We start from the raw sequence: 57,671 nt of genomic DNA on the forward strand, positions 1-57,671 counted from the left end.
GAAAGTGGCCATATCCAGAACTGGGCAATGGTTATGAACCAACTTCTTCTTCAAGATGAACTAAAAGATAGAGTGTTAAAGTATCTTGAGTAAATTAGAACTTACACACTTTATTTGACAAGCCCGCCGTCCATAAATTTTTATATAGCTGGATTTGCTTTCATTAATAAATTTTCAGTTGAAATTAATTCATCGTCTGCTTTCAAAACTCTTGCAGTAGTATTTTCACTCTTTATAAATGAAAACGTATAGTGCTCTGTGTTATTTACATTTTTAGCTGTAAACAAGACTTCATAAGTACCTTCAGGTATATCAATTGACACTGTTTCCATTACAGAACCTATTTCTACGCCACCCTTTTCAACTTTGAACGGAACAACAATCGCTCTTATTATATCATCATCAGTTTCTATTTTTTTAGTCATCTTCACAGTAATCATACAATCACCATCACTAGAGAGTGTTCCAAAGGAAACTGAACCCTCTCTCCACGAAAATCCTTGATTTACATGAGTTTCATTCCAATCATTAAAAGGGTTATCAAGTCCATACTGAAATAATGCAATCTGTGAATAAAGTATTTCAGTTTCAAAAGAAAACTCACTCATTTATATAATCCCTCCATTATTTAAGTCTTACTCTTGTTCCATCTGGATAATTTCTTAACTTATTCCCTAAATAAGCACCTGCACCTCTGTTATCAGATGGACTAACAGGTCTCACACTTGCCCCCATACCGCCCTCTTTAAACATTGCTGGTGGGTATTCATCTAAATCCTTTCCTGGAACTTTATCTAGACCGCTTAAGCTATCTTTTCTTCGTAACTTTGCACCTGAACGGTCAATGGTTAATGTGTCTGGATGACCTGCTTTTTGTGCGTCTTGAATATGCTTACTTGTTTCAGGATATCTATTACTAGGTATAGTTACTTCAACATCAACTTTACCCGTACCCTTACTCACATTACTTGCAGCACCACTGCCTCGCGTAGCTTTACCCGCACTATTGGCGCTGAAGCCTAACTTTCCTAACTTAGCTACTTTGAGCACTTTTCCGATTGGCACAGGCACGAGACTAACTGCCGCAATGGTTCGATCTAGGAAGCTGGCGTCCTTGTTGAATAGGGTATTTACATCATCGAACACAAGGAATTTCGCCGATTTCATGCCGATTTTCCCTGCTACTTTTGCTCCTACGACAAGTCCTGCGCCTACTTGCTGTAACCCGGTGGTTGCTTTTTTAGTCGCTATTTTCGCCCATGATCCTAGTTTACCAAATATTGACGGACTTTTCGGCTCTGGTGTATGCTGCTCCATCTGCTTACATTTTATTATTACAGCTATATTCGACCATTTACTAAATCAAGCTACCACAGTCCTGATGAATTAAGGACTGTGATTACAATGGTTACCCTTATTCTCGGCACTAGGTCATCCATTGTAAATTCAAAAAGGGTGTCCCAAAAGTAAGTCTTTTGGTGACACCTCTAAATATTTAACCTCTTATTTGTTTATTAAATATATCGTGAAGATAGACTTCTTTTGGGTTGTTTAATAAAATACTATTTTCATCTTTCTTATAGAATAGTTCTAGTTTCCCCTTATTTGTGTCACTTTCAATAGTTCTTACACCATCGAGTACTGCAAATAATCCGAAAATGGAAGTATCCACTGCTCTTTTAACAACTTCAATTAATTTCTCTCTGTCAGTATCATCCAGTTGATTAAACCAACTGGATAATTCTATATCTTCACTACTTGGTTTTCTTCCTGGAGGGTCAATTAAATCTTCTACACTGTCTGTTATACTTTCTTCTCTAACAACTTCTATAATATTCTTAACGAAATCTTCGTTATTCATTTAAAACTATTCTCCTTTCTATTTTACAAATGAACCTGGATACATAGATTTATTAAGATTCATTAACTCTTTTAAGGTACTATTTGGAGCATTCGTATGCCTTCTTAAATCCCAAATATCTTTTGCTAATAAATCTCTCGCACTACCATTATAATCTCCTTTTAGGGTAGGTATCCTCTTATGTTCTCTAAAAGGAACTGCAATAGATGGAGCATATTGAGGGTTGTATCCATCTATAACTTGACTGGCAGGATGTTTCTGTCCTACATGATGAATGTCTAGCTTGTCTCCTACAGCTGACCTTTTTTGTAAGTCATCAAACACCCCTACCTCATATTTCTGTACTTTACCCGTACCCCTACTCACATTACTTGCAGCACCACTTCCTCGTGTAGCTTTACCCGCACTATTGGCGCTGAAGCCTAACTTTCCTAGCTTAGCTACTTTGAGCACTTTTCCTATTGGCACAGGAACGAGATTAACTGCTGCAATGGTTCGATCTAGGAAGCTGGCGTCTTTGCTGAATAGGGTATTTACATCATCGAACACAAGGAATTTCGCCGATTTCATGCCGATTTTCCCTGCTACTTTTGCTCCTACGACAAGTCCTGCGCCTACTTGCTGTAACCCCGTGGCTGCTTTTTTAGTCGCTTTTTTCGCCCATGATCCTAGTTTACCAAATTTTGACGGACTTTTCGGCTCTGGTGTACACTGCTCCATCTGCTTGCATTTTATTATTACAGCTATCCGTATATTTCAAGCTATATCCATCTTTGGCTTGCTCTTGAGTCGAGAGTCGTATATACCCGACAATGTTCAAATTTTTATCCTCCCGTTACGAAAATTCAGATCAACGTAACGCTTAGCCACTATATTTAATATAAATTTATTGCATGCAGCTTAAGCGATACAATCAACCCCTTTACCGATACAAATTAATTGTGTATCGTAAAAGTAAATTAAAAAAGAGGAAGGGAACTATCATTCCAATATCCCCTATAAACTAAAAAGGACGGCTAACAATAGGGTAGCCGTCCAAATTCTACATTACATAGTTAATTCTTTTATTCTGTTTCATCTATTGACAACACTTCTAAACCTGCACAATAAAATCTAATCATGTTGTTCTCATAATCTTCTACTAAATATTTCTTATTTTGTTCAAAGCCACTCGCACTCAAATTATTAATTTTAAAACCCATTAATTGATTGTAACTGTTTCCAAATCCTAATAAATCAAGAGAAGAAACATCATTAAACTTCATTTTCAAAGTGAATTTTCTTTTATCCACTTCTAATATAAAGTCTATTTCTAAGAATGACACTGGGTCATAATAAGAATTATAACCAATATAATAATGGAAATCCGTAATATACTTAACATTTGTTGATTTGAAATTAGGAATTTTCTTTTCCAATTCTGTTCCTTCATACCACTCTTTCATCATTACTTTATCCTCCATAAATTATATCTAAATTCCATCCCTTTCTCAGGATGGTACCCAGGCCCATATTTATATTCATGTAAATGTGGAACTGAATGGTCTTTTGGCATACTGTGGTCTGAATGGTCAATCCGATATTTCTGTCTACCAAAGTTATCATAAATTACAGTTGATTTTTCTGTTTTACCATTATAATCCCTGTAATGGTCTATTTTTGAACCTGGAGTAGCATTTTGTGGTGCTTTCTTCCTCCAATATTCATCAGGTACAAATGGTTCTTTTGCTATATCATTACCCTTACCCTTAGTACCCCTACTCACATTACTTGCAGCACCACTTCCTCGTGTAGCTTTACCTGCACTATTGGCGCTGAAGCCCAACTTTCCTAGCTTAGCTACTTTGAGCACTTTTCCGATTGGCACAGGCACGAGACTAACTGCCGCAATGGTTCGATCTAGGAAGCTGGCGTCTTTGCTGAATAGGGTATTTACATCATCGAACACAAGGAATTTCGCCGATTTCATGCCGATTTTCCCTGCTACTTTTGCTCCTACGACAAGTCCTGCGCCTGCTTGCTGTAACCCCGTGGCTGCTTTTTAGTCGCTTTTTTCGCCCATGATCCTAGTTTACCAAATATTGACGGACTTTTCGGCTCTGGTGTATGCTGCTCTATCTGCGCTAGCATTTCGTTATAAGCCTGGGCTCGTCGTTGTCCTCCATAACTCAGCTCGGACGTATACGGGACACCATCTAAGCTACTTGAAGTTCGCACTGCTTTTGCATATGGTGGTGGACCATAGGATGCTATTTCTTCTGCGTTTCGATGCATAAGATCTTGAGCTGTAATTGTCTCGCTCCACTCGATATAACCATTTTCGGTAAATTGCTGCGTTTCCTCTTCTAATATTTTAGGGATGTCGCCTTGCACTAGCATCCACTTTGCATAATCATAGGTCCAGCTTTCAAAGATATCCTGGCGATACGTTTGGCGAATAAATCGATCTTCAACCGATGTATTTACTAGCTGCGTATCAGAGGTTGTTTTCGCATAGGATCCTTCTACATAATTCCAGAACTCAGCATATTCGGTGCCGCCTTTATTATAACCGATCGAATAATCTGCTTGATTCCGAACCCATTCCGGTACATTCCCACTTGGATCTACCATATTGATGGGATTATTCATTACATATGCATATCGATTTAACGATTGGGTTTGCTGTGGAACCCCTGGATACGTGTCCTCCGAGATAAATCTTCCATTTGTCGGGCTGTACCATCGGGCACTATAATCCATTAATCCTGCAGTAGGGTCATAGGTTTTTCCTGTATATCCTGTTGCATTGTATGGTGCAGGCATATTGGTAAATAGATTTCCAAATGCATCATAACGATATGCCATAACATGGTCACCAATACGATCAGATACGTCTAGCACATTCCCCGTTGGATCATAATTATAATATAAGAGCCCGCCTCTTGTCCGAATATTCCCTGGCCATCCTTGCTCCTTTTGTCCATGGAAGCCAAACATCTTACGTGATGTCACTTGACCATTTCCCTCATAATATTCTACGAGCGGCTGACCTTTTGGACCATATTCCTTCATCACATTACGATCAAGTCCACGATACATGTAGTACGTCTGTTCAGAGGAAAGGGTTGTACTATCTTGCTTTTTAAATAAGCCATATTTTTTACCGTTTCCTCGGTTAATGGCATTCCACTTTCCATGACCTTTTCCATTGTTTTGTTTAATGGATTTATAATCATACATTGTAGCTTCTCGAAGGACCTTTCTACCTAATGCATCATATTCATAGGTTACTTCCTGTCCATTCGAATAGTAGACACCACTCAAACGATTGTCGGCAGTGTAATCGTATTTAACAGTGCCATCATCTGCCCGCTTTTCTACCATATTACCATTTGCGTCATAAATATAATTGCTGGTTCCGGAGCGAGTCATTTGATTCGCTTTATTATAGTCATATGTGGTCACTTCTCCATCCGCGACCATCTTTGTTCGATTTCCACTAGCATCATATTCATAGTTTGCTTTTTTAACTGGTGCCATCATATATTCTGGCTCTGGATGGCTTTTTTCATCATAGAAAGCTTGCCATTCTATTGGCTTGCCACCATGAAAAACATTCTTCTTCGATTGATTATTTTCTTTTCCGTTCCCGTTACCCTTTCCGTTATTTCCTTTATTACTAGAGTTATTATTCTTATCCTTATTTGGCTTGTCGTTTTTATTTCCTTTATTATTATTGGAGTTCTCTTGCTTATCTTTATTTGGTGCGCCTTTTTCATTATTTTTCCCAGCTCCGTTTGAATCAGCTTTAAGTTCATTTTGTTCTGCGTGAACGGACATAATAAATGAACTAAAGAATTCTACAAAATGCTCCCAAATGGAAATGAAGAAGTTTTTAATTCCTTCTATGACGCTTTCAAAAAAATGAACGATTTTACTAAAGAAAGAATCACTTTTTGCAGTAGAGTCTTCTTCTACATTTGCAGCCGAAGCATCTTGTGCTTGTTTTTTATCAATGTTCTTTCCGTCTTCGTCAGCAGTTTTCTCATTTCCTTCTATCCGGTCATTTTTCTCTGATTCAGAGAGTTCAATATCATTAATCCATTTATTTACATTATCGTGCTCTAAATCCATTGTTTGCTTATTGGTAAACTCTTCAGAATTAACGGTGTCCTTATTTTTATTATGGTTCTTGTTCTTTTTATCCTTTGGTGGAGTATAAATATTGTCATGTAATTGTTCTAGTTTTTCCTTCGGATAATTTACTTCTATCAAACGATTTAGTGCATCATATTGATAAGTAGTTTGTGTACCGTCATCTGAATAGTCACCAATACGATTTCCAATTGCATCATAATAGTATTGGGTAGAGCTATTGTTTAATACAAAACGATAATTTGTGTTACTCATTTTCGTAACGTTTCCATCAGCATCATAATCTTTACTGATTGTATTACCGTTCGCCAGTAGTCTTGAGGTTTCTCTCCTCATAGAGTCATATTCAAACATTGTTTTATTATCATCTGGATCCGTGACACTTGTTACTAAATCACGATTATTGTACGTATAGGAAATCGTCCTGTCTTCACTATTAGTGAGGGAAGTTATGTTACCAACCTTATCGTATTGGAAAGTTAATTGCTTATCCATCGTTACATTATGCTGGTTAGTTAATCTTCCTAAATTATCGTACGATAATTTATCCACAGCAGCTGGCGAATGCATCTCCGTTAGTCTATTCATGCGGTCATATTTATAGGTTGCCTTGTAATCATCAAATGCAACGGATTTTACATACCCATTGGAAGTGTAGCCATAATCAATCGTGTCTCCAACTGGTGTCTTTTCTTTGATTAGCTGACCTGCCAAATCATATACAAATTCAGACTTGTCTCCTAAAGCATTCGTTTCAATGGTTGGTTGATTATTCAGATTATATTTCCACGTTCGATCATTTCCATTAGGATCGGTTAGTTTTGTTAAATTTCCTGCTGCATCATATTGATAGTTTGCAACTCCACCAAGCGCATCCTTCACTGTTGACAATTGATTTAAACGATCGTATCCATACGTCGTCGTGCTACCTATTGCATTTGTTTCTTTAACTAAATTTCCTTCAGGATCGTATTGGAAAGAAGATATAGATCCACTTGGATTCTTTAATTTTGTTATTTGATTCAATGCATCATAAGTATATTCAGTCTTACTGTTATCAGCATGCGTTTCCTGAATTAAATTCCCAACTGCATCATAGGAAAACTTGGTTTCGAAACCATCAGTATCTGTCGCTTTAATTAATTGCCCAATTTTATCATATTGATAACTGGATTCTCTCTCTAACGGATCCGTCTCTTTTAGCAAGTTCCCTTCGGTATCATACTCTAATAAAGTCTTGTCATGTGAAGGGTTCGTTACTTTTGTAACCTGTCCATTCGTGTTGTAGGAATAATTCCACTCCGCTCCCTCTGCATCAACTTCTTTTATTTTCCACCCTAAAAGGTTATATTGAAATGAAGTTTGACCACCAGCAGGATCTTTATATTTTGTAATATGACCTGTTTTATCGTACGTATAATTAGCTTTCCGTCCAATCGGATCTTCTACAGTTGTTCGATAACCCAAGGCATTATATTCATACTTCCAAACGCCTCCCTCGGGTTCTTTAATTTGTATAATGTTTCCTTCAGAATCGTATTTAATCTCCGTTGTTGCCCCTACAGGATTAACTTCTTTAATCAATCTACCTAATAAATCATACTGAGATTTAGAAGTATTCCCATCTGGATCGATAACAGCAGTTTGGTTTCCGACTACGTCATATTGATATTTATACACATGACCTTTTTTATTTTTATAACTATCTAACAATGCCATAGAATTGTAGGTGTATATTTCTTCATGACCTGCAGCATCGGTTATTTTTACAACGTTGCCAAGTGCATCATATGCATAGCTCGTTTTTCTTCCTAATGCATCGGTTTCTTGTACTAATTGATTTAATGCATTATATTGATACTCGGATACATGGCCAAGTGCATTGGTTTCTTTGACGATTCCTTTTTGATCATTATATTCCAAGGAAGTAACATTCCCTAATTGACCTGTATGTTTCGTAATTCGATTTAACGCATCATATACGTAGTGTTCTGTTTTATTATTCGGTGTTTGAATGCGAATAACGTTATCAAGAAGGTCATAATCATAAACCGTACTTTTATTTAATGGATTAATTTCCTTCTTCACTCGGCCAAGTGCATCGTATTCATATTTAAAAACCGCTCCATTCTCTTGTGTAGCTGATAGAAGTTGACCAGCTTTATCATAGGAATAAGAGACCGTCGCCTCTAACGGCTTTTCTACCTTTATCATTTGCCCATTCTTATTGTAAAAATAGTGCATTGTCTGATTCAGTGAATCGGTCAAGGATGTCATTTGCCCATTCTGATTATATGTCATTTTTGTTAATCCGTTTTCGGCATCTATTGCTTGAATCAGATTTCCATTTTTATCATAGGAGTATTTAGTTACTCCATTGTTCGGATGGACAACTTTCGTTAATCGACCATTCCCGTCATAATTTTGGATTAATTCTGCGCCATTTGGCATCGTCTTTTTAATGATTTGATCATTTGCGTTATATTTAAATTTTGTAGCATAACCTAAAGGATTGATCTCCTCTGCTATTCTTCCAAGTGCATCAAATTTCCATTTCGTTATATTACCCAAAGGATCTTTTAATGATGTTCTTCTACCCGCTTTATCATAACCAATCTTTGTCGTTCCTTTTATATCCTTAATAGTAGTTAATAATCCCGTGTTGGTATCGTATTCATAGCTTGTAACCTGATTTAAAGGGTTTTTGGTGCTTTTCAAACGCCCAAAATCGTCATAAATATACTGCTCAGCTTTACCATCTGGACGAATGACTTTTGTTATTTGATCTAGTGAATTGTATTCATATTTTGTCGTTTTTTCTAAAGGTTCATTCACTTGAGTCAATCTACCAACTTGGTCATATTTATATTCTGTACGATGTCCTAACTGATTTGTTAATCCAACAATCTGATCAAGCGAATTATATTCATAAACGAGGGTGCTTTTATCAGGATAAGTAAATATTCTTTTGTTTTTGCTATCTTGATAGTCCCATTGATATATATCCCATTGGATCTTTGATTTTAGTTGGTCGATCTAATGTGTCATAGTCAAATTCCATTACTCCACCATTAGCATCTGTTATCGATGTAACGCGACCAATGGCATCATATTGGTAAGAAGTTGCTTCACCTTCTCCATTCGTCATTTTAGTTAACCACTTATTGGAATTATAAGCGTAGGTATTTGTATGCCCGTCTGGATTTGTTTGGCTTTTAAGTAACCCGTTTTCATAATAGCTAAAGGTTGTTTTCTGATTGAGTGCATCTGTTTTACTTACGAGTTTGCCATTTATATATTGATATTTGGTTGAAGCCCCAGCTCGATCTGTTTCTTTTACCAAACGCTTGGCATAATCATATACATAGGATTCACTTGTTCCATCTTGATAAGTTTTTGAAGCTAAAAGACCAAGATTATTATACTCAAGGCTTACAGTCTCTCCAGTCGGGAATGTTTCTGATTTCAATGTACCATCTGGATTATACGTGTATTGATGCTGGCGACCGATTGGATCTTGTACGGAAATCAAACGATATTGCGCATCATACTTGTAAATGGTTTTCCGTTTCAATTGATCTGTTACAGATGATAGTCTACCTTTATTGTCATATGTGAAATTATACGTTCCATTTGCATTTTTAATAGTTTCTATTCCAAATGTAGTATAACTATAACTTGTAGTGCCTTCCGATGATTTCACATTTTCTACACGGCCTATATCATCATAGGACACCGTTTTTGTTTCATGTGCACTTTTTATAGTAACAACTTGTCCGACGGCATTGTATTCATATTCAAATTTACGTCCTATTTCATCTGTAAATAAGATTAAATTTCCATTCGCATCATATTCGAATCGTTGCTCATGCTGAAGAGGATTAATTATTTTTTTTATTCGACCAGCTGCATCGTATTCATATTGATACGTTTCATTTCTACTGTTTTTCTTTGAAAGCATTCTACCTTCAGCATCATAAGTAAAGCGTTCGGTTTCTCCGGAAGGCATTCTTTTTTCTGTAAGACGTTCTAAATTATCAAACAGATATGTTGTTTTTTCACCCATACCATTAATCGATTCAAATAATCGACCATCTTTATAAATAAACGATAATTTTTTATTGTTGTCATCGATTACCCCTGTAATCTGGCCTTTATCGTTATAATCATAAGTTGTAATGATATTGTTGTACGCTTTTTCTACTACATTTCCTGTTGCATCATCAATTGTGAACATCGTGTTTGATCCACGGTTGTCCTTAATTGCAGTTGGAACATCCCATTTTTCATGGTATTCAAAGGTTGTTTTTGTACCATCCATCAAATGCTGAGAAGTTTTTTTCATTTCATTGTCATACGAAAAAGACATCGTTCCTTTAGGAGTAGTCATTTTGGTTAACAAATCATCATTGTTATACGTATAGGACGACTCTTCATCTAATGGATTCTTTTCACTAACAATTTTTCCATCTCGAATTGTAAACGCCCACTTGTTGTTTAACGGATCAATTAACGTAGTTTTAGCTATTTTCCCATTGCTGTCTTGTTGGTAGGATAATTGATATTGTTGTGATACATCTGGCTTGATTACCTTACTTATTTTTTTCTTATCATATTCAAATTGTGTTTTTTCATCTTTTCCTTTTGTAATACCGATGAGTTGATTATTTGCATAATTATATTCCACAACACGACCATCACGGAAAGTGACATTTATTAATTGATTCTTTGTATCGTATGCATAATGAATACTTTTTCCGGCTGGGTCTGTTATTTGTGTAATTACTTCACCATTCCATTTAAAATCGATTGTACGTCCGGAAGTATCAATAACTTTATCTAATCTTCCTAGCGAATCATACCGAAATTCCATTGTATTTCCATATCGATCAGTACGTTTTACCATTTTCCCTGCGCTTGGATCAAAATTATTGGTATCCTTACGCCATGGGGCAAAATAACCATTGTAGGTTATAGTTGTTCCATGCTGCCCTGTTACTACATATTCATCCTTTGAAATTCTTTCAAGTGTTTCCCCATTATCGCCTTTTTTATAACTACCTTTATGTAATTCATAGTTGATTAATTCATCACCATCATAACTTGTTATATAACCATCCTCTGGTCCGATAACAAAATCATAATTAATGATACTGCCATCACTCCGTTGCTCTGACATATGATATCCTTCATATATTTGGAGCAAGGAATTCAAGTTAAAGTTCCAACCCTTTCCGAATGGACCTATTTCTTGATTGCTGCTTGAATAGCTTCTTGTTAATTCAAAATCAAATCCAACACTAGCAATATTTAAGTCAGTGTTATTAAACTCGAGCTGTCCTGTTGCTAGATTGATATTGTTTGGCCGATATGCCTGTTTTGCAGGTGGTTCTAAAATTTGACTGTCTTTCACTGGCCCTTCAGGGATTGGTTTTTCTTGCAATGGTTGTGGCAATGTTGGTGTAATACTGTTAGCAGGATCAGGTATAAATGATGCTCCATTTTGATTGTCTGGAAGCATATCTAATATAGATTGCGGATCCATAAATTCTGTATTCGATAAAAGTGAATTTGCAAAAACGTTTTGCGTTGAAGGTATAAAAATAGAACTAAATAATAGCATCATAATTAGTAAAACATTTATAAATTTAGGTAATAGTTTTTTCATAATCTCCTCCGATAATCTTTTTAAAACTACTTTCACAATCATTCCAATCTACTAGATTTAATCCCCTTGTAAAAAATTAGTTCATTTGTAATATCGGCTATTTTCAGAAAAAGTTAACCTTTTATACCTATTTATTACCAAAATAATCCTAAAAACTATATCTTAAGAACTATTGATCGAAAATGAATAATGTTTTAGAACTATTTTTGTTTATTCCTTTCCAAGTGGGAATGTACCGGAATGGGTTCGGAATCAAGCAGATTATTCGATCGGTTATAATAAAGGTGGCACCGAATATGCTGAGTTCTGGAATTATGTAGAAGGATCCTATGCGAAAACAACCTCTGATACGCAGCTAGTAAATACATCGGTTGAGGATCGATTTATTCGCCAAACGTATCGCCAGGATATCTTTGAAAGCTGGACCTATGATTATGCAAAGTGGATGCTAGTGCAAGGCGACATCCCTAAAATATTAGAAGAGGAAACGCAGCAATTTACCGAAAATGGGTATATCGAGTGGAGCGAGACAATTACAGCTCAAGATCTTATGCATCGAAACGCAGAAGAAATAGCATCCTATGGTCCACCACCATATGCAAAAGCAGTGCGAACTTCAAGTAGCTTAGATGGTGTCCCGTATACGTCCGAGCTGATTTATGGAGGACAACGACGAGCCCAGGCTTATAACGAAATGCTAGCGCAGATAGAGCAGCATACACCAGAGCCGAAAAGTCCGTCAATATTTGGTAAACTAGGATCATGGGCGAAAAAGGCGACTAAAAAAGCAGCCACGGGGTTACAGCAAGTAGGCGCAGGACTTGCCGTAGGAGCAAAAGTAGCAGGGAAAATCGGCATGAAATCGGCGAAATTCCTTGTATTCGATGATGTAAATACCCTATTCAGCAAAGACGCCAGCTTCCTAGATCGAACCATTGCAGCAGTTAGTCTCGTGCCTGTGCCAATCGGAAAAGTGCTCAAAGTAGCTAAGCTAGGAAAGTTAGGCTTCAGCGCCAATAGTGCAGGTAAAGCTACACGAGGAAGTGGTGCTGCAAGTAATGTCAGTAAGGGTACTAAGGGTACGGATGAAATTGATAAGGTATTAACGAAAAATGGAGCATTTAGGGATGCAAAGAGAAGGGCGGGAATACCTAACTCTACTCAGCACAAGAAACCTGTCGATGTTTATGATGGAACAACTGAAAATAGAAGAGTATATGAATTTGAAGTAGATGGCAAGAAAAAATATATTATAGAGCATCGAGAGGATAAATTCGGAAGAGGTCCTCACTTTCATGGTGCTGACGATTTAAAGGGAAGCCCATTGGAAAAAGGAAGATATAATCAGTATCCTGGACATTCCCCGGAAGATTTTGTTGGTTATAAAAAGAAGGGTCGACCATGAGAAAGGTGATTAATTTGACTGACGAAAGAAAAACAAAAATGGAGCTGTTAAAAAGACAAAGTAGAAGAAAGAATTTGGTAAAAGAAATAAAATTCATGAATCTTACAGAGGAACCTTTTTTAGATATTGAAGATAATGATTTATTTTGTAAGAATGTGTTTTCGCTACTTAACACAAGGGAAAATAAGATTCAATTGCAAGGAGATAGCTATAAAGAACATATTCAAAAATCAATACAATTGTTAAATGATACTATTGATAATATCGAAGTAATACCAAAACAAGGAAGACTATTGTTTTTTAGAGAAAATGAAATAGAAGCAGTGTTGGTTAATGTTAATGAAGTATTTAGTCACTTAAATGAAATTATTGAGTTAACAAAGTTTTCAGTTGGATATGGAGATTTTATTCTAGTTGCAGAAGATTTTAATTTTGGTTTGTGTATTGAACGAACGGAATATTTTTATGAGTTAAGTGTTTGGGGACTATCATAAGGAAAAATTTGAGAACCTTGATTGGCTAAATGCCTTTCAAGGTTTTTTTTCTTTGCTTTAGATTAAATCAGCTGATATTGAGTGAGAGAAAAAGAAAATGACCTGTATGAGAATCGATAGCTCATGATGGTTGTACCGTCATGGAGTATCGTTTTAATACTTGGAGAAACGAACAAGAACGAGAAATGGGCGAGATGACATTTTACATGGCAAGGGTGCTATAACATGGAGTAACTAACAAACTAACGAGATCGTACATGCTCGTGGCGATAAACAATGGGTAGCTTGTAAAAGTGTTTTTTATTGACTTTGGCTCATAAATTTTGGGTTGTATTTTTTACAAGAGACGGTCGTATAATACTCGCTATTCGTTAAAAAAGCGTTACGAAAATTAAAATTTATGTAACGGGAGGGTGAGGAATTGAACGTTGTCGGGTATATACGAGTCTCAACGCAAGGGCAAGCCAAAGATGGATATAGCTTGAAATATACGGATAGCTGTAATAATAAAATGTAATCAGATGGAGCAGCATACACCAGAGCCGAAAAGTCCGTCAATATTTGGTAAACTAGGATCATGGGCGAAAAAAGCGACTAAAAAAGCAACCACCGGGTTACAGCAAGTAGGCGCAGGACTTGTCGTAGGAGCAAAAGTAGCAGGGAAAATCGGCATGAAATTGGCGAAATTCCTTGTATTCGATGATGTAAATACGCTCTTTAGCAAAGACGCCAGCTTCCTAAATCGAACCATTGCGGCAGTTAGTCTCGTACCTGTGCCAATCGGAAAAGTGCTCAAAGTAGCTAAGCTAGGAAAGTTGGGCTTCAGCGCCAATAGTGCGGGTAAAGCTACACGAGGAAGTGGTGCTGTAAGTAATGTGAGTAAGGGTACTAAGGGTACGGATAAAATAAGCGGTACTCATAGAGAACTAACGAGTCAAAAAGTTAAGGATTCACATCACATAATTCAAGATGCAGCTGTTAGAGATTTACCGCTTTATAACAGGAATGATGCACCTGCTATCCATCTCCAGGGACCAAACATAAAAGGAACAGAGCACTATATTGCGGGGCAAATTCAAAGACAGCCTGGAGGGGGAACATATGCAGCTGAAAGGAGAATAGGTTATAAAGCAATGAGAAGGGCTGGTGTTTCTGAGGAACAAGCAAGACGAGAGATTGAAAGAGTAGATCAATATTTCTCAAATATTGGAGTAACGCCAGATACTGTAACTCGAATACCAGGCAATAGAAGGAGGTAAGTTAGGTGGAAGTTGAGAAAATTATTCCTATGCTTAAACCGTTATTGGAAAATTTGGTAGAAGGTGAATATCAATTAATTCAATTAACAGGTCGAAGTGGACCATATACATCTGAGGAGCTAAAAGAACTTGTAGAAGAATATGGCGGCAAGCTAACTATTCCTCCTGATGAAGATTACAAAAATATAAACATTATAGAAGTTGAGGATGAACTCGAATACTTTATAGAGTATGAATTATGGGTAGATGGAGAGAAGTCGGACTTAACTTTAAGTTGTACGGTTCAATTTACTGAGGATGAAGTAAGAATTATCATTGAAAATATCCATGTACTGTAAATTTTTAACCTTGATTGGCTATATGCCTTTCAAGGTTTTTTTGTTATAAGTTTTATAGTTAAAAGCAATATGACTTTTGAATCAAATACTCATGATGGTGAGCAAACAACTAGAATGGAATGGTTACTGTGAATTTTCAGGATAATGACAACACTTACTACTCTATTTAACATACGATAATGACAAAGTAAGTACTGTTAAAGTAGAAAATACCAAGGGTCAATGGAGGGAGAAAAATAAAGGAATTATGTGTAAGGGAACATAAAAGAAATTCAGAGCTCATGAAGGTAGTACCATCATGGAGTTTGGTTTTAATACTCGGATATGGTGACAAGTACGATAAATAGGCGAGATGACATTTTACATGGCAGGGGTGGTTATGACTTGGAATGACCCACGGACTAACGAGAGCGTACAAGCTCGTGGCGTTCAACAACGGGTAACGTTTAAGGATGTGTTTTTGCTAACTTGGCTTAATAGTTTTGGGTTGTATATTTACTAGAGACGGTCGTATAATACTCGCTATTCGTTTAAAAAGCGTTACATAAATTTTAATTTTCGTAACGGGAGGGTGAAAATTTGAACGTTGTCGGGTATATACGAGTCTCAACTCAAGGGCAAGCCAAAGATGGATATGGCTTGAAATATACGGATAGCTGTAATAATAAAATGTAAGCAGATGGAGCAGTGTACACCAGAGCCGAAAAGTCCGTCAATATTTGGTAAACTAGGATCATGGGCGAAAAAGGCGACTAAAAAAGCAGCCACCGGGTTACAGCAAGTAGGCGCAGGACTTGTCGTAGGAGCAAAAGTAGCAGGGAAAATCGGCATGAAATCGGCGAAATTCCTTGTGTTCGATGATGTAAATACCCTATTCAGCAAAGACGCCAGCTTCCTAGATCGAACCATTGCGGCAGTTAGTCTCGTGCCTGTGCCAATCGGAAAAGTGCTTAAAGTAGCTAAGCTAGGAAAGTTAGGCTTCAGCGCTAATAGTGCGGGTAAAGCTACACGAGGCAGTGGTGCTGCAAGTAATGTGAGTAAGGGTACGGGTAAATATCAAGTTGGAGCATATAAAGATATTAAAGGAGTAGAAGGACTTGATGCCCATCATGCAGGACAGAAGGCAGCAACGAAGAAATTAGTAGATAATTATGATTTAAATACGGCACCTGCAATTAATGTTCCAAAGGTGGGGCACACCATTAAAGGACCTAATGGAATAGTTTCTAGAAGTACAAAAGGAATAGATAATCCTAGACAGTTATTGGCAAGAGATATTAGGGAACTTAGAAGAGTCTATGATGACATACCGAATTCTGCTTTAAAAGAACTTATTGAATTAAACAAAAAAATGTATCCAGAAATGAGGAAGTAAAATGAATGATATTTTTGTTAAATGGCTTTATGAGTCTATCGTTAAAGAAAACCTTCAACTATATAAAGACTTGTATGAAACAACGAATGTTACTCCTAAAACAGATGATTATTGGAAAAAAGCTATTGGTTTTTACGACAGTTTAACTGAAGAAAATAAAGATACATTAATGAGGATTATTGAACAAACCATGATCGATACCATATCAAACATGCTAGGAGTAATTGATGGAAGTTCAACTTTAAAGGATTGTTCGTTAGAACCTAAATTACTGCTTGACTCTATTGATACAGAAGGAGAACTGCAAGAATCATTTTTAGAATTCATAGAAGAAAGAGGTAGTAACAGCTAATTGAAATTTTGATTAATGAGGTTTCCATAAAGCTCTTAAAAGATATTAGAAAGTTTAAATGAATTCTATAACCTTGATTGGCTAAATGCCTTTCAAGGTTTTTGTTTGAATACTAGCTACCATTCCGGGAAATGGTAGCGTTATTTGTGCCGAATTAATCATTTTTTTGACTAATGATTTGCTTACTCGAGAACGATGTACGTTTGCTCCGAGCAAGCTTGCGAATGCTATTCTTCTGGCTTCTTGTTGCCAGTTCCACGACGAAGCTATGGATGACGGAAGCAATAATGATAGAAGCAATGACGTCGAGCACAACATGCTGTTTAATAAATAGTGTAGACAAAATGATTAAAATTCCCATCATGTGTACGAACAATGTATTGAACAGATGCTTCTTTTTTATTTGAATAAAGGCGAGCATGATGACATACGTTGTTAATACATGAATGCTTGGGAAACAATTGTAGGGCTCATCGTTTTGATAAATAAATTGCACCATGCTTGTAATCCAGTCATTGCCCGCTAGCACAGGTCTTGGTACCGTTGTTTGAAAGAAAATATAAAATAAAAAACAAATTACTTCCCCAATAACGATCGTGATTAATGCATGATAATAAACCTTTAGATCCTTAAAGCAAAAGTAAATCATATAACCAAAAATAAAGGCGTACCAGATAATATAAGGAATAACAAAAATCGGTATAAAGGGGATATAGCTATCCACCTTTAGTGGAATTTCGATTGCTTTACTTGGTTGTGTATTTAAATAGGTATAGATAAGTCCAAGAATTGGAAAGATCAATAAAGAAAGTAGGTGTGGTACTTTTCGTTTCCAGCCACTCATTGGCTTTCCCCCCTGCGATTCAATTTTCTACGCGGCAAATGGGTCGAGTGTTTGCCCCATTTATGCTATACCCAAAATAAACGAAACCAAAAATAGATAGTAAAATAAAAACGCTTTAACTCTGTAAGAAGGGTTAAAGCGTTTCTCCGTTATGGAGCATAGCGGGCTCGAACCGCTGACCTCTTGCATGCCATGCAAGCGCTCTCCCAGCTGAGCTAATGCCCCGAATACTGACCGTGATCTATTATATACTGAAAGTTCGTTCTTATCAAGCTGTTTTCGTACTGTTCCGCGTGTAACGATGGTACATCGTAACGCATTATATGCAATAGCTTTATCAAAGGCTACTGCCTACTTATACAACAAACGACAAGCTTGTTTCCCTCTTCTTTTGTTATTTGCCTCTTTTATACCATCACATAGAATAAAACAAAGGACCACTTTCATATTTCGTAAGTCTACCCGATGGAGTAGGCTTTCCCGTATGAAAAGGTCCTTTTTACAAAGCTAAATAATAAAGTAAGCAAAGATTGATAAACAGATGGAAGCAATGGTCATTGCAAGTAAAGGCTTGAGCGCTCGAGCGCGTAAGTCCTTAAAGCTGACATTTAGACCAAGTCCAACCATAGCAGCGGTTAATAGCCATGAAGTAAGTGTGTACACTCCTTGCATGACATTATCTGATACGGGGATAGAATGCCCAAATACATAGCTTCCTAAAATACTTAACAGGATAAAGCCAAGCAAAAAGTATGGAAAGGCTACCTTTGTATTTTGTTCCCCGTTTGCAGCATTTTTGCGACGCATAAGGAAGATCAATATAAAGCAGAGTGGAACAAGTAAAAATACACGTCCGAGTTTTGCAAGTAATGCGATCGCAAGCGCATCCTGGCCGGCAGGTTCGGCTGCAATTGCTACATGTGCTAGCTCGTGTAGGCTCATACCTGACCAGATACCATAATCCAATGCATCAATTGGTAGGATTGGACGGAGTACGGTATAGACGATAGAGAAAACCGTTCCCATTAACGCAATAATTCCTACACCGATTGCAGTATCTTCATCCTTGGATTTGACGATTGGTGCAACAGCAGCAATAGCAGCAGCTCCACATACACCTGTTCCTACCCCAAGTAGTAAAGATATCATTTTATCTGCTTTGAGCACTTTGGCCAACCACACGGTCAACGATATAGCAAATAGGATGATTAACGCATCTCGAGCAAGTAAACCGAGCCCATCTCTTAATACGATATCAATATTCAGCTTTAAGCCATAAAGGATGATTGCTACACGAAGTAATCGTTTTGAAGAAAATGTAATCCCAGCTCGTAATACTTCTGGGTATCCGAATAACTGCCGATAAACAACGGCAATAATAATTGCACTTGCTAATTGTCCAACATGATTAAAACCTGGAACCATTGCTAGTAGATAGCCTAAAAAAGCAATAAAAAAAGTAAAACCGATGCCAGCTATCCAATTGTACATTGTGTTTGGATTTCTTTTCGGTGTTTGCTCTGTTTCCGATGTTGTGCTCATGAAAAACACCTCCTGATATATAGCATAGTTATTGTTTAACTATAAGTAAAATAAATCATTGTTATATATATGATAAGCAAAATGATATAATAGGCATAAAAATGTGGAGTGAAAAGAACGTGGATCAACACTTGCTAGTATTTGTCACGGTAGTGCAAAATGAAAGCTTTTCCAAAGCAGCGAAGGAATTACATATGACCCAGCCTGCTGTAAGTCAATACATACGTATATTAGAGGAAAGCCTGGGAGCCAGGTTGCTCGAACGGACGAATAAGTATGTTCGCTTAAATAAAACAGGAGAAATTGTGTTTCATCATGCCAAAGAAATAATCGGCCTCTATTCTAAAATGCAGCACCTAGTAGAGGATGTAACAAATAAACCCCAAGGCGATATTACGATTGGTGCAAGCTATACGTTTGGAGAATATGTGCTTCCACATATTTTGTCCGTCTTGCAAAAGAAATATCCTGCCATTCAGCCGACTGTTACAATCGCCAACACGAAAACAATTGCTGAGCATGTAGAAAGCCACCAATTAGATGTAGGCATCGTGGAAGGAGAATTAACAGATAAGGAACTAATAGAAGAAAAGCTGGCAGAGGATTACATGGTGGTTGTTGCGTCACAAAAACATCCATTATTGGAAAAGGAGATCGTTACATCAGAAGCACTTGAAAAAGAGCGGTGGATTTTGCGGGAGGAAGGATCGGGTACGAGAGACGCGAGTGAGAAGGTGTTTGCTCAATTAGAAATAAACCCGTCGAAGCGGATACATTTTAGTAGCACCCAACCAATTAAGGAAGCAGTTGAGGCTGGCTTAGGGGTTAGCTTGCTATCAAAGTGGGCCATTCAAAAGGAGCTTCGAAACGGTGATTTAAAGGTGCTAGAAATAGAAGGACTCCCATTAACGAGGCAATTTTCAATCATAACGAACGCGGTATATCAGACGAAGGCATTAGAAGTGTTTGTGGATCTTCTTCGAAAAAATGATGTATTAACTATCTGAATTTAGATTTGTTTATCCTGGAATGGTAAATCGATTGGTGGGTAAAATGAATCATTTTTGCATGATAATAGCAAAAGCAGTGCTAAATTACTAGAAATTTACAAAAACTTAATTGTTTCCTCTTTGTGGGTATGGCATATTAAAAGTGTGTCATATTTCAATAATGTGTCATTCTATTATGAAATATGACAAAAACATTAAAAATGGAGGGAACCAATGAGACATGCAAATGTAAGGAAGGTACTTCATCTATTTCTTATTTTAGCGCTGATTTTTATGAATTATTCCACTGTATTCGCAATGAAGACCTCAGCTGCTAGTAATACAGCAGTGGCAAGTGAGCTGTTTATTTCTGAGTATGTGGAAGGTAGTTCCTATAATAAAGCGATAGAGCTTTATAATGGAACTGGACAACCAGTAGATTTAACGAATTATGAATTAGAGCTTTATAGTAATGGTGCAACACAACCAAGCCAACAACTTGCATTAACAGGAAGCTTGAATCATGGTGACGTTTATGTTATTGCACATAACCAAGCTTCAGCAGATGTATTAGCCAATGCGGATTTGCAAAATGGTTCCATCGTTAATTTTAATGGTAATGATACAATCGTATTAAAGAAAAATAATCAAGTCGTAGACATCATTGGAACGGTTGGCGATAGCGCGTATTTCGCCAAGGATGTGACGTTAGTAAGAAATGCTTCCGTTACTGCTCCGAATCCGATTTATACAATTTCAGAATGGACGGAGTATGCGAATGATACCTTTACGTATCTAGGAAGCCATCTCATGGATGGCGTTGATCCAGGAACACCACCTGACCCAGGAAATGGGGAGTATTCGATTGCTGATGCTCGTCAGTTAGCTGATGGGACAGAGGTGATCGTAGAAGGGATTGTTCTTGTCGATAATGTCGCAATCAGTACTGGCACACAATTCACGACTTACATACAAGATGCGACAGGTGGAATTAATCTATATAACTATAATCAGGGACAGCTAGCAAATGTTCAAAAAGGAGATAAAGTAAGAGTTACTGGTGTGCTAGATTCGTATCGCGGCTTAAAGGAAGTTGTCCCTACGACAATAGAAGTAATCGATTCTGGATTACCACTCCCAGCACCGAAATCGCTCACCTTAGCACAGCTTCAAGATCCTGCGGTTGCGGAGACGTATGAAGGACAGCTTGTTACGGTGAATGGATTTATTAACAATATCCCTACCTCTCCTGCTGGTGGCGGATATAATGTTTCTTTCATAGACCAAGACTTTCATGGCACAACATTACGAGTAATGGAGAACGCCTTGGATATTACACAAGTTGCATCAGATCATTGGTATGATGTAACAGCAATTGTTAGTCAATATGATAGCTATCAGCTCATTCCTACTGAACAAGCTGATATTCAATTAGCGGCAGAGCAGCCGGCACCCCCTTCTGCAGAAGGAACCTATCAATCTACTGTAAAAAGTGTTACTGATGGGGATACGATTCACCTGCAAACCCCTGTATTAGGAGCAACAAAAGTACGTTTTCTAAACATGGATACACCAGAGACGTATACGGCACATAATAGTGATCCGGCTAGACAGGAAATCAACCAAAATCAAAAATATCATGGCGATTTAGCTACACAATATATCGGTCAACTTTTACAGCCGGGTGATGAAGTGCTTGTGAAGGTTGGGCAAGAGGCTACTGATAATTATGGAAGACTGCTGGCAGAAATAATTCGCAAGCAGGATGGCATGAACATTAATGTAGAAATGGTGCGGCAAGGCTATGCTGTAACCTATTTTATTGCGCCGTTTGATGAAGCGGTATATCCGACCTATCAGGCTGCAGTAAAAGAAGCAAAGGATGCGGGACGTGGTATTTGGAATCCACAAAATCCATTGCTTGAGCTGCCTTTTGAATTTCGAGCAAATGATGATCAAAAAGGATTTTCAAAATTTGTTGGAAACTCAGATACAAAAGAATATGTTCAACCAAATGATTGGGAGCTTGTACCAGTAGATAAGCGTGTGTTTTTCTGGGATGAACAGACAGCAATCGATTATGGCTATTCGCCTGTTGGCACAGGAAATCCAAATCCACAAAATGTACACGTTCAGCTTTTAGGCATGAATGATTTACATGGGAAAATTGATCAAGAATATGCACTCGATCCAGACGGTGACGGTACTTCAGATATGTATGGTCGTATGGATTATGTTGCTACTGCGATAAAAGAAAGAGAACAGGATAACCCGAATACATTACTTGTCCATGCTGGAGATATGATTGGAGGGAGCTCGCCTGTATCTGGCCTACTACAGGACGAACCAACCGTAGAAATCATGGAGGAAATTGGATTTGATGTAGGTACGGTCGGGAATCATGAGTTCGATGAGGGAACAACGGAATTATTACGGATGGTAAACGGTGGTGAACATCCAGACGGACTTGGTACAGCCGATTATGATGGCATGAATTTTCCACTGCTATGTGCAAATTGTGTTTACAAGGATACAGAAGAAACCATTATACCTCCTTACCATATAGCGGAAGTTGATGGTGTCGAAATTGGATTTATCGGTGTCAACACACAGGATTCCGCAAATATGGTCATGCCTGCGGGGATTGAGGATATTCGCTTTACAGATGAGACAGAAGCAGTTAACAACGCTGTTAGTGAGCTTACTTCGCAAGGAATCGAAGCAATTGTTGTGTTGGCACATATTCCAGCAGAACAAGACGGTACTAGTGCAACTGGTGAAGCCGCTGATTTAGCACGAAATATCGATGATGCCGTAGATGTTATTTTTGCGGGGCATAATCATCAGGTAGTAGATGGTGTGGTTGATAATAAGTTAATTGTTCAGGCGTATGAATATGGCAAAGCCTTCGCTGACGTGGATTTAGAAATTGATCGTACAACTGGCGATATTGTAAAGAAAGAAGCAGAAATTGTACACGTTAAGCAGGCAGACTTTACACCAGATGAAACGGTATCGGAGATTTTAACGACGTACACGAACCGAATCGCACCGATTTTAAATGAAGTAATAGGTTATAATGCCCAGGATCTCACAGGTGATTATTCGAATAACGGAGACCATGGTTTAGGGAACTTAATTGCTGATGGAATGAATGCTGCCATGAATAGTGATTTTGCAATGATGAATGGTGGAGGTATTCGAGATGATCTATTAGCAGGAGAAGTGACCTGGGGTGATTTATATAACATCCAACCGTTTGGCAACACATTGATGACGTTTGAAATAACAGGCAAGGATTTATATCCGATTGTAAATGCACAGCTATCGCCAACCTATGGCCCAGATTTCAGTATTAGTGGATTTCATTATACATGGGACCCTAATACGAGTCAGGTGGTAGATATTACACTTCCAGATGGTAGTCCAATTGATATGAATCAAGTGTATACGTTAACGGTTAACAATTATATGGGCACGTCTAATGGATCAAAATATCGTGCGATTAAAGAGCTAGGTAAAAATCCGGTAATCGGACCTTCAGATCTAGACGCAACTGTTGCGTTCGTCAAGTCACTGCAAAGCTCGGAAGTGAATCCAATCGTCTACGGTTCGGAAGGTAGAATCGCGATTGCGCAAGCGCCTACACAGGTTGAAATACAGCCAAAGAAAAATAATGGTACGGCGACTGTTCATACGAAGGATTTGCAACAACTTGAACAAGGAGCACATGTGCTAATTAATATTTATAATGAAAAGAAGCCACGAAAGCTATTGTTGAACAAAAAGCAAGTACAGATTCTGAAAGAAAAAGAAGTAATCCTAGAGGTTACGGATGGGCAAGTATCGAAAACATTTAATATGAAGGATGTTCCATCAGGTGTGCTGAAAGTAGATTTACAGCAAAAATAAGCCAATCATAAAAACTGTCCTACGGGGTTAAACCTATAGGGCAGTTTTTGTTTCCTGCTTTATTCTACTATTCATTTGTAAAAAATAGTAGGAAGCTAACGTTTAAATGTTTTGTGCGCAGTCAAACTGGTAATTTATTGAAAAATTTTTTTGGGGTATAGCTTGTAGGTCTTAATTTATAAATGTTTATAGGAAATAGGGTTAATAAATAAAAGATTCTATTAATTGACGAATATTCTATTTTTGACTAAAATACTTTTGTTACAGAAAATAATTATCAGTCTATTCTGTTATTACAGAGAGGATGCAAGACTACATGACAACACTTGATAAGGAAAAAATCGTCCAAAGCGTTCCCCAGAGAGGTTTTTTTGGACAGCCTAAAGGACTATTTACATTATTTTTCACAGAATTTTGGGAACGTTTCTCTTACTACGGAATGCGAGCACTACTTTTATTTTATATGTACAACGAAGTGGCCAATGGTGGATTAGGGATTGAAGATGGTACAGCTAAATCGATCATGGCGGTTTATGGCTCCTTAGTTTACATGTCTGGCATAATTGGCGGTTGGATCGCCGATCGGATATTAGGTACACAACGGACGGTATTCTATGGCGGGTTATTTATTATGCTTGGGCACATTGTTTTAGCATTGCCTGCAGGAGTGACCGCTTTATTTATCTCCATGTTCTTCATTATCATTGGAACAGGACTTTTAAAGCCGAATGTTTCTAATATTGTTGGTGATTTATATTCTCCACAAGATAATCGCCGTGATTCAGGCTTTAGTATTTTCTATATGGGAATTAATATGGGTGCGTTTATTGCGCCGTTTATTGTTGGTACGCTTGGACAAGAGTACAATTACCATCTTGGATTCGGAACAGCAGCAGTTGGGATGCTCATTGGTTTAATTGTATTTCTAGCTACACGTAAGAAATACCTAGGTTTAGCAGGATCTTATGTACCAAATCCGTTAGAGGATAATGAGAAGAAAAGGATTTTCACTCGAATTGGAATTGGGGTATTGATCATTCTCATCTTAGGTGCGATAACTATTCCAACAGGTATTTTAACGATTGATCGCTTTACTTTCTTAGTGAGTATGCTTGGAATTGTTATTCCGACGATTTATTTTATCGTTATGTATCGTAGTCCAAAAACGAATGAAGATGAAAAGTCTCGTCTGATTGCGTATATTCCATTGTTCATTGCAGCAATGATGTTTTGGGCAATTCAAGAGCAAGGGTCGATCATATTAGCTGAGTATGCTGATAAACGAACGCAACTTGAATTTATGGGGATAGAGCTACAATCAGCATGGTTCCAATCCTTAAATCCATTATTTATTATTGCGTTAGCGCCATTGTTTGCAGGGCTATGGATTAAGCTAGGAGATCGTCAGCCATCGACTTCCAAGAAATTTTCGTTCGGGTTGTTTTTTGCAGGGCTATCCTTCCTTATTATGATCGTACCTGCATATATGAATGGAACAGATACTTTAGTAAGCCCAATATGGCTCATATTAAGCTTTTTACTAGTCGTACTCGGAGAATTATGTTTATCTCCGGTAGGGTTGTCAGCGACTACGAAGCTTGCGCCAACTGCTTTTTCAGCACAAACAATGAGTCTTTGGTTTTTAACAAATGCTTCCGCACAAGCGATTAATGCACAAATTGTAAAGCTTTATACACCAGAAACAGAGATTCTTTATTTTGGTGTGATTGGTGGAGTATCGATTTTGCTTGGTATTTTACTATTTACGATGTCTCCGATTATTCAAAAGTTTATGCGTGGTGTGAAATAGTCTAACGCATTTGCTTCGGCAAAGCGTATAACTGCAGGAAACGAGGAAATTCACACTGCTTAAGTATCACTATTAAATATGCCTGTCTTCCATGTGAGAAGGCAGGTTTTCTTTATTTTCAAAGGGTTGCCCGTATTTTGCAGTTCATTTCTCGTAGGATTTACGTTATATTGTTACTAAGATACTAGTACGATTGTTTGTGCAATCTATTTTTAAAGGGTAAAGCCCATCTAGGAATATCACGGAGCGTCCAAGGAGTTTGGACACTTATTTAGTTCAATAGGCGGAAATAGTGCCTAAACAATATACGAGGAGGTATAACGGTGCACGATGTTGATGAGCGTTTTAAGATAGCGAATCGAGAAGCCTTAATTGGTGTAGGGCTAGTGTTGTTCAATTTTATCTGGTGGTTTGGCTTTGCTTATGGATTAGGCTCTAAATCTCCAGAAGAATATACGTATGTACTAGGAATGCCGGCATGGTTTTTTTATAGCTGTATAGTTGGTTTAATCGTGATGATTGTTCTCGTTACAATTGTCGTGAAAGTATTTTTTAAAGATATTTCCTTTGATGAAGAAGGAGCTGGCGAACAATGAATATGCAAGCATTGCTTCCTTTAGTTGCGATTGTCGTTTTCATTTTCTTAGTCGGGATATGGGCAGGAAAGTCTTTGAAGGGTTCGACTTCCTTTTTACAGGATTATTTTTTAGGAGGAAGAAGTCTTGGAGGCTTTATTCTTGCAATGACAATGACAGCTACTTATGGAAGCGCAAGTAGTTTTATTGGTGGCCCTGGTGTTGCGTACACACAAGGTCTTGGCTGGGTCTTGCTAGCTATGACACAGGTTGCGACAGGGTATTTCGTATTAATGATACTCGGGAAAAAATTTGCCATCGTGACGAGGCGTTACCAAGCAATTACGCTAGTAGACTTTTTAAAGGAACGGTACCAATCCAAGTGGGTAGTACTTCTTTCAGCATTTAGTATTATTATTTTCTTATTTTCAGCTATGGCTGCTCAATGGATTGGTGGAGCTAGATTAATTGAATCTCTAACAGGTCTTTCTTATTTAAATGCGCTGTTTATTTTTGCGATTACGGTTCTTCTTTATGTGACGGTTGGTGGGTTCCGAGCTGTAGCGCTAACTGATGCGATTCAAGGAGTCATTATGTTTGTTGGAACATTAATCTTATTAATCGCCGTCATTATCGCTGGTGGTGGTGTGCCACAAATTATGGCGGATTTACACGCGGAAAATCCGAACTTGTTAACGCCATTCGGTGCGGAAGGAAGCTTGACTCCAGCTTATGTGTCCTCCTTTTGGATTTTAGTCGGAGTCGGAGTAGTCGCACTTCCGCAAATCGCAGTTCGGGCCATGTCTTATAAAAGCGCTCAATCGATGCATCGGGCGATTATTATCGGTACGATTGTTGTTGGCTTCATTATGTTAAACATGCATCTCATTGGCGTATTTGCTCGCCCGATATTACCAGGAATTGAGGTTCCTGATAAGGTCATGCCGTTAATTGCATTAGAGGTAATGCCGCCATGGCTAGCAGGTGTTGTATTAGCCGCTCCAATGGCAGCGATTATGTCAACCGTCGATTCGTTACTCTTGCTCGTAAGCTCTTCTGTAGTGAAGGACATTTATTTAAACTATATTCGACCAAACGAATCGAATGAACGCGTAAAAAAAATAAGCTTTGGTATTACGGCCTTGCTTGGGATACTTGTATTTGTCATGGCGTTAAATCCACCAGATTTAATTATTTGGTTAAATTTATTTGCATTTGGTGGATTAGAAGCTGCCTTTATTTGGCCAGTGGTAATGGGATTGTATTGGAAAAAGGGAAATAAATATGGTGCACTTGCTTCGATGGTAGCAGGAATTGGGCTGTATATTATTGGGGATCTCTTTTTACCAAAACCGTTTGGTATGCATGCGGTTGTCATGCCTGTAATTGTATCGTTTTTTGTTTACGTACTCGTCAGTTTGGGAACACAACGTAGAAATACGTTGCAGCAAATGTAACGATGTTTCGAGCTGGAGGGGAAATAGATGGAGCGAATCATTTTATTTGATGGTGATTGCCATTTTTGTGATAAAAGTGTTCAATTTATTTTAAAGCGCGATCCAAAGGGTTATTTTAAGTTTGCTTCACTACAAAGTAAAGTAGGGAAAAGGATTAAGATCGCATTGCAAATTCCTGAATCAATTGATAGCTTTCTTTTCATTGATGGAACAACCTACTATACAAAATCGACGGCAGCATTGCGTGTAAGTGGAAAGTTAAAAGGGATATGGAAACTCGGTATTCTATTCCTCGTTATTCCAGTGCCGATAAGAGATTTTCTTTATGATCAGTTTGCCAAAAGAAGATATCGCTGGTTTGGAAAAAAGAAGGCGTGTAGGCTTCCTTCCAAGGAGATGCAACAACGATTTTTATCGGATGAAGAAGATATACCCGCTAATATAAAACAGCAATGAAAATATCCGCCTAAAGACGGACATCTCCTCCGTCTGAGGCGGCTTTTTATTAGCGGAATCCATGGTAAAATAAATGTACAAGCATAGGAAGTGGAGGGACGCTGATGCAGAAGAAGCGAAGAAGGGGATCTAAATTGCTCGGGATTGTTGGTCTTCATAACAAATCTACATTTACACAAACAGGGAATATTGATGCTACTGATTTAGCAAGTGTTAACATAATAACGAAGCATGCTAATGTGGAAGTTACTGTCCATGATGCGCCAAACATTGTGATTCGATTGCACACCTATGATGGGGGGCCAATGCTTTTTGTAAGACGGGATGGAGCTGTCGGTCATATTACTGCGCATTCAGAAGAAACGATGCTGTTTTCCAACACGCTTACAACTGCACGGTTACAGGTTACTGTTCCGAAGAATAGTGACCTATCATGGGACGTTCAAACAAGCTCTGGAAATATGACGATAGAAGAGCTTTCAGGTGAAAATATAAATTTAGCTGTACAATCAGGTGATATTTTTTTCAGGAAAGCAGATTTTCAGAATGTCCGGGTAAAAACAACTACAGGAGAAATAAAGGGATTGGATCTAGCTATGGAAGAGCTGCGAATTGAAACGTCATCAGGGGATGTTCGTTTAAATAAGATTACTGGAAATACATGGGTAAAAACAAACGCAGGGGATATTGATGTGGTAGACATGGAAGGAGATCGTATTGACCTACAATCCGCTTCAGGTGATATAGATATGGTGAACGTTTCTGTTCAACAGGCATTTTCCCAAACGGCTTCTGGCGATATAGAGGCAAAAGACATGTTCGCGACTAAGCTAATGACGATCGCTTCATCGGGAGATATGGTGTTTCAGAGCTTCACAGGGAAGGCGATGGGGCATTCGAGTTCTGGGGATATTCGTTTCATCCTCTCTGAAAATGGCGCGCTCGATTTAGAAACTAGTAGTGGGGACATTACGGTACGTTTTGAATTTGCCGAGGTTGATGCACATGTAACGATTGGGACGAGCAGTGGAAAAATAAATACGACCCTTCCGCTCCAAATTGATGAACAAAAGCAATTAACAAAGCAAAGGTCTGGCGTGATTGGAAATGGCACCAATGCGATTCGCTTAGCCAGTAGCTCAGGAGATATTCGTACCTTTTATTCCGCAAGCAACCAAAAGGAACCTCTCGTATGAGCCTGAGTGGAGGATGAAATAGAGAACCATCAGTAGGATGAAAGATAGCCCTCCTGATGGTTCGTTTCCTATTATAAAGAGGTTTTTGCAAAATCAATAAAGTAGTTTAATAGTGTCGGGTCATTGATGGAGTCTTTGTTAACCACTTTATTAATGTCATGTCCCATAAGAATTTTTTTAATTGGCACTTCAAGCTTCTTGCCGTTTAATGTTTTTGGTAAGGCGGGAACGTGATAAATAGCAGTAGGAACATGGCGCGGTGAGCAATGCTTACGAATTTGCTCCTTTATTTCTTTTTCTATTTGTTCAGTCAGACTGTTACCATACTTAAGCTGTACAAATAACGGAACAAATGAATCCCCATCCTCCTTAGGTATATCGACAATTAAGCTATCCTCTATTTCTTTAATATGATCAACTGCCCGGTAAATTTCACTCGTTCCGATTCGTATGCCACCACGATTGATTGTTGCATCAGAACGTCCGTATATAATGCATGTACCGCGTTCGGTAATTTTTAAGTAATCCCCATGACGCCATATTCCTGGAAACATATCAAAATAGCTTTCTTGTAAACGTGTACCTTCAGGGTCATTCCAAAAATAGATTGGCATGGATGGAAAAGGCGCAGTTAGAACTAGCTCACCAACATGATCGATTTTAGGTTCGCCATTATCAGTATAGCTTTCAATTCTTGCCCCCAGTCCTCTACATTGAAGCTCGCCAGCATATACTGGTAAGGTAGGTATTCCAAGTATAAAGGCAGTGCAAACATCTGTCCCACCGCTAGCAGAAGCAATCCAAAGGTCCTCCTTTACGTGATCATAGCACCATTGAAAGCCTTCTGGAGGCAGTGGTGAACCTGTAGAACCGATACATTTTAAGCTGCTTAAATCGAATGTGCTTTTTGGATCGATGTTTCCCTTCATGCAAGCGGTAATATAGCTTGCACTCGTACCGAATACGGTCAGCTTCGTTTCTTCTGCTAGCTGCCAAAGCGTAGTTTGGCTTGGGTAAGCTGGATTTCCATCATATAAAACGATTGTACTCCCGGTTAGTAGGCCACCGACTAGAAAATTCCACATCATCCATCCTGTCGTTGTAAACCAAAAAAATCGGTCATCTTCATGAAGGTCTAGATGGAATGTCAATGCCTTTAAATGCTCAAGCAAAATGCCACCTTGGCTTTGCACAATCGCCTTTGGCTTTCCGGTAGTACCAGAAGAAAACAATATCCATAGCGGATCATTAAAAGCAACATGTACATAGGATAATGTCCTTTTTTCAGACTGTTGCTGCAATGCGTCCTGCCAAGTAATGGATTGTGTTAGAGCGCTAAAGTCAGCTTCTTGATTTAAATATGGAATTGTGATGGTCGTTTTTAAACTAGGAAGTGACTCTTGGATCGTTTTTGCTGTGGAAAGACGGGGAAAGGCTTTTCCGCCATACATATACCCATCCACCGTAATAAAAATTTTAGGTTCAATTTGCTGAAAGCGATCAATGACACTTTGCGTACCAAAATCTGGCGAGGCACTAGACCAAATAGCTCCGAGACTGGCAGTTGCTAAAAAAGCCACAACTGCTTCATAAATATTGGGAATATAAGCGACAACACGATCTCCTTTTTCCACACCAAGCTCTAGAAGTGTATGTTGGAGGGATATAGTATCCTGGTGTAGCTTTCCCCAAGTAATCTTTCTATTTTCACGGAGCTCAGAGGAATGAAGGATTGCTGTTTTGTTCCAATCGCGATTACGAAAAATATGTTCTGTATAGTTAACCGTTGCTTCAGGAAACCAGCTTGCACCTGGCATGCTATGACTACTTAAAACGGATTGATATGGCTTTTTCGATTGAATAGAAAAATATTCCCAGATGGATTCCCAAAACAGCTCTACCTCATTTACAGACCATTCCCAAAGAGAATGGTAGTCAGGAAAGCTTAATCCTTTATGCGTGTGAAGCCATGTTATGTATGCTTGAATATTCGATTGTGCTTTTCTTTTTTCATTAGGCTTCCAAAGCAAGGTGCCTTCTCTTATTTGCTTCATGTAATCCCTCCTGAATATTTTGATGATTATTACTATTATATTGGAAACGCTTACTAAATGTAAATGATGGACAACATGATTTAGGAATCGTACTTGTTTCTTGTTTACATAGAAAGCGATTTTCGATATAAGAAGCGAAAATCGCACCGCCTAAGGATAGGGGTGCGATTCTCCGAACTTGATAAACGTTTTTTCATCCTCAATAAGCCCACAAACGGCACATTGCACGCGATATTTGGGACCATTATAGGTTAAATGAAACGCTTCTGGCTCTTCAGACGTATAGTCATGTAGGATTTCTCCCGTTTTTGGATCGAGCTTCACCGGCTTTACTTGCTGTGTAATAACGTTAAAGCGTGAGCGATTCGTCTGACAGCTTGGACAAAGATAGCGATGAACCATTGTAACACCTCCATGTATAGTATTGCTTTTGAACGTGTTTTTTATCCCGCATGTAACGGCTGTTAATACGCCGCTTATGGACCTTGAACTATGTTTTACCCAATCGCTTAAAAATGAGCCTGTTCTAAAAGATTTCGACATATCCGGTCACCATTTGCTATATTATAGTATAATAGTGAAAGCAGTCATTTTTTTATAATGTTTGAGAGCAGGGTTTAAGATGAGTGTTTGGTATGAGTTGATTGGACAATATGGGTATATTGGTATTTTTTCTTTATTAACATTAGGAATTGTAGGACTCCCAGTGCCAGATGAAGTGTTATTAGCGTACCTTGGCTATGTAACATCCATTGGAACTATGAATTTTTCTCTAACATTTATTGTGGCTTTACTTGGATCGATTTGTGGCATATCAGTTAGCTACTTGTTAGGTATGAAGTTAGGAGAGCCGTTTATCAAAAAGTATGGCTCCCGTTTCTTTTTATCCGAAAAAACAATACAGCGTGTAAATCGGCTTTTCCATCGGTATGGTCCTATTGTATTAATTGGAAGTTACTTTATCCCTGGAATACGTCATGTGGCAGCATATATTGGAGGAATCTCTCGTTATTCCTTTAAACGCTTTGCTTTATTTGGCTATATGGGAGCTTTTTTGTGGGTGATGTTGTTTTTAGCATTGGGAAACGGATTGGGAGCAAATTGGGATATCATAACATCCTTTATGCATAAATATATGTGGGGATTTATATTCTTCCTTATGATATCGCTCTTCATTTTTTCAGGCTTCTATATTTATCGTACCTTTGGTGGAAAAAATCCCCCTTCACAATTTTAAGTGAAGGGGGAGGGGGAAGCTTTCTATCTATCTTCCCATTTTCCAATGGTTTGACCAACTTGAACTTCTTTGTTTTCATGGATGCAAGGTGTGAAGGATGCATGTTCTTCTATAAATAGAAGAACAGTAGATCCAAAGGTAAAGTAACCTAGTTCTTCTCCCTTGTTACAATCATTTTCAGCATGAAGTAGCTGTATGCTATTGATATTCAATGCCCCAACCTTAACAACGGCAACATTACCGTATCGCGTAGAAAGCTCAGAAATTAATCGATAGTTTGTTGAAAAGGGTTTGTCACCATAAGTCATTCCAAAATTGTTTACGGGGAAGGATTTTTCACCTAAAGCATATCGAGAGGCTAATGTGCCTGTTATTGGATAATGAATCCGGTGATAATGTCGTGGTGACAAGTATAAGACATAATAATATCCATTTTTATAAGTAGCTGCCTTCTTTTCACTTCCTAAGATTTCTGGTAAGCTGTATAAATGATCTTTTATGTAGAATGTCTGATTATCTACTATCTTTCCTGCACAACTTAACACACCGTCGACTGGCGAAACAAGTGTACTTGGTTCAGGATTTATGGGGCGTATGCCATCTTTTAGCTTGCGAGTAAAAAAATCTTGTAAGCTATCATATTGATGAAGTGGTCGATCCATTTCCTTCTCGTTTATTTGAAACGATTTTGAGAAAGGACGAATAAGCGGTTTGCTTACTCGGGAACTCGTGAATTTTTTTAACATGGAAGAACTAACCGGATTACCAGTAAGTTCAACGAAATATTTTAGTGCAAATCTAATCATTCGTTTCAAATCCTTTTCTTTTTTTAGACGATCAGGCGTATTGTCTGCTCGTCGTAATGAAATGCAAGTAACGTAATACAACGATTTAAGGAGGTCTGTGTATGTTTCTAATTCGACGTTTGGATTATACAAAAATAAAAGCACATTTAGCAAACGCAATTACATTAATGAATTTAAGCTTTGGTATTATTGCTATCTTACTTATTTTAAAAGGTTATGCACATATGAGTCTACTATTTATTTTTTTAGCTGCATTTTTTGACCGATTTGATGGCATGGTTGCTAGAAAATTTCACATCGAATCTGCTTTTGGAAAGGAACTTGATTCTTTATGTGATCTTGTTTCTTTTGGGGTTGCTCCTGGATTATTGATTTTTCAAGCAAGTCTTTATAAAATGCCGGCTGTTGGTCTTACCATTGTAACACTTTATATTTTATGTGGTGCCGTACGTTTGGCTCGTTTTAATGTAAAAGAATTTGATGGTGCCTTTTATGGAATTCCAATAACAGCTGCTGGAATTATACTTACGTTTTTCTCATTATTTGCATCGTCGTTACCAGTTTCATTTTTTGTTGTTCTCACATCAATTTTAACTGTGCTGATGGTAAGTAATGTTCGAATCCCTAAAATGTAAATATGTGATAAAAGGTTGTCCTAGTTGGAATAAAGATCCGCTCGGACAGCCTTTTTGTTTTCGATTACGATTATGAGAACCATTTTTTAACCTTTGAGAAAAAAGATTGATCGTGATTGGTATTCGTATTCTCCGTTGTTTCCTCTTCGGCTTCCTGTTCCTCTAGAAAGATGGTTTCTTTATCAATTGCATAATCATAAGCAAGCACAGCACCGATGTCCGTTTCGATCTCTTCATTTGAAATAATTGTATAGGGGATATGATATGCGTCTGCTAAATCCTTCTCTTCTTTTAAATATTTATAAGCAACGTCTCCATTAAAAACTAATGTTGCCTTCGGGTGATTTTGCATGGTTTCTTCTAGTGCTGCTAAGCCTTTATCTGACATCACCTGGCCGATCGTAAGTGCAAGGACAATGCGTTCTCTTAACGTACCAAGAAAATAATCGCGTTCAGCTTGCTTTGGAAGCCGCTTGCCATATATCCCATCCATGAGATAATCATCCATGTTTTTCTTTGTCATGTACTATCCTTCCTTTCATGCTGTCTCTCTTTATTGTACGAAGAGAATGAAAGCGATGCAATTGATTATACCTTGGTAATGGAAAATGAATAGGAAAGAGGTGAGAAAAGAGGCCAACAAATGATTCGAAAAACAAATCCTGTTGGCGCACGATTAGTTATTTGTTGCTCGCTCGATTATCTGCTTGTCTGCTTCTAATCTGAGCAGCTTTATCATCATCGTCAGCAAGCTCTTCAGAAAACTCGATATCAACACCATCGGATAACTGTGATTTAGGTGTTTGCGCTAGCGTCCGTTTGCCGCGACTTGTTCGATGCTCATCTCTACCCATCTCATCACCTCGTTTCCTATATTTTCATGTTAGTATGTGCGAATCATTTTATTATCATGTACAAAGGATTTTCACCAAAGAAAAACCCGTCGGCATTGTATCATTTTTGCCTGACGGGTTAAATTATGCTTGTTGAAGCAATTAAAATCGTTATTCGGTTTGTTCTCCATTTTCTTCTTGAAGTGTGTCATCCACATTAGTTGTTGATTCATCTTCTTTAAAATCTTCGTCTGCTTCTTTACCGTATTTGTAAATAGAAGCATCAACTGGCTTCCAATCCTCTGATGGTGTATAGAAACGTAGAAGGTCTCCATAAAGCAGCTTATCTGAAAGTGATAATTCATGCTGTACCTTTTTCCGCAAGTCTTCCATTTCAGCAGTAGGCTCGATTTCTTCACCAGTATTGTCATAAAACACGCCAGAAATAACACTGTAGTCTGGAGTAATGAAGTCACCTTTACGGAAAGCTACATATTCTTTATGATCTTTTGAGAACATATCGGTTCCAAACTGAATATAGTCTTTTGCATCGATGCCAAGTAAATGAAGCAGGGTTGGCATGACATCAATTTGACCAGTAAATTCATGAACTGTTCCTTTACCTTCAACACCAGGTATTTTAATCATAAACGGCACACGTTGTAATTGCGCATGTTTATATGGTGTAATTTCTTCACCAAGTAATTCTGCCATTGCACGGTTGTGGTTATCAGATATACCGTAATGGTCTCCGTAAATCATAATAACAGAGTCATCGTATAAACCAGATGCTTTCAAGTCATTAAAAAATTGTTCTAACGATTCGTCTAAATATCTTGCTGTTTGAAAATAGCGGTCTACCGATTTATCTCCTGTTTCAGCAGGAGCAATGGTTGCATCCTCTTCATCAATTAAATATGGGTGATGGTGCGTTAATGTCATCATATGGGCATAGAATGGTTGATCTAACGATTCGAGTAATGGCATTGATTCTTTAAAGAAAGGCTTATCTTTTAGTCCATAATTGATAACTTGACCTTCACTCATATCATAATAGCTAGAATCATAGAACTTGTCGATTGCAAATTCTTTATATACTTCATCGCGATTCCAAAAGGTTTTGCGATCTCCATGAAATACTGCTGATGTGTAATTTTGCTTTTGATTCATGATTGCTGGTAAAGCTTGATACGTGTTACTTCCTTTTGTTACAAATGCAGCCCCTTGTGGGAGTCCGTAAATGGAGTTATCGAGCATAAATTCTGCATCTGCTGTTTTTCCTTGTTCTGTTTGGTGGAAGAAATTATCAAAGTACGTAAAATTCTTCTCCTGTTCATGAACTAAGGAGTTGATAAACGGCGTAACTTCTTCACCGTGAAGCTTGTAATCAATTAAAAAAGATTGAAAAGATTCTAAATGAATCTTAATAATGTTTTTTCCTTCTGCTACGCCAAATAATTCAGGATTTGGTGCAGCATATTTTTCTTTTGTATACTTTTCAATTTCCTCAATATCACTACTATCCGCGAATACACGCTGGGAAGAGGATTTTAAGTTTTGAATCGCATCATAGATTGCGAAGTTATACGCACCTAAATACTTAACGATATAGTTTCGATCGAAGGTACGTTTTAGTAGCTGTGGACGATCTGCCTCAGCCATACCAAGATTAACAGCAAAAGCAATGACACCAGCCATTAAAACAAGTAACGGCTTTTTAAATTGCATTCTGCTTGTTGACCAGCTGCGTCGGCTCCAAATAAATAAGCCAATTAGAATTAAAATGTCTAGTGCATAAAATAAATCATGCCACTCTACTAAGCTAGCAATACTTCCGCCTAGGCTTCCAAAATTACTAGTTTGTGTAAGCGTTGGTAGTGTTATATAGTCTGAATTAAAACGATAAAATACAACATTGGCATATAGGAATACACTCATCAACGTGTCAATGATAATGATCCAAATTCCCGCTCTTTTTCCTCTCGCAAATAAAGCAAGACCTAGAAAGATTAGGGCAGAGCTAAGAGGGTTAAAGAATAATAGGAATTCTTGAACACCATTTTTAATATCTAAATTAAATTCGTTGACATATATAAGATACGTTTTTAACCAAAGTAATACCACAGCTACAAAAAAGAAGTTCATCCTGGAAGAGAATAGTTTCTTCATTGTGAATTTTCACCTCTATTTAAATACATTTCGTAAAACTTTATCAAATCATCAAGTCATTATTTTAACCTATTTGCTTTTTAGTTGCAAGTATGTTGGTAATTTTTTCTAGTGGGAATGGGTGGAAGTGTAGGATATAAAACGGTAATGAAATGTCGCCTTCACGTTTAACAACTCTACACTAGGGATGTGTGTCACGCAGCATGGAAAAGACTCGTGAGCATAACTTTTAATCTGGATGCGATTAAAGCCTCCGTGTAATTGATTTGGATATTTGGTTCGCTATGTTTCTATGTTAAAATATTAATTGTTTGAAAAAACTCGATAGATTTAACACATATACAACTATATATATCCAAATTAAACGATTTTAAAACCACTTTTTATTTTCAGGTGACCATATAAAAAATCACACAACATTCCACCAAGGATATTCGCACTAGAAAGGAAGAAACGACATGAAGAACCTCACAGCTAAACAAAGTTTTAAAGAATATAGCTATATAATTATAGGAGCTACGCTAGTTGGGCTTTCCTATAATGTTTTTTTATTACCAGCAAAGCTTGCAGCAGGAGGTTTGTCCGGAATTAGTACAATTATTTATGAGTTAGCTGGATGGAGCCCTGCTTACGTTCAATTTTTAATGAATATTCCTATATTTATTATCGGCTGGCTCGCAATGGGAAAGGACTTTAGTGGAAAGACACTTCTTGGAACGTTTTGGGTTCCATTTATTATTTGGCTTAGTGCAGATATTCCATATGTAATCACAAACCCACTGCTAGGGGCATTGTACGGCGGCATTGTATTAGGTGTCGGTTTAGGCATTGTATATAAAGGAAACGGATCAACTGGAGGAACAGCTGCAATTGCGCAGATCGTGAAAAAGTTTACCGGTATTTCTAGTGGTTACTCCCAGTTAATTGTTGATGGCGTTGTTGTTGTTGGTTCACTCATTGTGTTTAACTTAGAGCTAACGCTATTTGCGTTGATGGCCATTTATGTAACAAGCAAGACGATTGATATTGTCCAGCTACGAACATCCTCTACAAAGCTAATCATGATTATTACGGAGGATGAAGAAAAGATTCAACATATTATTCGTGATGGCATTGATCGTGGCATGACGAAGGTCCGCTCAATTGGCGGCTATTCGAATACAGAGAAAACGATGATTTTATGCGTCGCTGAGCAACAGGAAGCGGTTTATTTAAAACGGATTTTGCAGGAGGAAGAGCCTGCAGCCTTTGTTGTCTTTATTAATGCATCCGAGATTCTTGGACGGGGATTCTCACTCGACAAATATTACGGACAAAAACTGTAATAGCTGAGGAGAAGACAAAACAAGGACATTTAGATCAAAATCCGAACAACTCCATCGCAGTTTGAAAATGGGTTCGCTTTCCCTGGGCACGGCCTCAACTAACTCGGATAAGAAAGTCTGCTTTTCCGAGTGGATTTTCCGACGTACAGGACAGACTAGCGCAGACGTTGCAACAGGGCGTAGTGGTTTTAGTCTCGTTCCCCTGTCGCGGTTCCTGCGGGACAAGGAACGCTCCGACAGCGACACATCGCACGCAGAAAAAGCGACCTTCTTTTTCAAGGAGTCTCACCCATTTCAACTGCTCGGTGAATTCATATATTCAAAAAGAATCTAAATTTATTACTTCGGTTTTGTCATTTCTTATTTCTTATTTACGGTCTCCACCAAGTAAATCAAATAATCCGCCGGCAATGCTTCCTTCGCCTTTAGATCCGCCTCGTTCTGGTGCGGAAGCGAATACTCTGCTCGCAAGTCTGCTAAACGGAAGTGATTGTATCCAGACCGTTCCTGGTCCGCGTAAAGTGGCAAAAAATAAACCTTCTCCACCAAAGAGTGCAGTTTTAACTCCGCCAACGTATTCGATATTATAATCAATGCTTCCAGTCATTGCGACAAGGCATCCAGTATCTACACGTAATGTTTCACCAACTTGGAGGTCTTTGCGGTGAATCGTTCCGCCAGCATGAACAAATGCCATGCCATCTCCTTCTAATTTCTGCATGATGAAGCCCTCGCCGCCGAAGAAGCCTGTTCCTATTTTTCGTTGAAACTCAATTCCAACCGAAACCCCCTTCGCGGCGGCAAGAAAAGCATCCTTTTGACAAATTAGCTTTCCATCAATTTCACTTAAATCCATCGGAATAATTTTACCAGGGTATGGAGATGCAAAGGAAACATGTTTCTTCCCTGTGCCTTCATTTGTAAAGGCGGTCATAAAAAGACTCTCCCCTGTTAGCACCCTTTTCCCAGCACCGAGCAGCTTTCCCATTAAACCTCCCTGATTGGAAGAACCATCTCCAAAAAGCGTTTCCATTCGAATGTGTTCATCCATCATCATTAAGCTACCTGCCTCAGCAATAACTGTTTCACTAGGATCAAGCTCTACTTCAACAAACTGCATGTCATCTCCATGTAATGTAAAGTCTATTTCATGATTATTCATTTACATCCTTCCTCTCCCATTAGTTTAAACATATTACGATTTGTGGAAAGGTTAGGTTTCATTTTTTTGAATAAATAAAAAACGGAAGATTCCCAAATATAGAGAACCCTCCACATTATCTCTTAATCCTAGTGAGGCATTGGACCACCTTGAATTGGTGCAAAACTATTTGTATATAACTGCATATCCTCGGGCTTTAATTGCGGCACTTGATAGTAGTGGTGTTTGTTTTGGTATAAAAACACTTCATAGGCCATTTCAATTAAATTTGGAACACTATCTTGAAACACTCTTCTTAACACTGGATTGGTCATTTCCAAAGCTGTCATCGTAAAGATGGACGCAGAAGATTTTAAAGTTCCCATCATAAAGCTGGAAATACATTCATCATTCAATTCGTTCACAGCTTGTGCAGGTTTTTTGGGTTGGGTTGGCTGCGTGCCATAAAGCACATCATTACTTTCGGTCATCTGATAGCTTTGTGTTTTTACAGCTGGATCTTGTCCAGTTTTTAATGTTTGTACAACTGTATTATAAAGCTGGGAAAGAAAAGCTTTATGTCGTTGCAACATCGATTTCAGCTCGGGATCCTGGATATGCTGTTCATATAGGAGATATTGCTCCATTCCTCCGATGAGTCCCGATATCGCTTCATGTGCATCAAACAGTTCATGGCCACCATGATTTTGTTGGGGCGGCATTTGATTGGACGGGTTAAATTGCTGTGATTGGTTTTGCTGTTGCATTCCATTTACCTCCTTTATTGTTATCGTGATTATTTTGAACGAATAGATGTAAAATATTCGTAATGGGAAATTTAGAAACATGAAAGGTTTACTTCATAAAGAAGATAAAACATTGTATAATTAGTTCGATATTGAACAAGAAGGAGTAATTATATGAAACAAAAACCAATGGAAGAACAGGATACACAGTCCGAGCAATATATTGAGGTGTGGGAAGATGTGGTCCGAATTAAAGATTTGGTTATTAGTTTAATTATTTGCAGTATCACAACATTGGGTGGTTATTTAATCGCACCGAATGAGCCACCAAAACCATTAATTTTTGGCTTGGTCGGTACGGTGTTAGGTTTTATTATTTGCAGTATCATCATCAAGCCGAAACGGACTTTTGAATATATCGGGGAGGAGGAATAACAGATGGATATTTCTTTAATCCTAGAATTAGTTACCGCTTCCGTCCTCGGTGCTGTACTCTACACACTGATAGGAATTGCTCCTGGAACAGATGAAACCGCCGTTTTAGCTCCAGTAACCCTTGTATTAGTGCTTACTGGATTTGAGCCGATTGTTATCTTAGCATTCTTTATCTCTGCTATTGTTGCAAAAAAGCTAACCGATTCTATACCTGTAGCAGTTGCTGGAATTCCCGGTGGAGTAATGGCTGCACCAATGGTCGATCATGCGATGGTTTTAAAAAAGCATGGACTTCCTGAGGTAAGTATTCGCAAAATGGCTTCTGGGTCAGTTATTGGAACGCTTGTTGCAGTACCACTTAGTTTACTTCTCGCTAGTGTGATCGCACCATTTGGAGACGAGATAAAAAATTATGCGAGTCAGATTTTTTTCGGTGGAGCTGTATTTTTAGCGTTGATGGCTAAAAACCGCTGGCTTGCATTAGCAGCAATCTTACCATTTGCTATCCTTATTCAAGGCTTACGACATTTATATTGGGGAATTGGAATTGTTCCTGAGGGTACAACCGTATTTACTTCCTTTTTCCTTGGGATTACAATCGGTCCGATCATTTTAAAGTTATTCGAATTATTAAATCGGGATATTCGAAATAAGCTACCACGTTATCATAAAAAAGAAATTAAATTACAGCGAAGCAAAAAAGAAAAGGGCTTTCCAAATCCCTTTAAAATATTGGATGCAAAAGAGGTAGGAACGACTTCTTTTGCTTCACTTACAGGTGTATTAACCTTTTTTATGAGTCCAGTTGGAATGACGATTTTTCTTGGAGAAACGTTTAGTAATTACATTAAAGATCCAGTGAAAAGAGCTTCACGTGCTATTTCGAGCATGGACGGGTTAACGAATGCAACTTATATTGCCGGAACATTGGTACCGCTTATCGCGATTGGACTTCCTCTTTCACCAATGGCGATTGGACCTGCAATTGCTTTGTTTAAAGCACCACCCGTTTTTACAGAGGATCATAATATGCATCACTTACTTTCAATGAACGAATTTGTAATCGCAACGGTCATCGGAGCAATCGTTGCCATTTCCATTACATATTTTATTACGATTAAATATGCTCAACAAATTTGTGTGTTTGTCTTTAAGTATATTCCTCATGAAGCATTACTAGGGGTATTTTTTGGACTTGTATTAATGCTTGCTTATATGGATGCAGGCTGGCTTAATATTGCTGGAGTGTTATTAATCGGTATCGTTGCTGGAACATTGCATCGCTGGGGTGTTAATTACGGCGTTCAATTTATGGTATTGTATTCCGCTCCATGGATTATGAGCTGGTTTATGTGATGGAAAGGCTGTTCTACACGCTTTTTTGCGTTAGAACAGCTTTTTTGTTAATGAAAGGCTGTGCGGAGAAAATAGGTTTTAGGATTGATTTCAGGAACATAGAAATATGGTAACATGAAAGAAAAATGGTTGGGGGGAGTTATTGTGCATCTAAAGCATCCAATTCGATTAGATAATCGAATTGCTCTTATCGATGGCTTTGACTTAGGAGCTCCAGATCGAACTGGAACCTATGTGATTGATGAAACGGAGCTAACGATTATTGAAACAGGACCAAGCCCTTCTGTAAAATATATTAAAAAAGGACTTCTAGAGCTTGGCTTTGAACTAAGTGAGGTCAAGTATATTATTGTTACGCATGTTCATTTAGATCATGCTGGTGGGGCAGGGTTGCTATTAAGAGATTGCCCAAATGCAAAGCTGATTGTTCATCCGCGTGGTGCAAGACACTTGATTGACCCGAAAAAGCTAGTGGCTGGAGCACGTGGTGTTTATGGAGATAGTTTTTCAGAGCTCTTTGAACCGATTATTCCCATCCCACAAGATCGTATAGAAATGAAGGGGGAAGGGGATACGTTGCAAATTGGTGCAGATTGCACATTGCAGTTCCTTGATACACCTGGACATGCGAAGCATCATATTACGATTTATGATCCTGTTAGTAATGGCGTGTTTGCAGGGGATACAGTAGGGGTTCGCTATGAACAGCTTTTAAGGGAAGGGGTACCTTTTTTTCTTCCATCCACTTCACCGAACCATTTTGATCCAGAGGAAATGCGTAAATCAATCAAGCGATTGCATGAAATGAAGCTTGATCGTATTTATTATGGGCACTTTGGAATGACTACGGATATAGATGCTTCCTTAACAGCTGTATCCGAATGGCTCGATCTGTTTGTAAGCGAAGGGGAAAAAGCATTTGTTGAAGGAAAGGGTTATGATACGCTTGCATCACGTTTACTTTTGCGTGTGCGGCAGTTTTTACGAGAAAAAAGTGTTCCAGATGACCATGATGTTTATGTTTTGATTAACTTAGATTTACAGGTAAGTGCATTAGGTATAATGGATTATTTTCAAAAAAAGGCTTAAGTCGTTAAAGTAGTGCTTTCATTGCATAAAAAAGTCATCTGATCAACTTGATCAGATGACTTTTATCGTGCTGTAAGCAACTTATTTATTTTCGTCCAATTTCATAAATGTTTGGATAGTGAATAAAGCAAAACTAATTAATAGAATTGTTCCCCCGACAATGAAAAAGACAGTTGAAAATGTTTCATTTATATCAAATGGCTTTACATAATAAAGCCACATTCCTGCTGTGAGTCCGATTGCTCCAGCAATTGCTGACCAGACATGAAGTGTTGCAATTAGTTTATTTGCTGGCGTGTATAGCTTATAAAATATCGACCAAGCAAATAGTGTTAACCAACCAACAACAAGTATATGTGCATGAACTGATCGAAATGCATAGCTTCCTGCACCAGCCATATGTGAGCCAAGGAACGCTCCAATTAGTGCGAATATCGCTGAAAATCGTAGCAATGTTTTACTATATTGATTCACAATCATCTCCCCCTCTTTCCCTATAGTAACATGGTATATTCATCATAGCTTACTTTTGTGAACGGAATATGAATAACATGTTACATCCATTAAATGAAGCGGAGAGGAAGAAATAAGACAACACGATGTAAAACAAGAGCATTCGTTTAAAAGTTAAATGATTTTCGTCCATATTTCGTTTGGAGTTTTTGGATAAAAAATTATTTTGTCTCAGCCTCGTTCAATTTATCTGGCTGGCGGGTAGAAACGAGAGCTAATATTTTGTCTGTTGCTTCTTCCATGTTTTTGGCATGGATAGGAAAGATGCGATCCTTTTGATGATGGTTCATGGCATGCTTATAGCGTGGATCATAATAATGCTCTAATAAAAGGATAGTCGCAGTTTTAAAATCATTGTCTACTAACGCATGCTCAATTTCCTTTGCAATAGGAATGTGAATCCGCTTTTTAATACGATAGAATGCCTCTAAAAATTGTGCTGGCTCCTTCCATGGCTCATAATCCTCTAAAATATGCTTTACTCTCTCCTCCATAGGAAGGTGGATAATGAGCTGGATTCCCTTTTCTTTTTGTTCATAAAGAAATTCTGGTAAGCAGACTTTTCCGATTCGCCGACTTTCTCCTTCAATAAATACAAAGGGTTCGTTTTTGTATTGGCCTAATTTCTCTACAAGCAAAGAATCGAACTTTTTTTGGTTGCTAGGTTCTGTCCCGATTTGTCCAAAAATAGAGCCCCGGTGTCCAGCCATCGCTTCTAAATCAATCACCGGATAGCCTTTGACGGCTAAGTTTTTTAAGATTACCGTTTTTCCAGCGCCGGTATAACCGTTTAATACATAGAGCTCTGGTGCAAATGCTTCTCGATCTAATTCACTAACAACCCATTGGCGATACGCACGAATACCGCCACTTAGACGATTCACATGGATGCCCATTAAATCAAGCACGGTAGCGGCAGTCTTACTTCGCATTCCACCACGCCAGCAAAATACGGTTATGGGCGTTTGGATTTGTTGAAACGTCTTAATAAAAGAAGGAAGCTTTGCAGAGAAAATTGCTAATCCTCTTTCTTTCGCTTCTTCCGGACTTTTTTGCTTATATATCGTTCCGATTTCAGCCCGTTCTTCGTTCGTGAATATTGGTATATTCACGCTTCCTGGAATGGTCGCTTCTTCAAATTCCTTTGGAGAACGTACATCTACTGTTGTATGTGCTTGGTTGTTACTTCGTATTTTCTGTAAATCGTTCCACGTAATATCATGAAACATACTTTCACCTTCTATTGTCTGAGTCTGCTTCCAATGTTTATTTTACAATAATTTGACCTGGATGGTTTTCCGTTACTTCGCCGATTTGTGCTGCTTCTACTCCATTGAGCTGTAAATTTTTAAGCAGGTCATCTGCTTGCGAAGGGTGGACGGAAATAAGTAACCCACCAGATGTAACCGCATCACATAAAATCCATTTATCAATTTGGTCCATTGCATCTGAATAGATGACCGAATCTGCTACATGGTTAAAATTATTTTTTGTTCCGCCTGGCACTGCACCTTCTTGTGCGAGTTCTTTAACACGAGGCAAAACAGGTACCTGATCATGATAAATTTCAATACCGACCTTACTTCCTTTCGCCATTTCTGTTGCATGACCTAATAGTCCAAAGCCAGTTACATCTGTGGAAGCATGGACATCATATGTCGCCATAGTTTCTGCAGCTGTTTTATTCAGTGTAGTCATCACGCTTGTTACACGATCAATTTCTTCCGCTGTTGCAAGATTGTTCTTAATGGAAGTAGTCATAATCCCAACACCAATTGGTTTTGTTAAGATAAGCTTATCGCCTGGCTTTGCTCCTGCATTTGTACGCACTTTATCTGGATGAACGACACCAGTTACGGAAAGGCCGAATTTCGGTTCTTTGTCATCAATAGAATGGCCACCGATGAGCGCAACTCCTGCTTCCTTCAATTTATCACCGGCTCCACGTAAAATATCGGACAATATTTGCTTATCCAATGTGGAGATAGGGAAAGCAACAATATTAAGAGCAGTTATTGGCTTTCCTCCCATTGCATATACATCACTAATCGCATTTGTAGCTGCAATTTGACCAAAATCATATGGATTATCAACAATCGGCGTAAAAAAGTCTAATGTTTGTACGATTGCTAGCTCCTCTGTTAATTGATACACACCTGCATCATCACTCGTATCAAGTCCAACAAGTACGTTTGGATTAATCGTATTAGCAGGTAAATGACGTAGTACCTGAGCTAAGTCAGCAGGTCCAATTTTGCATCCACATCCTCCTTTAGAGGATAAGGCGGTTAATTTGATATCATTTGATTGCTCCATGTTTCATTTTCCTTTCTATGTTTTGTCATTGCATCAAACATGCGTTAAATCGTTTTCTGATTCATTTCACTATCATCGATTTCAAGTAGGATGGGACAATGATCACTACCAAGCACGTGCATCTGTGCTTGTGCGTCTTTCAACGCCTGTGTGATGCGCTCGGAAAGGATAAAATAATCGATGCGCCAGCCAATATTTCTTTCCCGTACTGTTTTCATATACGACCACCATGTGAAAATATCGTTGTCTTCCGGATGAAAATGACGTAGCGTATCGACAAAGCCAGCGGCAAGCAAGCGTGTCATCTTGCCACGCTCTTCTGTTGTAAATCCCGAGTTGCCATGATTGGATGATGCGTTTCTTACATCTATATCCAAATGTGCGACATTCAAGTCTCCACAATAAATAATCGGCTTTTTCGCATCAAGCTCCAATAAATATTCGAACAGATTATCCTCCCATTGCAAGCGGTAGGATAATCTAGCTAAATCCCGCTTGGAATTTGGCGTATAGACATTTATTAGAAAGAAATCGTCGTACTCTAATGTCAATATCCGTCCTTCAGGTTCAGTACTTTCTTCTCCTACACCATAGCGAACAGAAAGTGGCTTTTTCTTCGTAAAGACTGCAGTTCCCGAGTATCCTTTGCGCGTAGCATAATTCCAATATTGATAATAGCCGTCAAGCGCTAAATCAATTTGTCCTTCCTGTAATTTTATTTCTTGCAGACAAAAAATATCTGCATCTATTTCATGAAAATAGTCAAGAAAACCTTTGCGCATACAGGCTCTTAGCCCGTTTACATTCCATGATACGAGTTTCAAATTATTCTTCCCCTTTAACAAAGTCTCTCTATTTATTTTAGCATACATGTTTAGAGAGACTACAGCCGACGCATTGAGAAATGCAGACAATTTATTTACAATTTCTTATTGACTTCTAATGTGTATGAAGCATATAATACACATTAGAGGTGTATTAGCCGCTTAATACATATTTTTTTGAGGTTGGTGTATTAAATGGTTAATACAGGATCATTGGGTTGAAACATCAAGAAAAAATTAGGAGCTGGGGTTATGAAACTAAATTTTAATAATAGAGACCCTGTGTATGTGCAAGTTATTCGGCATTTTAAAGAGCAAATTGCTACTGGTCTACTAGAGCCTGGCCAAGAGATTCCATCGCGAAGAGAGCTAGCAAACCAATTGAAAATTAATCCGAATACTGCACAAAGGGCGTATAAAGAAATGGAGGAGCAAGGGTTGATTTATACAGAGCGGAATTTACCTAGTCGGATTACGAAAGACGAAAAAGTATTAAGTATCGTAAGAGAAGAGCTCATATTACAAGCTGTTAACTCCTTTGTATCATCAGTGCAATCAATTAATGTTCCCTTAGAGGAAGTCATTGAATTGGTTAGGGCAAACTATGAACAAGCAAGCGAGGAAGTGAGGGGTCAAGATGATAGAAATTAAAGACGTAAAGAAAAATTTCGGACGTAAAAAAGTATTAAAAGGCGTTAGTTTCACCGCTGAAAAAGGAGAAATCACCTGTCTTATTGGTATAAATGGAGTAGGAAAAACTACTATTTTAAATGCAATTACGGCATTAACTCCGATTCAAAGTGGTGAGATCCTTATTGATGGCGAGAAGCTTCATAAAGGAAGCTATGAAAAAATTATGTTTATCCCAGATGCGATTACGATGCTTCCTAGTATGCGTATTGCTGATGCGATGGAATTTATGAATGATTTTTACGATTGCTGGAACGAAGCAAGAGCAAAAGAATTACTGCAATTCTTTAAATTAAAGGAAAGTGATCGTATTTCAGATCTATCGAAAGGGAATACAGCCAAAGTGAATTTGCTGCTTGGTTTGGCACTTGATGTCGATTATTTATTAATGGACGAACCTTTTTCAGGGATTGATATTTTTAGCAGAGAGCAAATCGCAGATGTGTTTACGAGTCATTTAATCGAAGAACGAGGCGTTATTATTACAACGCATGAAATTAATGATATCGAGCATTTAATCGATAAAGTTGTTCTGATCGATGAGGGAGTTGTATTAAAGGAATTCCGTACCGAGGAAATCCGGGAGAACGAAGGGAAATCGGTTGTTGATGTCATGAGAGAGGTGTATCAGAAATGAATCGCTATATAAAGCTAGTGAATTTTGAAATGAATCGGATTGCGAAGCTATATGTTGTGCTGTTAGCGGTGACGTTCGTTTCGCAAGTTGTTGGTGTTATCTATTTCTCAAAGCATTTTTTAAAGCAAGTAAATGAAGCAATGACAGGGAATCCGCAAAATAGACAAGAAGTTATAGAGTCGATGAGTCCGCTGTCATTTGATCAAGTTACAGAAACCCTTTTGTTTGTTGGGCCTATTTTGATATCCATTACAGCGGTTGCTTTTTACATTTTTATCATTTGGTACCGCGACTGGCTTGGGAAAAATACGTTTGTTTATCGTCTATTGATGCTTCCCACCGCACGTATAAATGTATTTTTTGCGAAACTAACGACAATTTTGCTTATGACCTTTGGTTTGGTTGCGTTTCAACTTATGTTACTACCATTTGAAATGAAAATTATGCAATGGATTGTGCCCAAAGATCTGCGTATCGACGCTAGTATAAATGCGGTACTTGATCGTTTTGTCGAGCTACGCATTATTTTTCCGGAAAGTTTTATTGAGTTCATCCTTCATTATGGACTTGGTACGATTATCGTAGCGATTGTATTTACGTTTATTTTATTTGAACGTAGCTTTCGTTGGAAAGGGATAATATTTGGATTCGTCTATGGATTTATAGCATTTATGCTTTTATTCTCACCGGTACTTCTCAATGAATTGGTGTTGAACAGTTACTTATATCCATCGGAGATAGTGCTGTTAGAAGTAGTGGCAGGCATAATTGTAATGGCATGTACGGTATGGATGAGTCATTATTTATTAACGAAAAAGATTCGGGTATAGGAGGGTTTGAAATTGGTTGAAAAATATTGGAAACTAATTGTTTTAATAGTCATGATTACTTTAGGAATTGGAACATTTTACGTTACATCTGCAAAGACAGTAACAACATATCCGGAATTTGGTATAACACATGTTAATGGTGATAAAGCAAAGATTGAGGAAGTAATTATTCAAGCAGATTATTTTCGACAAAATATTAATCAAGCTGCGTTAATTACAACAAATAATACCTTATATCGGAGTGAGTTTTCCTATGTCGAGCGCTTGGAAGGCGCATTTAGAGAACCTACCATAAAAAGGTGGGAAAAGGATTATAAATCATTTATGCGTGGAAAAAGGGGCTGGCTGGATTCGTTTTATGAGGATGAAAATTACCTAGTGTTTGGTGACATTAAGATAAATTATAACAATGTCGATGCGTCAATGAAGGATTCCAAGCTATATGTTGCACGCTTAGATAAGAAAACCGGTGAAGCAACATCCTTTGAAGTAAAATTGCCAAACAGTGGTGAGTATTACTTTGCTAATTTACAGGATATCCAATTCGTGGACGGAAAGCTAAAGCTAATTGCGATGAATGGGATGGAAAACGGGGGAACAGCGGTGCATATGTACACCCTTGATATGAAATCAAAGAAGCTGATTGGTGATGAGCGAATAATTGGCCCTGAAGCGCTACCTGATAATCAGAATACAGAAATAATGATGCTAGGGCAGGAATTTATGACACATAAACCGAACGAGTATGCAGTATTTCGGAAAGTAGTAATAGATGAGACCTATAGTAAGGAAGGAGATTATCAGCGGCAAGAGTTGGCAAATGAGCTTATCGCTTATCACTATGCTTCTGGAAAAACAGAGCAGCTTAAATTACCCAAAAAGTTAGAAGAACAGGGACAGGTGAGCTTATTTGATGGGGCGCATTTATATTATACAACGCCAAATGAAAAAGGAATTGATGTTATCGTCTATAGCATTACAAATCAAAAAATCAAAAATAATTATCTGGTTGCAATCCAAGTCGGAGCTAATGAAGAGTTACCATATATGACAGTAAAAGATGATGTGCTATATGTTATGAAGCGTATGGTAGATGAAGAGAACGGAGCAACCATTCAAGCGTTCGATGCGATGACAGGTACGTCTGTATATGAAGGAAAGATTGGATTGAAAGAAGAGAATAAAGCGGTGGATGAATTTCAGCTGTACTTATCGCAACTTCAATTTGATGAATGATATGGAAAGTTAATTTTGCAAAACAGAATAGAAACCGTAGGAAGTTATCATGATATTTCGCATTCATTTTATTGGTAAACAAATGAAAAAAAAGAAGGCGCTAGATAGGGGAAGATGATTTGATTAATGTAAAAAAGCTTAGTCATCAATTTGTTTTAGGTAAACGTGGTAATCAAACAACGCTCCCAATATTACAGGATATTTCCTTCCATGTGAATAAAGGAGAAATCGTCACAGTTGTTGGAAAGAGTGGGTCAGGGAAATCGACGTTATTAAATTTAATAAGCGGATTTATTCGACCTACACAGGGTGAAATTTGGATTGCGGATCAGCAGGTTAGTCAGTTTTCAGAAGCGGAATTTGCTGATTTTCGATTGCAGCATATGGGATTTGTTTTTCAAAACTTTCAATTGATCCCAAGTATGACAGCCTTTCAAAATATTGAATTACCATTAACCTTGAAAGGTGAGCCGGAGGAAAAAAGGAAAACAATTGTCATGGACCTACTTGATAGAGTCGGACTACTTGCTTATAAGGATCATTATCCGAGTGAATTATCTGGTGGGCAGCAGCAACGAGTCAGTATAGCGAGAGCTTTAGTACTTAATCCACCTCTGATCTTAGCTGACGAGCCAACAGGAAGTCTTGATAGTGAAACAGAAGCAGACTTGCTCGAATTAATTACACAGTTAAATGAAGAACTAAATTTAACGTTCTTAATTATTACCCATGATGATGAGGTAGCCAAAATTGGTCATCGAACCATTCAAATACAGGATGGAAAACTCCTAGAAGGGAGTAATATCCAATGAGGTGGAAGGATCAGTTTCGTTTTATCCGACAAAATTTAAAAAAGAATCGTGTTCGAACATGGATGACGATTTTTGCTACAGCAATTGGTTGTGCATTTTTAATTGTATTAGCTTCGGTAGGTTATGGCTTGCAAAAGTCCATCGTGAAGGATGCAATGGAAGAACAGATTGTTACGCAAATTAATGTACACGGGATAGAAAGAGATGAGCAGTTTAAACCGGTAACAATGAAGGATATTCGCTATTTAGAATCGGTTGATGGTGTGCGGGCCGTGACACGCAGAAACGATTTATACCAAATTCCACGTTTTTCTGTTGATGGTTATCGTACAGAGGCAAGTGCTATTGCAACGCATTTTCCATCAGAAAAACAATCAGGGCTAACCCTTTCAGAAGGAAGGTTACCAGAGAAAGATAATGAAGTGGTCGTTGGATACAATTTCTCAAGCTATTTAGCTTCTGAGAAGGAATTAGATCAAAAGGATATTTACGATGAGCAAGGAAAAATAAAAGCAGAATATCGTTATGACAGTCCTTTGCTTGGAAAGACCCTTGCCATGACCGTTGATAAGGAAGCAGAAGAAAAAGTTGAAACGCATACGATTTCCTTAAAGGTTGTAGGGATTTTAGAAAAACCAACAAGAGAATGGTTTGAGGATCAAAATGTATATATTACACAGGCTGTCCTAAAAGATATAGAGAAATTTACAGGTACCTATCGTGGAGACCCAAGTGCAGATGCTGTTAAAGATGGATTGAACGAAGATGAACAAACGTTTGATCAAGTTAAGGTTTATGCAACAGATTTAGAATCGGTAACAGCTGTATCGAATCAGCTGGAAGAGAAAGACTATGCTATTTACTCTGTAGTTAGTGAAATGAAGCAAATAAACATGTTTTTTACAATAGCAAAGGCAGGGTTGATTCTCGTTGGAACGATAGCGGTATTAATCGCTTCTATCGGAATCTATAATACGATGACGATGGCTGTAACAGAACGCGCTCCTGATATCGGGATTATGAAAGCAATTGGTGCAAATCCAAAGACAATCAAGCAAATCTTTTTGTTAGAAAGTGGTTATATAGGGTTGATGGGAGCGGCGCTTGGTACAGGCATTGCGTATGTAACAAGTATTCTCATAAACACAGGCGTGCCACTTATATTAAGCATGGCGTTCGAGGAAGAGCTGCCAGAAGGACTACAGTTTTCTTCCATCCCACCGGGTCTCGTCGCTATCTCCGTAGCGATTTGCTTAATCGTTACCATTCTATCTGGATTACGTCCAGCAAAGCGAGCAACGGAAATTGATGTATTACAGGCGATGCGCCGTGAGATATGATTAATTAGGGTACAATAGTGCAAGCGCTCGGATAGAAATCGAGCGCTTGCGGTATTAGTACACTTCGAAATTTTGACCTGTTTGGCCACTGTATACACTTTTTAGATAGGCTTTGGCGATTCGTTTGGCAGGGACTGCTTCAAAACCAGGGAAGAAGCTTTCTAGTCGGTCTAACGATTCTTGAACAACCGTAGGACTAACACTGTTGATTCGGATTCCTCTTGGCATTTCAATGGCAGCCGCTTTTACAAAATGTTTGACAGCTCCATTAACCATGGCGATCGAAGCTCCTTGGAGAATGGGGTCATCCATCATCACACCAGTTGTTAATGTAAAGCTTCCACCATCTTTTACATGTGCTAAACCCAATAACACCAAGTTAATTTGTCCTTTTTGCTTGTAATTAATTCCGACTTCATTTAATTCTGGGGTCAGCTCTGTTAGAGGTGCAAACTTCGCACCCCCAGCAGCATTGACTACAGCGTCCACTTTACCGACTTTTTTGTACATTTCTTTAATACTGTCAACGGAAGTAATATCAACTTGAATGTCCGCACCATTTCTGCCTGCGCGAATAACTTCATTTTCCGCTTCAAGTTCTTCCACGACTTTTTGCCCAATTGTTCCACTTGCACCGATCACGAGAATTTTCATAAAGGCACCTCTTTTCCACTTTACCTAATGGCTACAAATAGGAGATTACCTTAATTTATGAAATTGATTGGCCTCATATGCTTTCGAAATCCGATTTTAAGAAAGGTGAATGGAATGCATTATTCTGCCATATGATGGTACACTTTCTTCAATTTTTCTTCAAGTAAGTCCATGTGAACAATGCGTGCTTCTCGTATGAATTCCTTTCCTTCTACAAAGAGCAGTAGGACAGGAACTGTAAAGATAGAAAAACGCCCTGCGACTGCTTCAACCTCATGTGCATCAAGATGGCCTAATTGGATTTGTGGAAATTGCTCCATCAAGGTTTGTACTTGCGGTAGTAATCCGTGGCAGACACTGCAATTTGGTTGAGAAATATATAGAAAAGCAAGTTTATTCGCTGTAATAAAGTGCTCGATTGCTTCCATTGATTGTAGTTCGTTAAATTCTCGCATTTCTTTCCCTCCGTTCTTACTATAATCATATCATCATTTTTTCATACAGACATCTTTCGTGTTTGCCGGAGGATGAAATGAGGCTATTAGATGATAAAAAGGTGGTAGTTTTGAAGGAAGTGCTGTGCATCGAAGGTTCGTGAGCTTATAGAGAAATTGTTATGAAAATCTCGATGGAAAAAGCAGCTTAACATAAAAAGTGGAATTACTGTTTGTTAACAGGGGTGGTATGGTGGAAGAGGGGTGATTGGATCTAGGCATTGAATGGACGAATAATCCTCTAAATCAATTGTTAAGCATATACCAGTTTCGCGAAATTGAATTGTTTTATATGGTGTCTTATGGCAGAAGAAATCGCAAAGCTTATCGCCGCCATCTGCAACAGGTAAGCCATTCGCATTAACGGGTTGAAGTAATTCAACTTGTACACAGCAGTGTGTGCCTTTTATAAATTTTTTAGCTTTTAATACAGGCGTTTCTAAGCAACCATAGTATGAATGTTTTGGATAGTTGTAGATAGGATGTTTGAAAATGCCGCTTGCAATAAAAGGTTTACAACTATATTTGCAATATAAAATGAACGGAATTATTGTCTTATCATTATTGTTCTTTCGCGGTGAAAGAAGTTGTTTAATGGAATTCTCACAGCTTGCTCTGCAATGGTGACCTTCGGCGGCTTTTTTATCTTGTGCTGCGACAATTTTATGGACTGTACTACAAACGCAATGCTTTTTGTATTCGTGATGGATCATGAACCTCACTCCTTTTTTATTAAGCGTATACTCTATTCTATGCTGTATTTTCATGAAGGGTTGTTTCATAGTCTATTTTTTCATTAATAGGGCTACTAGTGCTTTTTCAAAGGAAATATACGGATGGACTAGGGAGAGTGACGATGCAACTTAATATGCAAAGCATATAGATAATAGAAACCCTCACACATAGTTAATGTGGGTTCCATCTTCAACCTATGAGACATAGGAAGCTGGCAGTGCCGGCTTCCGATTATTTTACACCTATTAAGCTAGAGGCATGTAGGTTAATATCTAGTAAACGATTGTCCCTATAATGCGTGTGTGTTTTTGGTAGGATTGTATCGTATACCGTGCGTTAGAAGTCGATGCATATGTATACGGACAAGTTAGATTTACTGCTGTAGTGATAAGATAATAGAAAAACCTGCTTCTAGTATGGAAGCAGGCTAAAAATATTGATTCCTATGTATGGCGGAGAAGGTGGGATTCGAACCCACGCGGCGCTTACACGCCCTAACGCATTTCGAGTGCGTCCCCTTCAGCCGGGCTTGGGTACTTCTCCGAAGCATTTGATGATGCTGCGCAAAGCTCCCCGCATTTATTATGTGAATATATTATCATAATCAATTTTTCACATCAAGCATATTTAGTTGAGGGGTTCTGTTAGTTAACTTTCCATATTAACAATTTTTCAATCAGCTTTATCACGTCATGACTCATTTGATAGCTTCTTTATTTTTATTTGCAATAGGTTACAGTTACAAAGGAACTGTAACCTATTGTTTAGCTCTATTTAATCTCATCATATGCTTCCATTATTAAATCTTCCATAACATCTAAATACTTCTTCAGCATTTGCTCGCCCTTTTCCTTAGATGAAAGTGTAGCGTCTCCAAAAACACCGCTTTTGCTCAATTTCCCTAAAGAAATAGTCGATTTTCCGTATAAGTTTGGTTTTTTAGGATATTCATTCACAGCTCTTTCCATTTTAACTAGTTCAGGTTTTACTGCAAGCATTAATGAGGTTTCAAATTCACAAGCATGAATCATGCCATGCCATGTTGGAGATTCACAAACCTCGTTACGAATTTGTTCTAAATTAGGATAGAATAGATATATAATTGGCATTTCCAACTCATCCATTAGCTCTCTTGTAGCATATTTCATACTTGAATTATTGGAATCATGTCCATTTACTAGTATTAGTAGTTTCACCCCATAGCGCGAAACACTATGGGCTACATCTTTTATGATGTTTTCTACATTATGTTGTTGTATGGAAACTGTACCTGGAATGTCTCGCCACACCCAAGAATAGCCATAAGGCATCGATGGTAACATTAGTGCCCCAGTTCTTTCTGATAATTTTCTAGATATTGCTTCTGATAAATAAGTATCGACACCTAATGGCAGGTGGTGTCCATGTTGCTCGGTTGCACCTAAAGGAAGTATAGCAACAGGGGTTTCCTCGATAGCAGCAGACACTTCATCGCGGTTCATTTTTATAATTTCTTTAGCTCGTCCCAAGACTATGCCTCCTTTGTTATCAAGTGTTTAAATGTATTTGCATTTTCCTTAATCTTTTGTAAGTCGCTTTCTGTTGCCTCTCTTGGTACTAGATCGCTGCCAATGGCGAAGGCAGAATAACCAGCTTTTTTAAAATCAATAATATTCTCCTTCGTTACTCCACCCACTGCCATAAATTTCATATCTGGAAAAGGACCTTGAATGTTTTTTATAAATCCTATTCCTAAGTCAATAGCTGGAAAAACTTTAACAGTATCTATACCAAGACTAGCAGCTTGCATAATTTCACCTGGGGAAAATACTCCAGGAAAAACAACAACATTTTTTGAGAGTACATATTTTGTTAATTTACGGTCCCAACCCGGCGTAATAATATATGTTGCACCAGCAACTAACGCTGCATCTACTTGTCGCTCTGAAATTACAGTGCCTACTCCTAGATGAATTTCGCCCTTAAATTCTTTTCTAATTCTACGAATACATTCTAAGCCTTTTTCTTCTTCGCTTAATGAAACTTCTACCCAAGTAATATCTGACTCTATCAATGCTCTAGTAATGTTGACAATATTATCAGGATCGACACCACGAATAATTGCAATTAGCTCATTTTTTTTCATTATCCCACCTACTCAAACCGTGCTAACCAAGTTGCTGGATTTTTAACAAAAATAGTGTCGATATTCTTTTGGGTAATACCCTCATTTAATAATCTAGGAATGAATTTTTTTAATATAAATTCAAATCCAGGTCCCCCACCATAAGAGTGCAAGTAGCACTGACGTCCCATATCAGCAGAGATAAGTACGTTATTAGCAAACCCATTATCAATCAGGTTATGAATAAGTGACACGCGTGTGCTGTCAGGATAATACTTAATTTTACTAATCCCATCGAACTGTACAAACGCGCCTCTTTTTGCTAATTGTAAATGATAATATGGATCGCAATTCCTATCACTATGACCTACAGCAACTAACGATAAATCAACGCCTTCTTCTTCCAAAATATCGAGTAGTTCTATTCCCATTGTTCCGGCTTCTGTATGCAACCAAATAGGTGCTCCCGTTTGTAGCTGTGCTCTTGCAACAGCACGTGTAACTTTTTCCTCTAATGGATGAATTAGTTGATTCCAAGAACCAGACTTTAAGAATCCAGCTTTTGCTTCCGTTCCATCCATACCAATTGTTACATCCCTCACTAGTTTTTGTGTAATTTCTTCAATTGATAAAGCCTCTACCCAATTTGGGAAATATATATGCTTATTAAATCCAGAAGCTGCAATTACATGAACTTCTGTCTCCAAAGACATTCTTACTAGTTTGGATGCATCACGACCATAGTCTAAAGTTGTAGCATCTACTAATGTATTTCCTCCAGCTCTTTTAAAACGCCATAATTCACTTACACTTGCCTCATAATCCGTTAATTCTAAATCACGATCTTGTTGCATAGCAGGAGGATTGGTCCATAAATGCTCATGACTATATGTGAATCCAAGTTCTTCTTTTTCTATATCTCCTAAAACAGTTCTAATTTTTTTCATTAATTGTAACACTCCTTCTTTTGTAGTTGAATAAAGTAGAGAG

Annotated in this window: 53 protein-coding genes, 2 tRNA genes and 1 pseudogene; 26 read left to right on the forward strand and 30 right to left on the reverse strand. The window is 38.1% G+C overall.

All coding sequences use genetic code 11. From position 1 onward, the window contains the following. Nucleotides 1–140: 140 nt before the first annotated feature. The 8 genes from comJ to QBK89_RS09255 all read right to left on the reverse strand — a co-directional run bounded on the left by comJ (nt 141) and on the right by QBK89_RS09255 (nt 11,666). Entirely contained in the window at nt 141–608 is a 468-nt protein-coding gene (gene comJ / locus QBK89_RS09220) for a competence protein ComJ (RefSeq protein ID WP_284140758.1), read from the reverse strand. 16 nt (nt 609–624) lie between these two features. Further along, nucleotides 625–1,317: a NucA/NucB deoxyribonuclease domain-containing protein gene (locus QBK89_RS09225; protein ID WP_284140759.1), complete on the reverse strand. Its 693-nt coding sequence runs from the start codon at nt 1,315–1,317 to the stop codon at nt 625–627. Nucleotides 1,318–1,495: 178 nt separating this feature from the next. Further along, nucleotides 1,496–1,861: a hypothetical protein gene (locus tag QBK89_RS09230; protein WP_284140760.1), complete on the reverse strand. Its 366-nt coding sequence runs from the start codon at nt 1,859–1,861 to the stop codon at nt 1,496–1,498. Nucleotides 1,862–1,879: 18 nt separating this feature from the next. After that, complete coding sequence (locus QBK89_RS09235) at nt 1,880–2,581, reverse strand: hypothetical protein (RefSeq protein WP_284140761.1); 702 nt, start codon at nt 2,579–2,581, stop codon at nt 1,880–1,882. Between the two features lie 344 nt (nt 2,582–2,925). After that, a complete protein-coding gene (locus QBK89_RS09240) occupies nt 2,926–3,309 on the reverse strand; it encodes a hypothetical protein (protein ID WP_284140762.1) in 384 nt (127 codons plus the stop codon). After that, entirely contained in the window at nt 3,309–3,830 is a 522-nt protein-coding gene (locus QBK89_RS09245; protein ID WP_284140763.1) for a hypothetical protein, read from the reverse strand. The genes QBK89_RS09240 and QBK89_RS09245 overlap by 1 nt, the downstream gene beginning before the upstream one ends. 26 nt (nt 3,831–3,856) lie before the next feature. Then, nucleotides 3,857–9,034 carry an RHS repeat-associated core domain-containing protein gene (locus QBK89_RS09250; RefSeq protein ID WP_349774627.1) on the reverse strand — a complete coding sequence of 1,726 codons (5,178 nt, stop codon included), beginning with the start codon at nt 9,032–9,034 and terminating at the stop codon, nt 3,857–3,859. Then, a complete protein-coding gene (locus QBK89_RS09255; RefSeq protein ID WP_284140764.1) occupies nt 8,976–11,666 on the reverse strand; it encodes a DUF6531 domain-containing protein in 2,691 nt (896 codons plus the stop codon). Before QBK89_RS09255 ends, QBK89_RS09250 begins: the two co-directional genes overlap by 59 nt. 451 nt (nt 11,667–12,117) lie before the next feature. On the opposite strand from QBK89_RS09255, the gene QBK89_RS09260 reads away from it, so the two are divergent. The 7 genes and pseudogenes from QBK89_RS09260 to QBK89_RS09290 all read left to right on the forward strand — a co-directional run bounded on the left by QBK89_RS09260 (nt 12,118) and on the right by QBK89_RS09290 (nt 16,889). Beyond that, the gene (locus QBK89_RS09260) at nt 12,118–13,071 is read left to right on the forward strand and encodes an HNH/endonuclease VII fold putative polymorphic toxin (protein WP_284140765.1); all 954 of its coding nucleotides are present in this window, start codon (nt 12,118–12,120) and stop codon (nt 13,069–13,071) included. Further along, a complete protein-coding gene (locus QBK89_RS09265) occupies nt 13,068–13,565 on the forward strand; it encodes a YxiF family protein (protein WP_284140766.1) in 498 nt (165 codons plus the stop codon). Before QBK89_RS09260 ends, QBK89_RS09265 begins: the two co-directional genes overlap by 4 nt. A gap of 421 nt (nt 13,566–13,986) precedes the next feature. Then, nucleotides 13,987–14,061: pseudogene (locus QBK89_RS09270) on the forward strand (recombinase family protein); the annotation flags it as partial. Between the two features lie 25 nt (nt 14,062–14,086). Next, the gene (locus QBK89_RS09275; protein WP_284140767.1) at nt 14,087–14,824 is read left to right on the forward strand and encodes a hypothetical protein; all 738 of its coding nucleotides are present in this window, start codon (nt 14,087–14,089) and stop codon (nt 14,822–14,824) included. A gap of 5 nt (nt 14,825–14,829) precedes the next feature. Next, nucleotides 14,830–15,162: a DUF7668 domain-containing protein gene (locus QBK89_RS09280; RefSeq protein WP_284140768.1), complete on the forward strand. Its 333-nt coding sequence runs from the start codon at nt 14,830–14,832 to the stop codon at nt 15,160–15,162. A gap of 679 nt (nt 15,163–15,841) precedes the next feature. Next, nucleotides 15,842–16,537: a hypothetical protein gene (locus QBK89_RS09285; RefSeq protein ID WP_284140769.1), complete on the forward strand. Its 696-nt coding sequence runs from the start codon at nt 15,842–15,844 to the stop codon at nt 16,535–16,537. Nucleotide 16,538: 1 nt separating this feature from the next. Beyond that, nucleotides 16,539–16,889 (forward strand): transposase, encoded by a 351-nt coding sequence (locus QBK89_RS09290; RefSeq protein ID WP_284140770.1) that lies wholly within the window; start codon nt 16,539–16,541, stop codon nt 16,887–16,889. A gap of 154 nt (nt 16,890–17,043) precedes the next feature. On the opposite strand, the gene QBK89_RS09295 is transcribed toward QBK89_RS09290, so the two are convergent. From QBK89_RS09295 to QBK89_RS09305, 3 genes are all read right to left on the reverse strand, one after another. Continuing rightward, a complete protein-coding gene (locus tag QBK89_RS09295) occupies nt 17,044–17,733 on the reverse strand; it encodes a phosphatase PAP2 family protein (protein WP_284140771.1) in 690 nt (229 codons plus the stop codon). Nucleotides 17,734–17,885: 152 nt separating this feature from the next. Further along, a tRNA-Ala gene (locus QBK89_RS09300) sits at nt 17,886–17,958 on the reverse strand. Between the two features lie 282 nt (nt 17,959–18,240). Beyond that, nucleotides 18,241–19,275 (reverse strand): YeiH family protein, encoded by a 1,035-nt coding sequence (locus tag QBK89_RS09305; protein WP_284140772.1) that lies wholly within the window; start codon nt 19,273–19,275, stop codon nt 18,241–18,243. A gap of 119 nt (nt 19,276–19,394) precedes the next feature. On the opposite strand from QBK89_RS09305, the gene QBK89_RS09310 reads away from it, so the two are divergent. The 7 genes from QBK89_RS09310 (at nt 19,395) to QBK89_RS09340 (ending at nt 29,670) form a co-directional block, all read left to right on the forward strand. Then, nucleotides 19,395–20,282 (forward strand): LysR family transcriptional regulator, encoded by an 888-nt coding sequence (locus QBK89_RS09310; protein WP_284140773.1) that lies wholly within the window; start codon nt 19,395–19,397, stop codon nt 20,280–20,282. Between the two features lie 216 nt (nt 20,283–20,498). Beyond that, on the forward strand, nt 20,499–24,176 hold the full coding sequence (locus QBK89_RS09315) for a 5'-nucleotidase C-terminal domain-containing protein (RefSeq protein WP_284140774.1): 3,678 nt from the start codon (nt 20,499–20,501) through the stop codon (nt 24,174–24,176). Between the two features lie 316 nt (nt 24,177–24,492). Further along, the gene (locus QBK89_RS09320) at nt 24,493–25,986 is read left to right on the forward strand and encodes a peptide MFS transporter (RefSeq protein ID WP_284140775.1); all 1,494 of its coding nucleotides are present in this window, start codon (nt 24,493–24,495) and stop codon (nt 25,984–25,986) included. A gap of 323 nt (nt 25,987–26,309) precedes the next feature. Then, nucleotides 26,310–26,582, forward strand: a complete 273-nt coding sequence (locus QBK89_RS09325; RefSeq protein WP_330949343.1) for a YhdT family protein — start codon at nt 26,310–26,312, stop codon at nt 26,580–26,582. After that, nucleotides 26,579–28,018 carry a sodium/pantothenate symporter gene (panF, locus tag QBK89_RS09330; RefSeq protein ID WP_284140776.1) on the forward strand — a complete coding sequence of 480 codons (1,440 nt, stop codon included), beginning with the start codon at nt 26,579–26,581 and terminating at the stop codon, nt 28,016–28,018. The genes QBK89_RS09325 and panF overlap by 4 nt, the downstream gene beginning before the upstream one ends. A gap of 27 nt (nt 28,019–28,045) precedes the next feature. Next, nucleotides 28,046–28,474 carry a thiol-disulfide oxidoreductase DCC family protein gene (locus tag QBK89_RS09335; RefSeq protein ID WP_284140777.1) on the forward strand — a complete coding sequence of 143 codons (429 nt, stop codon included), beginning with the start codon at nt 28,046–28,048 and terminating at the stop codon, nt 28,472–28,474. 104 nt (nt 28,475–28,578) lie between these two features. Beyond that, nucleotides 28,579–29,670, forward strand: coding sequence for a DUF4097 family beta strand repeat-containing protein (locus QBK89_RS09340; protein WP_284140778.1), 1,092 nt, complete (start codon nt 28,579–28,581; stop codon nt 29,668–29,670). Nucleotides 29,671–29,741: 71 nt separating this feature from the next. On the opposite strand, the gene QBK89_RS09345 is transcribed toward QBK89_RS09340, so the two are convergent. Together QBK89_RS09345 and QBK89_RS09350 are read right to left on the reverse strand one after the other, a co-directional pair. Next, nucleotides 29,742–31,724 carry an acetoacetate--CoA ligase gene (locus tag QBK89_RS09345; protein WP_284140779.1) on the reverse strand — a complete coding sequence of 661 codons (1,983 nt, stop codon included), beginning with the start codon at nt 31,722–31,724 and terminating at the stop codon, nt 29,742–29,744. Between the two features lie 150 nt (nt 31,725–31,874). After that, nucleotides 31,875–32,126, reverse strand: a complete 252-nt coding sequence (locus tag QBK89_RS09350; RefSeq protein WP_284140780.1) for a DNA alkylation repair protein — start codon at nt 32,124–32,126, stop codon at nt 31,875–31,877. Nucleotides 32,127–32,346: 220 nt separating this feature from the next. Here QBK89_RS09350 and QBK89_RS09355 point away from each other — a divergent pair, with 220 nt between their 5' ends. Continuing rightward, complete coding sequence (locus QBK89_RS09355) at nt 32,347–32,961, forward strand: DedA family protein (protein ID WP_284140781.1); 615 nt, start codon at nt 32,347–32,349, stop codon at nt 32,959–32,961. A 23-nt stretch (nt 32,962–32,984) separates the two neighbouring features. Here the strand turns inward: QBK89_RS09355 and QBK89_RS09360 are convergent, their stop codons facing one another. Next, nucleotides 32,985–33,767, reverse strand: a complete 783-nt coding sequence (locus QBK89_RS09360; protein WP_284140782.1) for a phosphatidylserine decarboxylase — start codon at nt 33,765–33,767, stop codon at nt 32,985–32,987. A gap of 101 nt (nt 33,768–33,868) precedes the next feature. Between QBK89_RS09360 and pssA the strand changes: the two genes are divergently transcribed. Then, complete coding sequence (gene pssA, locus QBK89_RS09365) at nt 33,869–34,402, forward strand: CDP-diacylglycerol--serine O-phosphatidyltransferase (RefSeq protein ID WP_284140783.1); 534 nt, start codon at nt 33,869–33,871, stop codon at nt 34,400–34,402. 70 nt (nt 34,403–34,472) lie between these two features. Here the strand turns inward: pssA and QBK89_RS09370 are convergent, their stop codons facing one another. The 3 genes from QBK89_RS09370 to ltaS all read right to left on the reverse strand — a co-directional run bounded on the left by QBK89_RS09370 (nt 34,473) and on the right by ltaS (nt 37,404). After that, nucleotides 34,473–34,925, reverse strand: coding sequence for a YueI family protein (locus QBK89_RS09370; RefSeq protein ID WP_284140784.1), 453 nt, complete (start codon nt 34,923–34,925; stop codon nt 34,473–34,475). Between the two features lie 157 nt (nt 34,926–35,082). Next, on the reverse strand, nt 35,083–35,256 hold the full coding sequence (locus QBK89_RS09375) for a YfhD family protein (RefSeq protein WP_284140785.1): 174 nt from the start codon (nt 35,254–35,256) through the stop codon (nt 35,083–35,085). 150 nt (nt 35,257–35,406) lie between these two features. Continuing rightward, complete coding sequence (gene ltaS, locus QBK89_RS09380; protein WP_284140786.1) at nt 35,407–37,404, reverse strand: lipoteichoic acid synthase; 1,998 nt, start codon at nt 37,402–37,404, stop codon at nt 35,407–35,409. Between the two features lie 458 nt (nt 37,405–37,862). Between ltaS and QBK89_RS09385 the strand changes: the two genes are divergently transcribed. Then, nucleotides 37,863–38,729: a YitT family protein gene (locus tag QBK89_RS09385; protein ID WP_284140787.1), complete on the forward strand. Its 867-nt coding sequence runs from the start codon at nt 37,863–37,865 to the stop codon at nt 38,727–38,729. 367 nt (nt 38,730–39,096) lie between these two features. Here the strand turns inward: QBK89_RS09385 and QBK89_RS09390 are convergent, their stop codons facing one another. Together QBK89_RS09390 and QBK89_RS09395 are read right to left on the reverse strand one after the other, a co-directional pair. Continuing rightward, a complete protein-coding gene (locus tag QBK89_RS09390) occupies nt 39,097–39,891 on the reverse strand; it encodes a TIGR00266 family protein (protein ID WP_284140788.1) in 795 nt (264 codons plus the stop codon). 128 nt (nt 39,892–40,019) lie between these two features. Beyond that, on the reverse strand, nt 40,020–40,637 hold the full coding sequence (locus QBK89_RS09395; protein WP_284140789.1) for a spore coat protein: 618 nt from the start codon (nt 40,635–40,637) through the stop codon (nt 40,020–40,022). 153 nt (nt 40,638–40,790) lie between these two features. Here QBK89_RS09395 and QBK89_RS09400 point away from each other — a divergent pair, with 153 nt between their 5' ends. The 3 genes from QBK89_RS09400 (at nt 40,791) to QBK89_RS09410 (ending at nt 43,496) form a co-directional block, all read left to right on the forward strand. Beyond that, a complete protein-coding gene (locus tag QBK89_RS09400; RefSeq protein WP_284140790.1) occupies nt 40,791–41,051 on the forward strand; it encodes a hypothetical protein in 261 nt (86 codons plus the stop codon). Nucleotides 41,052–41,054: 3 nt separating this feature from the next. Further along, a complete protein-coding gene (locus tag QBK89_RS09405; protein WP_284140791.1) occupies nt 41,055–42,407 on the forward strand; it encodes a tripartite tricarboxylate transporter permease in 1,353 nt (450 codons plus the stop codon). Between the two features lie 144 nt (nt 42,408–42,551). After that, the gene (locus tag QBK89_RS09410; RefSeq protein ID WP_284140792.1) at nt 42,552–43,496 is read left to right on the forward strand and encodes an MBL fold metallo-hydrolase; all 945 of its coding nucleotides are present in this window, start codon (nt 42,552–42,554) and stop codon (nt 43,494–43,496) included. Between the two features lie 81 nt (nt 43,497–43,577). Here the strand turns inward: QBK89_RS09410 and QBK89_RS09415 are convergent, their stop codons facing one another. The 4 genes from QBK89_RS09415 to QBK89_RS09430 form a co-directional block, all read right to left on the reverse strand. Further along, complete coding sequence (locus tag QBK89_RS09415; protein ID WP_284140793.1) at nt 43,578–43,976, reverse strand: hypothetical protein; 399 nt, start codon at nt 43,974–43,976, stop codon at nt 43,578–43,580. Between the two features lie 194 nt (nt 43,977–44,170). Beyond that, the gene (gene mnmH, locus QBK89_RS09420) at nt 44,171–45,238 is read right to left on the reverse strand and encodes a tRNA 2-selenouridine(34) synthase MnmH (protein ID WP_284140794.1); all 1,068 of its coding nucleotides are present in this window, start codon (nt 45,236–45,238) and stop codon (nt 44,171–44,173) included. A 37-nt stretch (nt 45,239–45,275) separates the two neighbouring features. Next, on the reverse strand, nt 45,276–46,325 hold the full coding sequence (gene selD / locus QBK89_RS09425) for a selenide, water dikinase SelD (RefSeq protein ID WP_284140795.1): 1,050 nt from the start codon (nt 46,323–46,325) through the stop codon (nt 45,276–45,278). Between the two features lie 44 nt (nt 46,326–46,369). Then, nucleotides 46,370–47,149 carry an exodeoxyribonuclease III gene (locus QBK89_RS09430; protein WP_284140796.1) on the reverse strand — a complete coding sequence of 260 codons (780 nt, stop codon included), beginning with the start codon at nt 47,147–47,149 and terminating at the stop codon, nt 46,370–46,372. A 252-nt stretch (nt 47,150–47,401) separates the two neighbouring features. Here QBK89_RS09430 and QBK89_RS09435 point away from each other — a divergent pair, with 252 nt between their 5' ends. From QBK89_RS09435 to QBK89_RS09460, 6 genes are all read left to right on the forward strand, one after another. Further along, nucleotides 47,402–47,800 (forward strand): GntR family transcriptional regulator, encoded by a 399-nt coding sequence (locus QBK89_RS09435; RefSeq protein WP_284140797.1) that lies wholly within the window; start codon nt 47,402–47,404, stop codon nt 47,798–47,800. After that, complete coding sequence (locus QBK89_RS09440) at nt 47,787–48,476, forward strand: ABC transporter ATP-binding protein (protein WP_284140798.1); 690 nt, start codon at nt 47,787–47,789, stop codon at nt 48,474–48,476. Before QBK89_RS09435 ends, QBK89_RS09440 begins: the two co-directional genes overlap by 14 nt. Then, nucleotides 48,473–49,306: a hypothetical protein gene (locus tag QBK89_RS09445; RefSeq protein WP_284140799.1), complete on the forward strand. Its 834-nt coding sequence runs from the start codon at nt 48,473–48,475 to the stop codon at nt 49,304–49,306. Before QBK89_RS09440 ends, QBK89_RS09445 begins: the two co-directional genes overlap by 4 nt. Nucleotides 49,307–49,318: 12 nt before the next feature. Next, entirely contained in the window at nt 49,319–50,542 is a 1,224-nt protein-coding gene (locus tag QBK89_RS09450) for a hypothetical protein (RefSeq protein WP_284140800.1), read from the forward strand. 119 nt (nt 50,543–50,661) lie between these two features. Then, nucleotides 50,662–51,354 (forward strand): ABC transporter ATP-binding protein, encoded by a 693-nt coding sequence (locus QBK89_RS09455; RefSeq protein ID WP_284140801.1) that lies wholly within the window; start codon nt 50,662–50,664, stop codon nt 51,352–51,354. Continuing rightward, nucleotides 51,351–52,694, forward strand: a complete 1,344-nt coding sequence (locus QBK89_RS09460; protein ID WP_284140802.1) for an ABC transporter permease — start codon at nt 51,351–51,353, stop codon at nt 52,692–52,694. Before QBK89_RS09455 ends, QBK89_RS09460 begins: the two co-directional genes overlap by 4 nt. Before the next feature lie 54 nt (nt 52,695–52,748). On the opposite strand, the gene QBK89_RS09465 is transcribed toward QBK89_RS09460, so the two are convergent. From QBK89_RS09465 to QBK89_RS09495, 7 genes are all read right to left on the reverse strand, one after another. Next, nucleotides 52,749–53,348: a short chain dehydrogenase gene (locus QBK89_RS09465; protein WP_284140803.1), complete on the reverse strand. Its 600-nt coding sequence runs from the start codon at nt 53,346–53,348 to the stop codon at nt 52,749–52,751. Between the two features lie 119 nt (nt 53,349–53,467). Beyond that, complete coding sequence (locus QBK89_RS09470) at nt 53,468–53,803, reverse strand: thioredoxin family protein (RefSeq protein ID WP_284140804.1); 336 nt, start codon at nt 53,801–53,803, stop codon at nt 53,468–53,470. Between the two features lie 215 nt (nt 53,804–54,018). Then, the gene (locus QBK89_RS09475; RefSeq protein WP_284140805.1) at nt 54,019–54,555 is read right to left on the reverse strand and encodes a CotY/CotZ family spore coat protein; all 537 of its coding nucleotides are present in this window, start codon (nt 54,553–54,555) and stop codon (nt 54,019–54,021) included. Between the two features lie 472 nt (nt 54,556–55,027). Beyond that, a tRNA-Ser gene (locus tag QBK89_RS09480) sits at nt 55,028–55,120 on the reverse strand. Between the two features lie 227 nt (nt 55,121–55,347). After that, nucleotides 55,348–56,058, reverse strand: a complete 711-nt coding sequence (locus QBK89_RS09485) for a creatininase family protein (protein ID WP_330949405.1) — start codon at nt 56,056–56,058, stop codon at nt 55,348–55,350. 29 nt (nt 56,059–56,087) lie between these two features. Further along, nucleotides 56,088–56,702, reverse strand: a complete 615-nt coding sequence (locus tag QBK89_RS09490) for a bifunctional 4-hydroxy-2-oxoglutarate aldolase/2-dehydro-3-deoxy-phosphogluconate aldolase (protein WP_284140807.1) — start codon at nt 56,700–56,702, stop codon at nt 56,088–56,090. Between the two features lie 8 nt (nt 56,703–56,710). Then, nucleotides 56,711–57,628, reverse strand: a complete 918-nt coding sequence (locus tag QBK89_RS09495; RefSeq protein ID WP_284140808.1) for a phosphotriesterase family protein — start codon at nt 57,626–57,628, stop codon at nt 56,711–56,713. Nucleotides 57,629–57,671: the final 43 nt, after the last annotated feature.

The sequence above is a fragment of the Virgibacillus sp. LDC-1 genome, from assembly GCF_030137545.1.
GTDB lineage: Bacteria > Bacillota > Bacilli > Bacillales > Amphibacillaceae > LDC-1.

Excerpts from the sequence above, each read along its gene's own strand:
- comJ (WP_284140758.1), bottom strand. The coding sequence starts at position 608 with ATGAGTGAGTTTTCTTTTGAAACTGAAATACTTTATTCACAGATTGCA.
- QBK89_RS09225 (WP_284140759.1), bottom strand. The coding sequence starts at position 1,317 with ATGGAGCAGCATACACCAGAGCCGAAAAGTCCGTCAATATTTGGTAAA.
- QBK89_RS09230 (WP_284140760.1), bottom strand. The coding sequence starts at position 1,861 with ATGAATAACGAAGATTTCGTTAAGAATATTATAGAAGTTGTTAGAGAA.
- QBK89_RS09235 (WP_284140761.1), bottom strand. The coding sequence starts at position 2,581 with ATGGAGCAGTGTACACCAGAGCCGAAAAGTCCGTCAAAATTTGGTAAA.
- QBK89_RS09240 (WP_284140762.1), bottom strand. The coding sequence starts at position 3,309 with ATGATGAAAGAGTGGTATGAAGGAACAGAATTGGAAAAGAAAATTCCT.
- QBK89_RS09245 (WP_284140763.1), bottom strand. The coding sequence starts at position 3,830 with ATGAAATCGGCGAAATTCCTTGTGTTCGATGATGTAAATACCCTATTC.
- QBK89_RS09255 (WP_284140764.1), bottom strand. The coding sequence starts at position 11,666 with ATGAAAAAACTATTACCTAAATTTATAAATGTTTTACTAATTATGATG.
- QBK89_RS09265 (WP_284140766.1), top strand. The coding sequence starts at position 13,068 with ATGAGAAAGGTGATTAATTTGACTGACGAAAGAAAAACAAAAATGGAG.
- QBK89_RS09275 (WP_284140767.1), top strand. The coding sequence starts at position 14,087 with ATGGAGCAGCATACACCAGAGCCGAAAAGTCCGTCAATATTTGGTAAA.
- QBK89_RS09285 (WP_284140769.1), top strand. The coding sequence starts at position 15,842 with ATGGAGCAGTGTACACCAGAGCCGAAAAGTCCGTCAATATTTGGTAAA.
- QBK89_RS09290 (WP_284140770.1), top strand. The coding sequence starts at position 16,539 with ATGAATGATATTTTTGTTAAATGGCTTTATGAGTCTATCGTTAAAGAA.
- QBK89_RS09295 (WP_284140771.1), bottom strand. The coding sequence starts at position 17,733 with ATGAGTGGCTGGAAACGAAAAGTACCACACCTACTTTCTTTATTGATC.
- QBK89_RS09305 (WP_284140772.1), bottom strand. The coding sequence starts at position 19,275 with ATGAGCACAACATCGGAAACAGAGCAAACACCGAAAAGAAATCCAAAC.
- QBK89_RS09315 (WP_284140774.1), top strand. The coding sequence starts at position 20,499 with ATGAGACATGCAAATGTAAGGAAGGTACTTCATCTATTTCTTATTTTA.
- QBK89_RS09320 (WP_284140775.1), top strand. The coding sequence starts at position 24,493 with ATGACAACACTTGATAAGGAAAAAATCGTCCAAAGCGTTCCCCAGAGA.
- panF (WP_284140776.1), top strand. The coding sequence starts at position 26,579 with ATGAATATGCAAGCATTGCTTCCTTTAGTTGCGATTGTCGTTTTCATT.
- QBK89_RS09335 (WP_284140777.1), top strand. The coding sequence starts at position 28,046 with ATGGAGCGAATCATTTTATTTGATGGTGATTGCCATTTTTGTGATAAA.
- QBK89_RS09340 (WP_284140778.1), top strand. The coding sequence starts at position 28,579 with ATGCAGAAGAAGCGAAGAAGGGGATCTAAATTGCTCGGGATTGTTGGT.
- QBK89_RS09345 (WP_284140779.1), bottom strand. The coding sequence starts at position 31,724 with ATGAAGCAAATAAGAGAAGGCACCTTGCTTTGGAAGCCTAATGAAAAA.
- QBK89_RS09350 (WP_284140780.1), bottom strand. The coding sequence starts at position 32,126 with ATGGTTCATCGCTATCTTTGTCCAAGCTGTCAGACGAATCGCTCACGC.
- QBK89_RS09355 (WP_284140781.1), top strand. The coding sequence starts at position 32,347 with ATGAGTGTTTGGTATGAGTTGATTGGACAATATGGGTATATTGGTATT.
- QBK89_RS09360 (WP_284140782.1), bottom strand. The coding sequence starts at position 33,767 with ATGATTAGATTTGCACTAAAATATTTCGTTGAACTTACTGGTAATCCG.
- pssA (WP_284140783.1), top strand. The coding sequence starts at position 33,869 with ATGTTTCTAATTCGACGTTTGGATTATACAAAAATAAAAGCACATTTA.
- QBK89_RS09370 (WP_284140784.1), bottom strand. The coding sequence starts at position 34,925 with ATGACAAAGAAAAACATGGATGATTATCTCATGGATGGGATATATGGC.
- QBK89_RS09375 (WP_284140785.1), bottom strand. The coding sequence starts at position 35,256 with ATGGGTAGAGATGAGCATCGAACAAGTCGCGGCAAACGGACGCTAGCG.
- ltaS (WP_284140786.1), bottom strand. The coding sequence starts at position 37,404 with ATGAAGAAACTATTCTCTTCCAGGATGAACTTCTTTTTTGTAGCTGTG.
- QBK89_RS09385 (WP_284140787.1), top strand. The coding sequence starts at position 37,863 with ATGAAGAACCTCACAGCTAAACAAAGTTTTAAAGAATATAGCTATATA.
- QBK89_RS09390 (WP_284140788.1), bottom strand. The coding sequence starts at position 39,891 with ATGAATAATCATGAAATAGACTTTACATTACATGGAGATGACATGCAG.
- QBK89_RS09395 (WP_284140789.1), bottom strand. The coding sequence starts at position 40,637 with ATGCAACAGCAAAACCAATCACAGCAATTTAACCCGTCCAATCAAATG.
- QBK89_RS09400 (WP_284140790.1), top strand. The coding sequence starts at position 40,791 with ATGAAACAAAAACCAATGGAAGAACAGGATACACAGTCCGAGCAATAT.
- QBK89_RS09405 (WP_284140791.1), top strand. The coding sequence starts at position 41,055 with ATGGATATTTCTTTAATCCTAGAATTAGTTACCGCTTCCGTCCTCGGT.
- QBK89_RS09415 (WP_284140793.1), bottom strand. The coding sequence starts at position 43,976 with ATGATTGTGAATCAATATAGTAAAACATTGCTACGATTTTCAGCGATA.
- mnmH (WP_284140794.1), bottom strand. The coding sequence starts at position 45,238 with ATGTTTCATGATATTACGTGGAACGATTTACAGAAAATACGAAGTAAC.
- selD (WP_284140795.1), bottom strand. The coding sequence starts at position 46,325 with ATGGAGCAATCAAATGATATCAAATTAACCGCCTTATCCTCTAAAGGA.
- QBK89_RS09435 (WP_284140797.1), top strand. The coding sequence starts at position 47,402 with ATGAAACTAAATTTTAATAATAGAGACCCTGTGTATGTGCAAGTTATT.
- QBK89_RS09440 (WP_284140798.1), top strand. The coding sequence starts at position 47,787 with ATGATAGAAATTAAAGACGTAAAGAAAAATTTCGGACGTAAAAAAGTA.
- QBK89_RS09445 (WP_284140799.1), top strand. The coding sequence starts at position 48,473 with ATGAATCGCTATATAAAGCTAGTGAATTTTGAAATGAATCGGATTGCG.
- QBK89_RS09460 (WP_284140802.1), top strand. The coding sequence starts at position 51,351 with ATGAGGTGGAAGGATCAGTTTCGTTTTATCCGACAAAATTTAAAAAAG.
- QBK89_RS09465 (WP_284140803.1), bottom strand. The coding sequence starts at position 53,348 with ATGAAAATTCTCGTGATCGGTGCAAGTGGAACAATTGGGCAAAAAGTC.
- QBK89_RS09470 (WP_284140804.1), bottom strand. The coding sequence starts at position 53,803 with ATGCGAGAATTTAACGAACTACAATCAATGGAAGCAATCGAGCACTTT.
- QBK89_RS09475 (WP_284140805.1), bottom strand. The coding sequence starts at position 54,555 with ATGATCCATCACGAATACAAAAAGCATTGCGTTTGTAGTACAGTCCAT.
- QBK89_RS09485 (WP_330949405.1), bottom strand. The coding sequence starts at position 56,058 with ATGAACCGCGATGAAGTGTCTGCTGCTATCGAGGAAACCCCTGTTGCT.
- QBK89_RS09490 (WP_284140807.1), bottom strand. The coding sequence starts at position 56,702 with ATGAAAAAAAATGAGCTAATTGCAATTATTCGTGGTGTCGATCCTGAT.
- QBK89_RS09495 (WP_284140808.1), bottom strand. The coding sequence starts at position 57,628 with ATGAAAAAAATTAGAACTGTTTTAGGAGATATAGAAAAAGAAGAACTT.